Source organism: Flavobacterium shii (assembly GCF_025847235.1).
Taxonomy (GTDB): Bacteria; Bacteroidota; Bacteroidia; order Flavobacteriales; family Flavobacteriaceae; genus Flavobacterium; species Flavobacterium shii.
In genome coordinates, this window is record NZ_JAOZEW010000010.1 from 115,343 (window position 1) to 173,013 (window position 57,671).

The 57,671-nt window shown below is 32.5% G+C and carries 58 protein-coding genes (2 of these 58 running past the window's edge); 27 read left to right on the plus strand and 31 right to left on the minus strand.

The genetic code is table 11. The annotated features are described in order from the left end of the window. Window positions 1-2,004 carry the 3' portion of a cytochrome c biogenesis protein CcsA gene (gene ccsA, locus OIU83_RS10925; RefSeq protein WP_264206292.1) on the plus strand. The gene continues 1,245 nt to the left of window position 1, outside the view, so only the last 2,004 of its 3,249 coding nucleotides appear in the window; its start codon lies off the left edge, out of view; it ends in the stop codon at window positions 2,002-2,004. 345 nt (window positions 2,005-2,349) lie between these two features. Here the strand turns inward: ccsA and arsB are convergent, their stop codons facing one another. From arsB to OIU83_RS10945, 4 genes are read right to left on the minus strand one after another with little or no spacing between them, the layout of a single operon-like run. Continuing rightward, window positions 2,350-3,411: an ACR3 family arsenite efflux transporter gene (arsB, locus tag OIU83_RS10930; protein WP_264206293.1), complete on the minus strand. Its 1,062-nt coding sequence runs from the start codon at window positions 3,409-3,411 to the stop codon at window positions 2,350-2,352. A 2-nt stretch (window positions 3,412-3,413) separates the two neighbouring features. Beyond that, complete coding sequence (locus tag OIU83_RS10935; RefSeq protein WP_264206294.1) at window positions 3,414-4,034, minus strand: arsenate-mycothiol transferase ArsC; 621 nt, start codon at window positions 4,032-4,034, stop codon at window positions 3,414-3,416. Between the two features lie 18 nt (window positions 4,035-4,052). After that, window positions 4,053-4,523 carry a DUF6428 family protein gene (locus tag OIU83_RS10940; protein WP_264206295.1) on the minus strand — a complete coding sequence of 157 codons (471 nt, stop codon included), beginning with the start codon at window positions 4,521-4,523 and terminating at the stop codon, window positions 4,053-4,055. Window positions 4,524-4,540: 17 nt separating this feature from the next. Beyond that, window positions 4,541-4,873 carry an ArsR/SmtB family transcription factor gene (locus OIU83_RS10945; protein WP_264206296.1) on the minus strand — a complete coding sequence of 111 codons (333 nt, stop codon included), beginning with the start codon at window positions 4,871-4,873 and terminating at the stop codon, window positions 4,541-4,543. A gap of 459 nt (window positions 4,874-5,332) precedes the next feature. Between OIU83_RS10945 and OIU83_RS10950 the strand changes: the two genes are divergently transcribed. Beyond that, window positions 5,333-5,986 carry a hypothetical protein gene (locus OIU83_RS10950; RefSeq protein WP_264206297.1) on the plus strand — a complete coding sequence of 218 codons (654 nt, stop codon included), beginning with the start codon at window positions 5,333-5,335 and terminating at the stop codon, window positions 5,984-5,986. Between the two features lie 206 nt (window positions 5,987-6,192). On the opposite strand, the gene OIU83_RS10955 is transcribed toward OIU83_RS10950, so the two are convergent. The 3 genes from OIU83_RS10955 to OIU83_RS10965 form a co-directional block, all read right to left on the minus strand. Further along, window positions 6,193-6,588 (minus strand): DoxX family protein, encoded by a 396-nt coding sequence (locus OIU83_RS10955; protein ID WP_264206298.1) that lies wholly within the window; start codon window positions 6,586-6,588, stop codon window positions 6,193-6,195. 96 nt (window positions 6,589-6,684) lie between these two features. Next, entirely contained in the window at window positions 6,685-7,473 is a 789-nt protein-coding gene (locus OIU83_RS10960; RefSeq protein WP_264206299.1) for an anti-sigma factor, read from the minus strand. After that, the gene (locus OIU83_RS10965; RefSeq protein ID WP_264206300.1) at window positions 7,473-8,003 is read right to left on the minus strand and encodes an RNA polymerase sigma factor; all 531 of its coding nucleotides are present in this window, start codon (window positions 8,001-8,003) and stop codon (window positions 7,473-7,475) included. The genes OIU83_RS10960 and OIU83_RS10965 overlap by 1 nt, the downstream gene beginning before the upstream one ends. Before the next feature lie 580 nt (window positions 8,004-8,583). Between OIU83_RS10965 and OIU83_RS10970 the strand changes: the two genes are divergently transcribed. The 4 genes from OIU83_RS10970 to OIU83_RS10985 all read left to right on the plus strand — a co-directional run bounded on the left by OIU83_RS10970 (window position 8,584) and on the right by OIU83_RS10985 (window position 12,856). After that, complete coding sequence (locus tag OIU83_RS10970) at window positions 8,584-10,797, plus strand: TonB-dependent receptor (RefSeq protein WP_264206301.1); 2,214 nt, start codon at window positions 8,584-8,586, stop codon at window positions 10,795-10,797. 154 nt (window positions 10,798-10,951) lie between these two features. Next, on the plus strand, window positions 10,952-11,539 hold the full coding sequence (locus tag OIU83_RS10975) for a glutathione peroxidase (protein WP_264206302.1): 588 nt from the start codon (window positions 10,952-10,954) through the stop codon (window positions 11,537-11,539). 93 nt (window positions 11,540-11,632) lie between these two features. Further along, window positions 11,633-12,214: a Crp/Fnr family transcriptional regulator gene (locus tag OIU83_RS10980; protein ID WP_264206303.1), complete on the plus strand. Its 582-nt coding sequence runs from the start codon at window positions 11,633-11,635 to the stop codon at window positions 12,212-12,214. A gap of 87 nt (window positions 12,215-12,301) precedes the next feature. Then, on the plus strand, window positions 12,302-12,856 hold the full coding sequence (locus OIU83_RS10985) for a cysteine hydrolase family protein (RefSeq protein ID WP_264206304.1): 555 nt from the start codon (window positions 12,302-12,304) through the stop codon (window positions 12,854-12,856). A 77-nt stretch (window positions 12,857-12,933) separates the two neighbouring features. On the opposite strand, the gene OIU83_RS10990 is transcribed toward OIU83_RS10985, so the two are convergent. Both OIU83_RS10990 and OIU83_RS10995 read right to left on the minus strand, forming a co-directional pair. Next, complete coding sequence (locus OIU83_RS10990) at window positions 12,934-13,437, minus strand: GNAT family N-acetyltransferase (RefSeq protein ID WP_264206305.1); 504 nt, start codon at window positions 13,435-13,437, stop codon at window positions 12,934-12,936. Window positions 13,438-13,462: 25 nt separating this feature from the next. Further along, window positions 13,463-14,632: a thioredoxin family protein gene (locus OIU83_RS10995; protein WP_264206306.1), complete on the minus strand. Its 1,170-nt coding sequence runs from the start codon at window positions 14,630-14,632 to the stop codon at window positions 13,463-13,465. A 134-nt stretch (window positions 14,633-14,766) separates the two neighbouring features. Here OIU83_RS10995 and menD point away from each other — a divergent pair, with 134 nt between their 5' ends. The 9 genes from menD (at window position 14,767) to OIU83_RS11040 (ending at window position 25,064) form a co-directional block, all read left to right on the plus strand. Next, window positions 14,767-16,428 carry a 2-succinyl-5-enolpyruvyl-6-hydroxy-3-cyclohexene-1-carboxylic-acid synthase gene (gene menD / locus OIU83_RS11000; protein ID WP_264206307.1) on the plus strand — a complete coding sequence of 554 codons (1,662 nt, stop codon included), beginning with the start codon at window positions 14,767-14,769 and terminating at the stop codon, window positions 16,426-16,428. Window positions 16,429-16,531: 103 nt separating this feature from the next. Next, window positions 16,532-16,873, plus strand: a complete 342-nt coding sequence (locus OIU83_RS11005) for a DUF2853 family protein (RefSeq protein ID WP_264206308.1) — start codon at window positions 16,532-16,534, stop codon at window positions 16,871-16,873. A gap of 135 nt (window positions 16,874-17,008) precedes the next feature. Next, a complete protein-coding gene (locus tag OIU83_RS11010; RefSeq protein WP_264206309.1) occupies window positions 17,009-17,863 on the plus strand; it encodes a CvfB family protein in 855 nt (284 codons plus the stop codon). Between the two features lie 729 nt (window positions 17,864-18,592). Beyond that, window positions 18,593-19,426 (plus strand): 1,4-dihydroxy-2-naphthoyl-CoA synthase, encoded by an 834-nt coding sequence (locus tag OIU83_RS11015; RefSeq protein ID WP_264206310.1) that lies wholly within the window; start codon window positions 18,593-18,595, stop codon window positions 19,424-19,426. Between the two features lie 79 nt (window positions 19,427-19,505). After that, window positions 19,506-20,468 (plus strand): 1,4-dihydroxy-2-naphthoate octaprenyltransferase, encoded by a 963-nt coding sequence (menA, locus tag OIU83_RS11020; protein ID WP_264206311.1) that lies wholly within the window; start codon window positions 19,506-19,508, stop codon window positions 20,466-20,468. 27 nt (window positions 20,469-20,495) lie between these two features. Further along, window positions 20,496-21,173, plus strand: a complete 678-nt coding sequence (locus OIU83_RS11025) for a metal-dependent hydrolase (RefSeq protein WP_264206312.1) — start codon at window positions 20,496-20,498, stop codon at window positions 21,171-21,173. 73 nt (window positions 21,174-21,246) lie between these two features. Further along, window positions 21,247-22,695, plus strand: coding sequence for a S41 family peptidase (locus OIU83_RS11030; RefSeq protein ID WP_264206313.1), 1,449 nt, complete (start codon window positions 21,247-21,249; stop codon window positions 22,693-22,695). A gap of 26 nt (window positions 22,696-22,721) precedes the next feature. Further along, entirely contained in the window at window positions 22,722-23,924 is a 1,203-nt protein-coding gene (locus OIU83_RS11035; protein WP_264206314.1) for a tetratricopeptide repeat protein, read from the plus strand. 96 nt (window positions 23,925-24,020) lie between these two features. Next, the gene (locus OIU83_RS11040; protein WP_264206315.1) at window positions 24,021-25,064 is read left to right on the plus strand and encodes an o-succinylbenzoate synthase; all 1,044 of its coding nucleotides are present in this window, start codon (window positions 24,021-24,023) and stop codon (window positions 25,062-25,064) included. A gap of 207 nt (window positions 25,065-25,271) precedes the next feature. Here the strand turns inward: OIU83_RS11040 and OIU83_RS11045 are convergent, their stop codons facing one another. Beyond that, window positions 25,272-25,823: a hypothetical protein gene (locus OIU83_RS11045; RefSeq protein WP_264206316.1), complete on the minus strand. Its 552-nt coding sequence runs from the start codon at window positions 25,821-25,823 to the stop codon at window positions 25,272-25,274. 21 nt (window positions 25,824-25,844) lie between these two features. Next, entirely contained in the window at window positions 25,845-26,675 is an 831-nt protein-coding gene (locus OIU83_RS11050; protein ID WP_264206317.1) for an OmpA family protein, read from the minus strand. A 313-nt stretch (window positions 26,676-26,988) separates the two neighbouring features. Between OIU83_RS11050 and OIU83_RS11055 the strand changes: the two genes are divergently transcribed. Both OIU83_RS11055 and OIU83_RS11060 read left to right on the plus strand, forming a co-directional pair. After that, entirely contained in the window at window positions 26,989-27,465 is a 477-nt protein-coding gene (locus OIU83_RS11055; RefSeq protein ID WP_264206360.1) for a CYTH domain-containing protein, read from the plus strand. A gap of 5 nt (window positions 27,466-27,470) precedes the next feature. After that, the gene (locus tag OIU83_RS11060) at window positions 27,471-28,442 is read left to right on the plus strand and encodes a YpdA family putative bacillithiol disulfide reductase (RefSeq protein ID WP_264206318.1); all 972 of its coding nucleotides are present in this window, start codon (window positions 27,471-27,473) and stop codon (window positions 28,440-28,442) included. A 149-nt stretch (window positions 28,443-28,591) separates the two neighbouring features. Here OIU83_RS11060 and OIU83_RS11065 read toward each other — a convergent pair whose 3' ends face one another. Further along, window positions 28,592-30,163: a protein adenylyltransferase SelO gene (locus tag OIU83_RS11065; RefSeq protein WP_264206319.1), complete on the minus strand. Its 1,572-nt coding sequence runs from the start codon at window positions 30,161-30,163 to the stop codon at window positions 28,592-28,594. Between the two features lie 35 nt (window positions 30,164-30,198). Then, on the minus strand, window positions 30,199-30,729 hold the full coding sequence (msrA, locus tag OIU83_RS11070; protein ID WP_264206320.1) for a peptide-methionine (S)-S-oxide reductase MsrA: 531 nt from the start codon (window positions 30,727-30,729) through the stop codon (window positions 30,199-30,201). A 224-nt stretch (window positions 30,730-30,953) separates the two neighbouring features. Here msrA and OIU83_RS11075 point away from each other — a divergent pair, with 224 nt between their 5' ends. Beyond that, window positions 30,954-32,441, plus strand: coding sequence for an aminotransferase class V-fold PLP-dependent enzyme (locus OIU83_RS11075; protein ID WP_264206321.1), 1,488 nt, complete (start codon window positions 30,954-30,956; stop codon window positions 32,439-32,441). Between the two features lie 80 nt (window positions 32,442-32,521). On the opposite strand, the gene OIU83_RS11080 is transcribed toward OIU83_RS11075, so the two are convergent. The 7 genes from OIU83_RS11080 to OIU83_RS11110 form a co-directional block, all read right to left on the minus strand. After that, complete coding sequence (locus OIU83_RS11080; RefSeq protein WP_264206322.1) at window positions 32,522-33,136, minus strand: hypothetical protein; 615 nt, start codon at window positions 33,134-33,136, stop codon at window positions 32,522-32,524. A gap of 286 nt (window positions 33,137-33,422) precedes the next feature. After that, window positions 33,423-33,890 (minus strand): DinB family protein, encoded by a 468-nt coding sequence (locus OIU83_RS11085; protein WP_264206323.1) that lies wholly within the window; start codon window positions 33,888-33,890, stop codon window positions 33,423-33,425. 6 nt (window positions 33,891-33,896) lie between these two features. Next, window positions 33,897-34,361, minus strand: a complete 465-nt coding sequence (locus OIU83_RS11090; RefSeq protein WP_264206324.1) for a nuclear transport factor 2 family protein — start codon at window positions 34,359-34,361, stop codon at window positions 33,897-33,899. 59 nt (window positions 34,362-34,420) lie between these two features. Next, entirely contained in the window at window positions 34,421-34,945 is a 525-nt protein-coding gene (locus OIU83_RS11095) for a hypothetical protein (RefSeq protein WP_264206325.1), read from the minus strand. Between the two features lie 6 nt (window positions 34,946-34,951). Continuing rightward, window positions 34,952-35,428: a hypothetical protein gene (locus OIU83_RS11100; RefSeq protein WP_264206326.1), complete on the minus strand. Its 477-nt coding sequence runs from the start codon at window positions 35,426-35,428 to the stop codon at window positions 34,952-34,954. Window positions 35,429-35,434: 6 nt separating this feature from the next. Further along, the gene (locus tag OIU83_RS11105) at window positions 35,435-36,112 is read right to left on the minus strand and encodes a peptidoglycan DD-metalloendopeptidase family protein (protein ID WP_264206327.1); all 678 of its coding nucleotides are present in this window, start codon (window positions 36,110-36,112) and stop codon (window positions 35,435-35,437) included. 293 nt (window positions 36,113-36,405) lie between these two features. Next, window positions 36,406-37,071 carry a spermidine synthase gene (locus OIU83_RS11110; RefSeq protein ID WP_264206328.1) on the minus strand — a complete coding sequence of 222 codons (666 nt, stop codon included), beginning with the start codon at window positions 37,069-37,071 and terminating at the stop codon, window positions 36,406-36,408. 62 nt (window positions 37,072-37,133) lie between these two features. Between OIU83_RS11110 and OIU83_RS11115 the strand changes: the two genes are divergently transcribed. Further along, entirely contained in the window at window positions 37,134-37,685 is a 552-nt protein-coding gene (locus OIU83_RS11115; RefSeq protein ID WP_264206329.1) for a 1-acyl-sn-glycerol-3-phosphate acyltransferase, read from the plus strand. A gap of 60 nt (window positions 37,686-37,745) precedes the next feature. On the opposite strand, the gene OIU83_RS11120 is transcribed toward OIU83_RS11115, so the two are convergent. Continuing rightward, window positions 37,746-38,219 (minus strand): helix-turn-helix transcriptional regulator, encoded by a 474-nt coding sequence (locus OIU83_RS11120; protein ID WP_264206330.1) that lies wholly within the window; start codon window positions 38,217-38,219, stop codon window positions 37,746-37,748. A gap of 312 nt (window positions 38,220-38,531) precedes the next feature. Between OIU83_RS11120 and OIU83_RS11125 the strand changes: the two genes are divergently transcribed. The 4 genes from OIU83_RS11125 (at window position 38,532) to OIU83_RS11140 (ending at window position 43,448) form a co-directional block, all read left to right on the plus strand. Further along, window positions 38,532-39,686 carry a M14 family metallopeptidase gene (locus OIU83_RS11125; protein WP_264206331.1) on the plus strand — a complete coding sequence of 385 codons (1,155 nt, stop codon included), beginning with the start codon at window positions 38,532-38,534 and terminating at the stop codon, window positions 39,684-39,686. A gap of 77 nt (window positions 39,687-39,763) precedes the next feature. Continuing rightward, entirely contained in the window at window positions 39,764-40,243 is a 480-nt protein-coding gene (locus OIU83_RS11130; protein WP_007805990.1) for an Lrp/AsnC family transcriptional regulator, read from the plus strand. A 93-nt stretch (window positions 40,244-40,336) separates the two neighbouring features. After that, on the plus strand, window positions 40,337-42,922 hold the full coding sequence (locus OIU83_RS11135; protein WP_264206332.1) for a phosphoenolpyruvate carboxylase: 2,586 nt from the start codon (window positions 40,337-40,339) through the stop codon (window positions 42,920-42,922). 10 nt (window positions 42,923-42,932) lie between these two features. Next, on the plus strand, window positions 42,933-43,448 hold the full coding sequence (locus OIU83_RS11140) for a DinB family protein (RefSeq protein ID WP_264206333.1): 516 nt from the start codon (window positions 42,933-42,935) through the stop codon (window positions 43,446-43,448). Window positions 43,449-43,782: 334 nt separating this feature from the next. Here the strand turns inward: OIU83_RS11140 and recQ are convergent, their stop codons facing one another. The 5 genes from recQ to aroB all read right to left on the minus strand — a co-directional run bounded on the left by recQ (window position 43,783) and on the right by aroB (window position 50,232). Beyond that, window positions 43,783-45,894, minus strand: coding sequence for a DNA helicase RecQ (recQ, locus tag OIU83_RS11145; RefSeq protein ID WP_264206334.1), 2,112 nt, complete (start codon window positions 45,892-45,894; stop codon window positions 43,783-43,785). Window positions 45,895-45,980: 86 nt separating this feature from the next. Further along, on the minus strand, window positions 45,981-46,385 hold the full coding sequence (locus tag OIU83_RS11150; protein ID WP_264206335.1) for a DNA primase: 405 nt from the start codon (window positions 46,383-46,385) through the stop codon (window positions 45,981-45,983). A gap of 9 nt (window positions 46,386-46,394) precedes the next feature. Continuing rightward, the gene (locus OIU83_RS11155) at window positions 46,395-47,363 is read right to left on the minus strand and encodes a deoxyhypusine synthase family protein (protein WP_065450200.1); all 969 of its coding nucleotides are present in this window, start codon (window positions 47,361-47,363) and stop codon (window positions 46,395-46,397) included. Window positions 47,364-47,466: 103 nt separating this feature from the next. Then, entirely contained in the window at window positions 47,467-48,870 is a 1,404-nt protein-coding gene (locus OIU83_RS11160; RefSeq protein WP_264206336.1) for a type III PLP-dependent enzyme domain-containing protein, read from the minus strand. A 294-nt stretch (window positions 48,871-49,164) separates the two neighbouring features. Next, window positions 49,165-50,232, minus strand: a complete 1,068-nt coding sequence (aroB, locus tag OIU83_RS11165; RefSeq protein WP_264206337.1) for a 3-dehydroquinate synthase — start codon at window positions 50,230-50,232, stop codon at window positions 49,165-49,167. Between the two features lie 93 nt (window positions 50,233-50,325). Here aroB and OIU83_RS11170 point away from each other — a divergent pair, with 93 nt between their 5' ends. From OIU83_RS11170 to OIU83_RS11185, 4 genes are all read left to right on the plus strand, one after another. Next, the gene (locus OIU83_RS11170; protein WP_264206338.1) at window positions 50,326-51,492 is read left to right on the plus strand and encodes a proline dehydrogenase family protein; all 1,167 of its coding nucleotides are present in this window, start codon (window positions 50,326-50,328) and stop codon (window positions 51,490-51,492) included. A gap of 207 nt (window positions 51,493-51,699) precedes the next feature. Next, on the plus strand, window positions 51,700-51,990 hold the full coding sequence (locus tag OIU83_RS11175) for a helix-turn-helix domain-containing protein (RefSeq protein ID WP_264206339.1): 291 nt from the start codon (window positions 51,700-51,702) through the stop codon (window positions 51,988-51,990). Window positions 51,991-52,345: 355 nt separating this feature from the next. Next, window positions 52,346-53,575 carry a sensor histidine kinase gene (locus OIU83_RS11180; protein ID WP_264206340.1) on the plus strand — a complete coding sequence of 410 codons (1,230 nt, stop codon included), beginning with the start codon at window positions 52,346-52,348 and terminating at the stop codon, window positions 53,573-53,575. Window positions 53,576-53,614: 39 nt separating this feature from the next. Continuing rightward, window positions 53,615-54,001 (plus strand): YegP family protein, encoded by a 387-nt coding sequence (locus tag OIU83_RS11185; protein WP_264206341.1) that lies wholly within the window; start codon window positions 53,615-53,617, stop codon window positions 53,999-54,001. A gap of 53 nt (window positions 54,002-54,054) precedes the next feature. On the opposite strand, the gene OIU83_RS11190 is transcribed toward OIU83_RS11185, so the two are convergent. From OIU83_RS11190 to OIU83_RS11210, 5 genes are all read right to left on the minus strand, one after another. Then, the gene (locus tag OIU83_RS11190; RefSeq protein WP_264206342.1) at window positions 54,055-54,231 is read right to left on the minus strand and encodes a histone H1; all 177 of its coding nucleotides are present in this window, start codon (window positions 54,229-54,231) and stop codon (window positions 54,055-54,057) included. A 144-nt stretch (window positions 54,232-54,375) separates the two neighbouring features. Next, the gene (locus OIU83_RS11195) at window positions 54,376-55,410 is read right to left on the minus strand and encodes an LLM class flavin-dependent oxidoreductase (protein WP_264206343.1); all 1,035 of its coding nucleotides are present in this window, start codon (window positions 55,408-55,410) and stop codon (window positions 54,376-54,378) included. A gap of 168 nt (window positions 55,411-55,578) precedes the next feature. Then, window positions 55,579-56,055 carry a cupin domain-containing protein gene (locus tag OIU83_RS11200; RefSeq protein WP_264206344.1) on the minus strand — a complete coding sequence of 159 codons (477 nt, stop codon included), beginning with the start codon at window positions 56,053-56,055 and terminating at the stop codon, window positions 55,579-55,581. Between the two features lie 104 nt (window positions 56,056-56,159). Continuing rightward, a complete protein-coding gene (locus tag OIU83_RS11205) occupies window positions 56,160-57,620 on the minus strand; it encodes an FAD-binding oxidoreductase (RefSeq protein ID WP_264206345.1) in 1,461 nt (486 codons plus the stop codon). Between the two features lie 30 nt (window positions 57,621-57,650). Beyond that, window positions 57,651-57,671 carry the end of a Dabb family protein gene (locus OIU83_RS11210; protein WP_264206346.1) on the minus strand. It continues 720 nt past the right edge of the window, so the window shows 21 of its 741 coding nt (coding positions 721-741); its start codon lies off the right edge, out of view; it ends in the stop codon at window positions 57,651-57,653.

The following is a 57,671-nucleotide window of genomic DNA, read 5'->3' on the forward strand; positions in this document are numbered from 1 at the left end:
GAAAAAGGAACAGTATTATCTGTGAACCACGATTTCTGGGGAACTTCTATAACTTATTTAGGATATTTCATGTTGTTCTTTGGATTAATGGCAATCATGTTTACGAAACATTCTCGTTTTGCCGACTTAAAACGCAAACTGGAAGTTGTAAAAAATAAAAAAGCAAAACTAATAACTATTTTAGTGTTAATGTTGAGCTTTAACGGATTTGCACAAGAACAACATGATCACGACCACGCAGATGGTCACGATCATGCTGCCGAAAGTGCAGCGCCAGTGCCAGACGATCACGATCATGCAGCACATAGTACAGATCCGAATAATCATGCCAATCATGTTACAAGACCTCCAAGTGCAAAGCAACTCGATTCATTAATAAATGTTTATAAAGCACCAGAAGCCCATGCTGCCAAATTTGGACGTTTGATTATTCAGGATGCTGGAGGAAGAATGAAGCCTATTAATACTTTCTCATCAGAATTGTTGAGAAAAGTAAGCCATAGTGATACTTATAACGGAATGAATTCAGACCAAGTATTCTTGTCTATGACACAATACGCTCAGATCTGGATCGAAATTCCAATTATATACATTAAATCTGGAAATGATAGCATTCGTAAAATTATCGGAATTGATAAAGAAGCAAAATTTGCTCCGTTTATTAAATTCTTTGATGAAAAAGGAAACTATAAATTATCACCTTATTTAGATGCAGCTTATAAAGCGGCAAATCCTAATCAATTTGAGAAAGATTTTATCGAAACCGATAAAAAAGTAAACTTAATGGAATCGGCTTTAAGCGGGAGTATCTTAAAGATTTTCCCGATGCCAAATGATCCAAATAACAAATGGATCTCCTATCTGGAAATTAGCCATGCAGGTTTAAAAGGGATGGACGAAACCTATGTAAAGCAAATTTTACCAATGTATTTTGCGGCTTTAAACAACGCTTCGATTTCTAAAGATTATAAGCAAGCCGATGAATTACTGGAAAGCATCAATGGTTTCCAAAAGAAATTTGGAAGTAAAGTGCGTCCAAGTGAAGAAAAGATAACATCGGAATTATTGTATAACAAATACGATGTGTTCAAGAACCTATCTTATTGGTACATTACAGCTTCAATCCTGATGCTTATTTTTACAATTCTGAATATCTTTTTTGAGAAAAAAGCATTGCGTATTACAGTTAATGCTTTCCATATAATTATCGGAGCTTTATTTGGATTACATACATTAGGATTAATTGCACGTTGGTACATTTCAGGACATGCACCATGGAGTAATGCTTACGAGTCTATTATTTATGTAGCTTGGGCAACAATGTTCTTTGGATTGGCATTTGATATAAAATCTAAACTTACGGTAGCATCATCAGCATTTGTAACTGCAATGATTTTAATGGCAGCTTACATGAACTGGATTGACCCGGAAATAGCCAATTTACAGCCAGTTCTTAACTCATACTGGTTAATGATACACGTGGCAGTTATTGTAGCTAGTTACGGTCCATTTGCATTAGGAATGATATTAGGATTTGTTTCATTGGTGTTGATTTTCTTTACCAATAAAAATAATAAAGCCAAAATGGATTTAAACATCCAGGAGATTACATATATTAACGAAATGGCATTAACGATAGGACTTATTATGCTTACCATAGGAAACTTCCTTGGAGGACAATGGGCCAATGAAAGTTGGGGACGTTACTGGGGATGGGATCCAAAAGAAACTTGGGCATTAATTAGTATTATGATTTATGCATTTGTAATCCATGCTCGTTTTGTACCAGCTCTACGTGGAAAATGGATATTTAATCTAATGAGTATGTTTGCGTTTGTCTCTATTTTATTTACTTATTATGGAGTAAACTTTCACTTAGTTGGATTACACTCTTACGCAAGTGGAGAGGCGCATTCACTAAACTGGATTTGGTATTCATTAGGAACAATCACCTTGATAGGAGCGATAACTTACCCAAAATACAGAAAGTATTATAAAAAATAAGAGATTATTAATTCACATGAAAAAGGTTCAACTTCACGGTTGAACCTTTTTTTATTGTCAATCTTGTAGTGTGTTTTAGTTCTAGTAGCAATTATAGCTTTATGAACTTTGCATAAAAACCTTGCGAACTTTGCGGTTATTTTTCATAGGAATCCTTTGGACACGGATTAAACGGATTCACTTAAGCGAAGACGCGGATAAAAACGGATTTCTATTTATTGTGTAAAAAGGATATGTTATCCACTGAATACTGAAACTAAAATTTTACTGCAAGGAACACAAATTTTAACTGTTGCTGAAGACTGTTGCTGAAGGCTAAAATAAGCAGCCTTTGTGCCTCAGAACCTAGAGAAAAAACCTTTTTCTAAACCAAAAAGCAACATTTACCAAAGCTATTAAAGCGGGAACTTCGACCAGAGGACCAATTACACCTGCAAAAGCTTGTCCGCTATTGATTCCAAATACGCCAATGGCAACTGCAATTGCAAGCTCAAAATTGTTTCCTGTAGCAGTAAATGCAATTGCTGTAGCTTTGGAATAATCGGCACCAAAATATTTTCCTATAAAAAAGCTGAATACAAACATTATAACAAAATAAAGTACCAGCGGAATTGCAATTCGTATCACATCCATTGGTATTTGTACTATTAATTCTCCTTTTAGGCTAAACATAATTAATATGGTGAATAACAAAGCAATTAGTGTGATAGGAGAAATTACAGGTATGTATTTGGTATCAAACCAAGTTACGCCTTTTAGTTTTATAAGAATGTAACGGCTGCCAATGCCAAGAGCAAAAGGAATTCCCAGATAAATACCAACACTTTCTGCAATTTGCCCAATGGAGATGTTTACATGAAAACCTGTATATCCAAAATAAGGTGGTAAAACAGTAATAAAGAACCAGGCATAGATGCTATAAAGCAAAACCTGAAAAATACTGTTCAACGCAATTAATCCAGCGGCATATTCCCGATTTCCATCGGCAAGGTCATTCCATACGACAACCATTGCAATACATCTGGCTAAACCTATTAGGATTAAGCCAATCATATATTCGGGATAACCATTTAAGAATAATAATGCTAAAGCAAACATTAAAAGAGGACCTATAATCCAGTTAAGGAATAGGGAAGCGGCTAATATTCGTATATTTTTAAATACTTCACCTAAGAGTTCGTATTTCACTTTTGCCAATGGCGGGTACATCATTAATATTAATCCAATTGCGAGGGGAATATTAGTTGTTCCACTTGAAAATGAATTGATGAAATCTCCGCTTGACGGAATAAAATAGCCAATAGAAATGCCTGCCGCCATAGCAAGGAAAATCCATAACGTTAAAAACCGATCTAGAAAACCTAATCTTTTTCTTTCGGCTGCCGGAACGCAAGTATTTACAGACATGTCTATTTGTTTATTTGAGAGAAAACATAAAACATTTCGGTAGCAATTTGTAAACTGCGTTCTTGATATTTTTCTAATTGTTGAGGTGTGTTATCAAAGAGCTTAGGGTCTTCATAAGTAATAGGAACGCGTTTTTCGGCACCAGCAATAAATGGGCAACCACCATCGGCTTGCGAACATGTCATTATAGCTACAAATTGAGTTTCGGGATTAAAATTAGCATCATACGTTTTGGAGAACCCAATAATAGGATGCTCATTTGATGCATATTTTATTGAATAAACGGGATTTTCTCCCTTAGAAATTGTTTCTATTTTAAACCCCGATTCTTCTAGAGTTTTAGCTACCACAGGATATAATGCAGTAGCTTCGGTTCCTCCCGAATAGCAAGAAACATTTTTTATATTAAAATGTGCAGCAGCAGTCTGCGCCCAAACTTGAGCCAGATGGCTTCTTCTTGAATTATGTGTGCAAATAAAGTTAAGTCTAATTTCTTGTAGATTATTTACTCTATCTCGCATATAAACTAGTAAAAGATGCAAAATATCTTTACGTTCATTAGGAATACTTTTAAAGTCAAAAGAACGTATTGTATTTTTGATTTCGGGAAATAGGATGCTCATATTTAAGGTATTTAAAAATTAGCAACAACTGCCTCCGGGAGTACAAGAGTTCGATTGATTTGATAAATCCGAAAGATTTGTCGTTTGCTTTTCTGTTGGAATTCCGCATTGATCCAAAGCCAGACAGGCTGTTTGTTTATTTAGCAAAACAAAATCTTTACCATTAAAATCTAAATCGTATTTTCCGATTGTAATATCTTGATATTCGACTTCAATTTCAAAATCTTCGATACCTAGAATTTTCTCCGAAAGTTCGATAATATGTACCAATTTTTGTGGTTTTAAACGATGCTCATAATCATTGGCATCCCAAAGCTGAAAGTTTACAACAGTTTCTTTGCGTACAGTTCCGCCGCAATCTATAAAGTTTTTGGTTATTAAGCCTACTTCGGTTACGTGAAAATATTCGGGTACAAAAGTTCCGTTTGGAAGCTGAAAATTAATTGCTTCGACTGTTTTTAAGATGTTTTTAATTTCTGAAAGTTTCATAGTTTTATTTTTAAAAATTAGCAGCATTCATTATTTCTTTTCTCCAAATGCGTTGTGACATGTTGGAAAAAGACTTTGATTTTTTCAAATCCCGATTCGTTAATACAATAGCAAATTGCGTTTCCTTCGATATTCCCTTTTATCAAACCTGCATTTTTAAGCTCTTTAAGATGCTGAGAAACGGTAGGTTGAGAAAGGGGTAATTCATTTACGATATCACCACAAATACAAGTATTTACTTTAAGTAAGTACTCAATAATAGCAATCCTGGCAGGATGTCCCAAAGCTTTTGCCAGAATAGCAAGTTCATTTTGGTTGTCTGTAAAGAAATCTGTTTTAGTTGTTCCCATCGTTATATTTTTATATTGCAATATTACGATATAGATTTAAATGAAAAAAGAAATTTATGGAATATTTTATTTATGGTGGTGAGGTTCTAAGTGACAAAGGCTCAAAGGTTTCTTAGTTTGTATAAAAAAATCTGTTTTTATCCGCGTTTTCGCCCAAGCGAATCGGTCTAATCCGCGTGCAAAATATGAGCAAGTAGCTCCATAAACTATATCGAGCTATTTAATGAGATCTTTGCTGTGTCTGGATGACAATATTGCGACTTTTTTTGCGTGTGAAATTAACCGTAAAGAATTCAATCCCAAAACTTCAGGATACGCAGAGGTTTTAATTTTAATCCTAAAAAAGCGATTGCAGTTATCTATGGCTAGGAATAAATTCAGAATTAAGTATTTTTACCACAGATTTAAAAAGAGTGTTTATAGATTAAAGTTTATGTAAGTATGACTAACTCAAAGAGTATGATAAAACAAATTGCCGAAAAATTATTAGGGCATTCATTAGCCAGTAATGATGGATACGATGTAGCCATAATTGAGAATGTAGAAACGAAATTAGGTCAAGCAATACCTGCAATATTAAAAGAGTTCTATTTAACGATTGGAAAAACGGATCTTTTTATGTCTTCATTTCAGCGATTCCTAAAACCTGAAGATTTGTTTTATGAAGATGGGAAATTAGTTTTTCTAGAGGAAAACCAGAATGTTTGTTATTGGGGAGTTAATACCGAAAACAAAGAAGATAATCCTCTAGTCTATCAAGCCCAAAATATGGATAGTGCCAACTGGTATTCAGAAGAAATTTTGCTTTCCGATTTTTTACAAATGATGATGTATGGTCAGTGTGCAGAAGGGGGATATGAATTTTCTGGAGCAATTTATGATATGGATCAGGATGAGTTACCAGAATTTATAGAAGAAATTACCACTAATAATTGGCAAAAAGTTGTAGATCATAATAACTGGATTATTTATGAAAATGACAGGAAGTTAATTTGGTATTTTACAGATGATAATGGAGATTTATCAGAAGATTATCCTGTATTTGCTTCTACTGAAACCAAGGAAGGCTTTTTGGAAATGGAAGAAAATTTTGGGTTTTTAGATTTAGATTAAAATATTTATGTCATATAAATCTTTGTTGCACGCGGATTAGACGGATTCGCTTAGGTGAAAACACAGATTAAGGTACTAAGATTCGGATTTTTAAAGGTCACTTAGTTTGCACACAAAATAATCACAATAGCTTTGTGAACTTTGCGTAAAACCTTGCGTCCTTTGCGGTTAATTCCTTTTTGCACAAACTAAGAAACCTTTGTCTCTTAGCTTCTTAGTCCCTCAGTGCCTTTAAGAAAACCTTTTGGAAACATAATCGCTAATAAAACACAAATTAATAAAAAGTTATATTCCATTCCGTTTCTTCCGCCGCCTACAACAAACCATCCTTCTTGAAAATGAACTAAGATAATACCCATAATAAGAACTAAAATGGTAACAATCGCAGCAAAGTTGATGTATTTATTGATAAGCAAAAGCACCGCAGCAATAATATGTGATAGTTTTATAGACCAAGCAAGAAATACGCCAAAGGGAGCAAACCCGATTTGGTTTAGATAGAGATTTCCAAAATCATTGATACCATTATCAAATATTCCGGTAACGCTGTGTGTAAGTAAAATAATAGCAACTGCAACTCTTAGGATTAATGTACTGTTCATAGATTGGTTATTGGTTTGTTTAGTTTTTAAAAATAATAAAAAGACGTATATTAAAATAAATTAATATACGTCTTAGATTTTATAATAAGCTGGATTTTATACCTTTCCTAATGTATACAATTGATCCATTGTAGGAGTCGGACTTCCGCCTTCTGGCTCAAGCGTAATTCCAAAAGCTTCGGCATAACCGGTATCTTCTACTTTGAATATTTTTTGGGTATTAGCATCAAAGTTTGTTAATAAACCAATACTTGTAGGAGTAAGCACCGGACTAAGTTTTAGAGCCCAAACCTGATATACTTTTCCTTTTGGAGGTTTTGGTAATCCGGCAGCATCAATATAAGTCACTCTGGTGTCTTTATTCCAATATGCTTTGGCAAATGATTGTGGAGCAACAGCTTGACCACCTAGAGTTACTCCCGTATTTTTAATATCTCTTACAATAGATAAGTTTTTCTCGGTAGCTTTATTTTCTTGATCCAAGAGTGCATATTCACTTTTCAATTTATCTTTTTCAGTACCTACAGTCTCTATTGCTTGTTTAGTTTGTGTAAGCTGCACATATTGGTAAGCAAAGCCTAATAAGAAAAGTACAGCCGCTGCCCATCCTGCATATTGAGACCAAGTGGTTGCTGGTTTTATATCAACAACTTTACCATGTTTAAGTTCGAGCTTGGCCTTTATTTTTTCAAAATTAGCTACCGAATGAAATGGTGAAAAACTAGCCGATAATGCTACTATTGCTTTCTCGATAGCAATGATTTCGGTATTAATTTCGTCATGTTTTTTAGCCATTGCAGCAACTTCTATGCTTTCGGATTCCGTAAGTAATCCATAAACATAAAGTTCTAAAATACCAGATTCTATATATTCGTTTGTTTCCATTATAATTTCAAATAAATTCGTAAGTCATTAATACAATTTCTGTTTTGTGTTTTAATAGTTCCTAAAGGTAACGCCAGCTCTTCTGAAGCTTCTTGTTGCGTATATCCTTTAAAGAACAATAAATCAATTATTGCAATACATTTTGGTTTAAGTTTTTTTACAAACTCATGAATTCCAATAGTATCGATTCTGTTGACCAGTTTATTACTGTCGTCAAGTATATGTACGAAATTATCGGAGGAAAGGTTTTTTTGACTGTTATTGAAATTTTTTGAACGAAGTTTATCGATAGACGTATTTCTAGCAATATTGAGGATCCAGGTGTAAAATCGCCCTTTACTTTCGTGATAGGAATCGATATTTTTCCAAATCTTTACAAATACTTCCTGAAGCACATCTTCGGCTTCTTCTCTATTTTTTATAAGAACATTGATTACAGCAAATAAGCTTTTAGAATACATATCATAGAGATGTGTAAAAGCTTTTTCGTCTTTCTTATAAATTAATACTAATAACTCATCTTGACTCATATTCTGTAGATTTAGGGTGAATAAACGTATATATTTCAGTTTATAAACTGCAAATATTATTAATGTTGGTATAAATATAATTCAAAAAATTAAAGAAATTGTAATTTATTTCTAGCAAGAATACTTTGTAAATGCTTAATAAATAAAATATTAACTTTTTTTACTTTTTTAAAACCAAACATAAACCAATCTCGTATATACAAAATAATGAAGGTCTAAATGGGGGATAATTTAGCCTTAAATATTTGTTTTTAATCAGGGATAGGTTTCCATTCTAATGTATTTAGGATAGTAGTGGTAAATATGGGGGATAATATTTTGCCATTTTCTATAAGAGCAGATGAGGGAACGAATTTGGAAACCTTTTCCTAATTAAATTATATTCTACTTCAAAATTCCAATCACTAAAAAGTTAATATTGCCACAAAACGCTTAAAATTAAGTTATTAATGTTGTTTTAGGCTTTAAATTAAAGTTTGACTTGGCAATGAATTATAAAAAGAATATTTTTGTCTGAAATGTAAGAATAATCAATTACAAAACTTACGTGCGAAAATAATTCAGATTATAAATTCCCCTCATGAAAAAATATTTATTAATACTCCTGATGACCTTTGGGTTAAATAGTTACAGTCAAATTTTAAAAGGTGTTGTGGTTGATGTAAATGGAAACACTATTGAAAATGCTTATATTTTTAATACAAAAACCGAAAGTCACGCACATACCAACGAAATCGGAAACTTTAGTATCGAGAAATCTACCATTGGAGATGTTTTAAAGGTTAGTGCTTTAGGATATAAAAAAACAACCTATACCATATCCGAATCAGAGATTATAATTGCGCTAGAAGACGATAGTTTTAAACTAGATGAAGTAGTAATTCAGCCTAAATTATTGGCAATGAATGTAATTTCGAAGATAGATTTGGAGGTAACTCCAGTAAACTCTTCACAAGAAATTTTACGTAAAGTACCAGGATTATTTATTGGTCAGCATGCAGGAGGAGGTAAAGCCGAGCAAATGTTTTTAAGAGGTTTTGATATTGATCACGGAACCGATATTGCGATTACAGTTGATGGAATGCCAGTAAATATGGTTTCGCATGCACACGGACAAGGATATTCAGATTTACATTTTGTGATTCCCGAAACAGTAGATAAAATAGATTTTGGAAAAGGAGCATATTATGCCAATAAAGGCGATTTTGCAACAACAGGATATGTTGATTTTAAAACCAAAGACAGATTAGAAAATAGTAGTATAGGTGTCGAAGTAGGACAGTTTAATACCTTTAGAACAGTTGGATTATTTGACTTATTAGGAAAACAAAAAAAGCAAAGCGCTTATATTGCTACTGAATACATTATTACCGATGGACCTTTTGATTCTCCTCAAAATTTTAATAGAGTAAACTTATTAGGTAAATATTCGGCTATACTCGAAGATAATAGTAAAATATCGATTTTGGCTTCCCGTTTTTCAAGCAAATGGGATGCATCAGGACAAATACCACAACGATTGGTAGATCAAGGAATAATTTCGAGATTCGGATCAGTAGATGATACAGAAGGAGGGAATTCATCGAGAACCAATTTTAATGCTTCACTTCATAAACCAATTGATGAAAATACATTCTTAAAAGCCAATGCTTTTTATACCAATTATGAGTTTGAATTGTATTCTAATTTCACCTTTTTCCTAAACGATCCAGTAAATGGAGATCAGATTAAGCAAAAAGAAAATAGAGATATTTATGGAATGAATGCTGAATTGAATAAAAAGGTTAAAACAGATAAATTAGATTTAGGATTTCAATTAGGAGTAGGATTTCGTGCAGATGCCACAACCGATTCTGAACTTTCGCATACATTAAACAGAAGAACCGTTTTAGAACAAATTAAATTAGGAGATATCGATGAGTCTAATATTTTTACATATTTAAACTCAGAGATAAACATTGGGAAATTAATTATAAACCCAGCCGTAAGAGTCGATTATTTTAAGTTTAATTATCAGGATAAATTATCGATAGATTACAAAACACAATCAGAGAATAAAGTGAGAGTTTCGCCTAAGCTTAATTTTATTTATACTCAAAATAATAATTTGCAGTATTATCTTAAATCAGGAATAGGTTTTCACTCTAACGATACTAGGGTAGTAGTGGCTAATAAAGGAACAGATATCCTGCCTATTTCGATAGGAGCAGATCTAGGGACAATCTGGAAACCATTACCTAATTTAATTGTAAACTCAGCCTTATGGTATTTGTATCTACAACAAGAGTTTGTATACGTTGGCGATGCAGGAATTGTTGAGCCAAGCGGAAAAACAAGACGTATGGGAGTAGATTTAGGCTTACGTTACCAATTAAACCAATGGTTCTATTTTGACTTTGATGGGAATTATACTTATGCCCGTAGCATAGATGAACCTAAGGGAGAAAATTATATTCCGCTAGCACCAGATTTTACGACAACAGGAGGATTAAGTTTTCATAAATGGAATGGATTCTCTGGAGGAATACGTTACCGTTATTTAAAAAACCGCCCAGCTAATGAAGATAACTCTATTGTTGCCAATGGATATTTTGTTTGCGACATGAACTTGAACTATGATTATAAAAAAATCACGTTCGGAGTTTCAATCGACAACTTATTTAATACAGCATGGAATGAGACCCAGTTTGCAACCGAATCAAGATTAAAAAATGAACCAGAAAGTGTCGAAGAAATACATTTTACACCAGGAACGCCCTTTTTTATGAAAGGAAGAATTATCTACAAATTTTAATGATATAATTTTATTTGAACAGAAAACCTAACGTTTATAGCTTCAGATGCCCTACAGTATATGTTTAGATTAATTAACAATTGTTCATCATAAAATAAAGTGAAGAACGAAATCAGGTAAATCAAATTTGATTAATTTTATAAAAAAAATAATTATGAAAAATATATTGTTTCTATTCTGTGGAGTTATGTTTTTATTTAGCTGTCAGAATCAAGCACAAACTAAAAAAAGTAAAACTAGCAAAAGCGAAAACGTCATGGAAAAACAAACTATTTATCAGTTTAAAGTAGAAGATTTAACAGGGAATCAGTTTGATTTTGCTTCTTTAAAAGGAAAAAAGATAATGATTGTAAATACAGCTTCAAAATGTGGATTAACGCCGCAATACAAAGATTTAGAGGCAATTTACAAAGAGTATAAAGATAAAGGTTTTGTTATTGTTGGGTTTCCTGCAAATAATTTTGCATCACAAGAGCCAGGTACAAACGAAGAAATTGGCGCTTTTTGCCAACAAAATTACGGCGTTACTTTTCCTATGATGGATAAAATCTCGGTAAAAGGAGATGATATGAGCGAAGTTTACAAGTTCTTAACTCAAAAATCTAAAAACGGAGTGCAAGACTCAGAAGTTGAGTGGAACTTCCAGAAATATCTAATCAACGAAAAAGGAGAATTGGTAAAAGTAATTCATCCTAAAACATTACCAACAGATCCGGAAATTATCAAATGGATTAAAAGCTAATAAGCATTAAAATAATAAGTATAAAGCGATTTTCAAATTAATGAAAATCGCTTTTTTGTTGCCATAAAGTTTATTTTTCATACTTTTAAAACTATGTTTGAATCATTACGAAAAAATATAGCACGGCATATAGAAATTACCGATGAAGAGTTTGAAATCTTCAGAGGTTATTTCCACCCAGTTTCAATAAAAAAAAGAGACTTTTTACTCAAAGAAGGTGCAATAAATACTTTCGAAGCTTTTGTTACCAAAGGATGCTTCCGTATTTATTATACTGGTGAATCTGGGAGTGAACAAATCTTATACTTTGCCATCGAAGATTGGTGGGCAACAGATATTGACAGCTTTATGAATCAGGTACCATCTATTTTTACCATCGAAGCTTTAGAGGATTGTGAGGTATTAATTATCTCAAAGAAAGACAAAGACAATTTATATGATCGATTACCAATTGTAGAGAAATTGTTTCGAATCATGAATCAAAAAACACTAGTAGCTTTCCAACGCCGACTTATTTCGTCTCACGGACAAACGGCAGACAAACGATATCTGGAGTTTTTAAAAAAATACCCTTCCTTAGAACAACGTATTACACAACAGCAAATAGCAGCTTATCTAGGAATCTCGCATGAGTTTTTGAGTAAAATCCGAAAGAAAATGTACAAAAAAGAATAAGGTTATAAAGAGCTTTTTTGAACTAGTTCAAAATTTGCCTGATTACTGTAAGTTACCTTTGCTGTATAAATTTAAACACAGTCAATTATGAAAAAAGCACTTGTACTTATCGATATTCAAAATGATTATTTTGATAACGGAAATCATGTTTTATATCAGCCAGAAATAGCCTCGGGTAATGCCAAAAAGATACTAGAATATTCTCGTGAGAATAAAATAGATATTATTCATATTCAGCATTTATCTATGAATGAAGGTGCTGATTTCTTTTTGCCAGATACCAAAGGGGTAGAAATACATAAAGATGTTACACCGATTAATGAAGAGAAAGTAATTTTAAAGCATTATCCTAATAGTTTTCGTGATACTACATTGCATCAATATCTTACCGAAAAAGGGATTACCGAGTTACTTATTTGCGGAATGATGACCGATGTATGTGTGGCTACAACGGTAAGAGCAGCAATGGATTTAGGATATACAACAACAGTTATAGGAGATGCCTGTGCTACCGAAGACCGTATGCTTTATGGTAAAACAATTCCAGCAAAACAAATACATGAATCCTATCTAGCAGGATTAACAGCCTTGGGAAATTTATATGCTCAAGTATTAACTACACAAGAATATCTAGATAAATAATAAAACAGTTTTCTTTTTTAAAGATTGCTTAATTAACAAATTAAAACGGATTCTAGCATTGTTTAAAATCCGTTTTTTTATATATGTTTAAGAATCAATTGCATGAAAACCAAATCCAACCAATGATCAAATTTATACCCAACTTCACGGATAGTTCCAGTAGCAACAAATCCAAACTTCTCATGAAAAGTAATACTTCCCGCATTATCGGCATCAATAGCACCAATCATTACGTGATATCCTTGTTCTTTGGCCAAGCCAATTAATTCTGTCAATAATTTAGAACCAATACCTTTACCGATTATGTTTTCAGTTACATAAACAGAATGTTCAATAGTATATTGATAGCCTATTTTTTCTCTAAACGGACCATAACTACCAAAACCAATAACTTCGCCATCTATTTCGGCTACAATAACGGGCAGGTTTTTAGCATTTTTATCTTCAAACCATTTTTGCTGTACTTCAATTGTCTGGATTTCATAACTGTAATTAGCAGTTGTATAGAGAATAGAATGATTAACAATATCAAGAATTTTACTTAAATCCTTAGAGTTTGCTGGTCGAATTGTTACAGACATAATTAGTTTTATTATTTATAGTTTTTTATTTAAGTTCGGTTAGTAAAGCATCAACATCTTTTGGATCCCAATCCATTTCCTTACAAATAGCTTTTGCCTTTTTAGCATACACCAAAGCCGATTTTTTATCTTTTATCTTAATATAAAGTCGGGCCAAGAGTAAATTCCCATCATAAGAATCATTAAGGTCCAAAGAACGTTTTACCCATTCTATTGCTTTTTTAAGACTTTCGACATCAGTAATATTTTTTAAATATACTTGTCCGATTTCCTTTAGAGTACTTGGGTTATTCCAAACATATTTTTGAGTTCCGTCCAGAGTTGTTTTTTTATAATATGCCCAATTGGTACTTCTTTCGGCAATAGATAAATCATAAGAAAAAATAAGAGAATCTGTTTTTTGAAGATGAATTGTTTTAGCAATTTCTCTCTGTTTATAGTAATTAATAGTATCCAGACTTTCGGTATAAGGGCGTAATAATTCGGTTACGATGTTAATGATTTTTTTCTCCACACGATCAGGAGAAGCAACAGCTCCAAACTCTTTTTGATGTTGTAATACATATTGAAATTCATGCGATTGGATATCGCTTACACCATTGGATATAATACGCCAGTTAAGTTCGCTAAGTAATTGTGGGTCCGATTGTGTGGCAAGATACGTATGAGTAGCTTTGGATAAATCGACCCTTTCGCGGCCTTTTCTCAACGTATTTAAGTAAGCCAGACATTTATTAGGATTACTGGGATCGGCCATAAATGCAGCCTCAAGATAAGGTAATTGCATTTTAGGATTTAATGCATTTTTAATTTCGTTTAAAAAGTCGGCTGTTTTTATTTCTCCCTTTAAATTATATAAAACAGTTTCATTAGCATCTATAATTAAAAAACTAGGCAATGATTTAGTGTCAAACTTGCTTTTTAAGGCAATTCCTTCTTCTTTATCAATATCTTTCCATAAACAGATATAATTATCCTTTAAAAAGGTCATTACAGCCGGATCTTTAAGAGTACTGCTTTTCATTACATTGCAATGAGGACACCAAGTAGCATAAAGCATAATAAAAACTGGTTTGTTTTCTTTTTTAGCTTTTACAAGAGCCTCCTTATAAGAAACGTCATCGTTAATAAATTGACTCTGAGCATTTCCCGTATGTAAAAATAATATAAGTAATGATAGATAAATCAAGCGCATAATCCTTCTGTTTTTATTAAAGATAATTTTTACAAATATATTTCCTTTTTCTATAAAAAAATGGTAATATCTCGTTATTTATACCATAAATCATATCCTAACTTAGTAACTTTGTACTTCATAATTTCGTAAAAATGATTTACCCCAAAATACCACTGGCACAGAGCATCATTCAGATTTGTTTAGAAAAAGGAATTACCAACATTATTATATCTCCAGGATCACGAAACGCACCTTTAACCATAGGATTTGTAAGTAACCCCGCATTTCAGTGCTATAGTATTGCCGACGAAAGATGTGCAGCATTTTTTGCATTAGGAATCGCCCAGCAAACGGGACAACCAACGGCTTTAGTATGTACTTCGGGTTCGGCATTGTTGAATTATTATCCTGCTTTTGCAGAAGCATTTTATAGTCAGATTCCGTTAATTGTAATCTCAGCAGATCGTCCGCAAAGCAAGATCGATATAGGCGATGGACAAACCATTCGTCAGGAAAATGTATATTTAAATCACTCTTTGTATAATGCCAATTTGCATGAAGATGTTTCCTCCGAAAATGACCAAAAAATCAATGAAGCAATAGATACTGCTAAAGCAAAAAGAGGACCCGTACATATTAATGCTCCATTTGAAGAGCCATTATATGAAACAGTTTCAGAACTTTCTGTAAAGCCAATAATAAACACTTACGTAAAAGAAAACCAGTCGGAAACAATAGAGGATTTAGCCGATATGGTTGCTTCTTGGAACAAATCGACCCGTAAGATGGTTTTGGTAGGAGTAAATGAGCCGGATACTATTAGCAAGAAAACAATAGAAGGATTGGCCAATGATAAATCGACAGTAGTTTTAACCGAAACAACGTCTAATTTGTATCACCCGAGTTTTGTTAATAATATAGATACTTTAATTACACCGTTTACAGCAACCGATTTTGAAGACTTTCAGCCCGAAATTCTGGTGACTTTTGGAGGAATGATAGTATCTAAACGTATAAAGGCGTTTTTACGAAAGTACAAGCCAAAACAACATTGGCATATTGATACATTAAGGGCTTATGATACATTTGGTGCTTCGCCAAAGCATATAAAAATAAATCCAAATGATTTCTTTGAAGCCTTTTTTCCTAAAACAGAATCTATTGAAAGTGATTATTTTTCAAAAATCTCAAAAATAAATGATTTAAGAAAAGTAAGAGTGCAGGAATATTTAGGTAAGATTCCGTTTTCTGATTTTAAAGTTTTCGAAAAAGTAATAGAAGCATTACCTAAAAACAGTCAGTTACAAATAAGTAATAGTTCGGCTATTCGTTACGCACAATTAATCGATATCGATTCATCTATAGAAGTTTTCTGTAATCGTGGTACAAGCGGAATCGACGGTAGTACATCGACTGCTATTGGAGCTGCAGTTGGCAATTCCAAACCTGCCGTTTTTATAACAGGCGATATTAGTTTCTTGTATGATAGTAATGCTTTGTGGAATAGTTATATCCCTAAAAATTTTAAGATTATAATCATTAATAATGGAGGAGGAGGGATCTTCCGTATTTTACCGGGGCATCAGGAACAACCAGTATTTAATACCTTCTTTGAGACATCACACCATTTAACAGCCGAATTTATGGCAGGAATGTTCAAGATGAATTATATAAAAGCCAGCGATGAAAGTTCCTTACAATTGGGTTTGCAATCCTTGTATGGTTCGAATGATGCACCAGCTATTTTGGAAATTTTCACACCAACAATTGAAAACGATAAAATATTGCTTCAATTTTTTAAAGAGTTATTATAAGGTTAATTTTATTAAAAAATACTTAAAAGAAATACCTTGTATAAAATAAATGCTTAAATTTGAGAATATAAACTAGTATTAATCAAATATTAAATTTTTATTTATGAGCGCAAGAGACGAATTAATTGTAAAGTATGCTGCCGATTTAAAAGATAAATGTGGTGTAACCCCGAATATGGATTTATTGACAAAAGTGACCATTGGTTGTGGGCCGTCAATATACAATGCAGATGCAGCAACTGTTGCAGGAACGCAAAAATCGGAATTGGAAACAGTAAAGAATAATTTTTTAATTAAGAAATTAGGATTAGCAGATAGCACCGCTTTAGATGCTGGAATTGATGCAGTATTAGAAAAATACGGACGCTCAAACAAGAATAAATACAGAGCAGTTGTATACTATTTATTGACACTTCATTTTAAAAAAGAAAGTGTTTACAAATAGTATTAAACTTTAAAATATAGAAAGCGCCTAATAGGCGCTTTTTTAATGGAATAATTTTTCTGCTTCTCATTTTCAAACTTCGTACCTTTGCGACTTAGAAACTTGCTTATTTAGCAATACAGAACATTAAAGAAGATGATTGAAATAGGAAAATACAACACCTTAACTATATTACGTGATACCAAAGTTGGATTGTTTTTGGGTAACCCCGAGAAAGATCCAGAAGGGATACACGACATACTATTACCAAATAAATATGTTCCAAATGAATTTGAAATTGGCGAAGAACTTATCGTTTTCGTTTATTTGGATCATGAAGAACGTCCGGTTGCAACAACATTAGAACCTTATATTTTATTGAACGAGTTTGCGCTTTTACGTGTAAACTACATCAACCAGATTGGTGCGTTTATGGATTGGGGAATGGAAAAAGATATTTTGGTTCCATTTAAAGAACAAGCGCGTCCTATGGAAAAAGGAAAGCGTTACTTGGTTTATTTATATATGGACGAAAAAACCAATCGTTTGGTAGCTTCAAGTAAAACCAATCAATTCCTGAACAATGATAATCTAACTGTCGAAAAAGGCGAAGAGGTAGATTTAATTGTTTCTCATATTACCGAAATAGGAATCAACGTTATCATCAATGAGAAACATAAAGGATTGTTATACAAAGATGAGGTTTATGATGACGCTATTCGTACAGGAGACCGTATGCGTGGTTACATCAAGAACATTCGTCCTGATAATAAAATAGATGTATCATTGCAAGTTCAAGGATACCAAAGTATCGAGCCAAATGCCGAGAAGATAATGGATGAATTAAGAGCAAGTCGTGGTTTTTTAAGACTTACCGACAACTCTCACCCAGAAGATATTAAAACGGTGCTTAAAATGAGTAAGAAAACATTCAAAAAAGCGATTGGAGCTCTTTATAGAGAAAAACTAATCGAGATTAAAGAAGACGGAATTTACTTGGTTAAAGAGTAGTATAAAGTTATTATAACAAGAAAGGCTAATCATTACGATTAGCCTTTCCCTTTTTTATTCCAGTTTTAAAAAAAATTGTAATTAAACAAAACAAAAATAAAATAAATGTACTTTCATCGCTAAAAGTGAATATAGCCACACAATGAATATTGTACTTAATTATGTTGCGTGTGACTTGCTACTTTCTTAGATGGGCTTGTCTTGAAATAAGGGTAACAAATACTTAAATGCTAAAATTAATTTCGCGGCAGAACCTTTGGTTTATTTTTAATATTTTTAAAGACAATTAAACGATAATAAGTACTCTGTTTACAGAGTAGTTTAATAAATCTTCTGGGTTAACCGTAGGTGTTACTATCTCTTTTTTGCAATTTCGACAAATGCTATTCTCATTTGCTCATTGTCTAGAGTTTTTAAATTTAAAACCATAGAAAAATGAGCGACAAATTTTTTAAATTTTCTCAAAAAAATCATTTTTTAGGTTAATAAATCAGTGAAAGAAAATCAATCCAAAATGTGTACGAAAAATACTGTATCACATTGATTAATAGAGGGTAAAGGTAAATAATAAAAAATGGAATACACTAAGAATTAATATTGTTTTTTGTTTGAAAACGGGTTTTAACATTTAGGCAAAATTATTTTAGTAATTACTTCATAGTGATTGTGTAGTCTAAAGTGTAAAAAATGATTTATTTTTACACTATAATTAATTAAAAATAGCATCTAATGGATTGGATTACTGTCAGAGAATTTGAAGATATAACCTATAAAAAATGCAATGGAGTTGCGAGAATAGCTTTTAACAGACCTAACGTACGTAACGCATTCCGACCAAAAACAACATCCGAATTATACCAAGCATTCTACGATGCACAAGAAGACACTTCGATAGGAGTAGTATTATTATCTGCCGAAGGTCCATCGACCAAGGATGGCGTGTATTCTTTTTGTAGTGGAGGAGATCAAAATGCAAGAGGGCATCAAGGATATGTAGGAGATGATGGACAACATCGTTTAAATATTTTGGAGGTACAACGATTAATTCGTTTTATGCCAAAAGTTGTTATAGCTGTAGTTCCAGGATGGGCAGTAGGAGGCGGACATAGTTTACACGTAGTTTGCGATATGACATTGGCGAGTAAAGAACATGCTATTTTCAAGCAAACCGATGCAGATGTTACCAGTTTCGACGGAGGATACGGTTCGGCTTACCTTGCCAAAATGGTTGGACAGAAAAAAGCACGTGAGATTTTCTTCTTAGGGCGTAATTATTCGGCTCAGGAAGCAATGGATATGGGAATGGTAAACGCTGTTATTCCTCACGATGAGCTAGAAGATACTGCTTATGAATGGGCGCAAGAGATATTACAAAAATCACCAACATCTATAAAAATGCTAAAATTTGCTATGAATCTTACCGATGATGGTATGGTTGGGCAACAGGTTTTTGCAGGAGAAGCAACCCGTTTGGCTTATATGACCGAAGAAGCCAAAGAAGGAAGAAATGCCTTCCTGGAAAAAAGAAAGCCTAATTTTGGCGAAAACAAATGGTTGCCATAAAAAGAGTTTAAAAGTTTAAAGTTTCAAGTTCTGGAACCTTAAACTTTAAACCTTAAACTTTAAATTAAACAAAAATATAATGAAACATTGGATTGAAGCCGCTAGATTAAGAACATTACCCTTATCAGTTTCTGGAATTATCGTTGGTAGTATGTACGCTTTGGCAAACCCTACAGAAGACGTTTATACACCTACAGAGGTTTTTAATTGGAAAATTTTCGGTTTTGCACTTTTAACAACGCTTGGTTTACAGGTTTTATCCAATTTCGCCAATGATTATGGCGATGGAGTAAAAGGAACCGATAATGAAGACAGAATAGGGCCTAAGCGCGCAATACAAAGTGGTGTAATAACACCACAAGCCATGAAAAAGGCCATAATGATCACATCTATGTTGACATTATTATCTGCAATTACCTTAATTTATTTTGCTTTTGGCGAGACTAATTTTGTGTATTCTATCTTTTTCTTATTACTGGGAATAGCAGCAATTATTTCGGCAATTCGTTACACAGTAGGTAATTCGGCTTATGGATATAAAGGATTTGGAGACGTATTTGTCTTTGTCTTTTTTGGATTAGTGAGTACGTTGGGTGTTAATTTTTTATACTCAAAACAAATAGATGCAGTATTGATTTTACCAGCTGTAGCTATAGGATTATTGAGTGTTGGGGTTTTGAACCTAAATAATATGCGTGATGAAGAATCCGATAGAAAATCGGGAAAGAACACGATTGTTGTAAAAATGGGAGGTAAAAATGCCAAAAGATATCATTTCTTTTTAATCATAACAGCGATGATTTCCGTAGTTGCATTTGCTGTTTTAAGCGATTATCGTTTCGATCAATACCTATTTTTATTGGCATACATACCTTTAACCAAACATTTAATAACCGTTTATAAAAATCAGGAACCTAAATTATTAGATCCTCAATTAAAAACACTAGCACTAAGTACATTTTTACTTTCAGTATTATTGACTTTGTGTATGATTTCATTAATTTCAGATATCATCGTTAATCTCTTCTTAGGAGGAAGATAATATGTCAAACTTTAAAATTTTATCAAAATGAAAATCACATTTTACGGTCATGCCTCGTTAGGAATCGAAGTAGGAGGGAAACACATATTAGTAGACCCCTTTATTACAGGGAATCCATTGGCTTCACATATCGATATAAACACATTAAGAGCCGATTATATCTTGCTTACGCATGCGCACGGAGATCATATTCTCGATGTCGAAACCATTGCAAAAAATACCGATGCGGTAATAGTTTCCAATGCCGAAATTGCAAGTTATTATGCCCAAAGAGAGTTTAAATCCCACCCAATGAACCACGGTGGAAGTTGGCAATTCGACTTCGGGAAAGTAAAATATGTAAATGCCATACATTCAAGTTCATTTCCCGATGGCAGTAACGGAGGGAATCCAGGTGGTTTTGTAATCGAAGGAGAACATAAAAACATCTATATTGCAGGAGATACTGCGCTTACAATGGATATGAAATTAATCCCAATGCGTACCAAACTGGATTTGGCTATTTTGCCAATCGGTAACAACTTTACAATGGATGTTGAAGATGCTATTATTGCTTCAGATTTTATCGAATGTGATAAAATTCTAGGGTATCATTTCGATACATTCGGGTATATCAAAATTAATCATGAAGATGCTATTCGTAAGTTTTTTGACAAAGGAAAAGACTTAATGCTTATAGCAATAGGAGAATCTATAGAATTATAAATAGTATTTGTTATCCTGCAAAGACGAAGGATATCGTTCCTGTCAGGGCTAAAAAAAACATTCAATCAAGAAAATGAAATCTAGAAAAATATTTTTATTCTTTTTAATTATTATAACATTTAGTTCTTATGCACAAAAATGTTCTTGTGAAGATGATTTTTATTGGTTAAAGAAAACGTTTGAAGAAAACGATGCAGGTTTTAAATATGTCATTGATAAAAAAGGTTTAACAGAATATCAAAACCACAATACTACTTTCAGTAAAAAAGTAAAAAAAATAAAAAATTTAAATGATTGCAGGAATGTGCTTTTTGATTGGTTACTTTTTTTTAGACCTGCGCACTTATCGCTATCAGTAAACCAGGAATATGCAAATAAATTAGTTAGTAAAACTAATATAGAAACTGCAGAGAAATGGGAAAAAGTAGAAATAAAGGAAGAAGAATTAAAAAATAAATTATCTAAAGTATCCCAACCAAGTTTTGAAGGTATTTGGGTTTCAGCTCCCTATACAATTGGAGTTATCAAAAGAAATGATGAATATATTGGTTACGTTTTAGAGGCAAAAGGGACAAAATGGGAGCAATATCAAGTAAAATTTAAGATTAAAGAAAATGTAGATAAAACATATAGTGTAGTGTACTATATGGGAGATTATTCTGCTCAAAAATTTAATGAAATAAAATTTATAGGAAACAATTTTTTAAAGATTGGTTTTATTTCATTACAAAGGGTATTTCCAGCAAATATTGAAGAAAATCAAGATATTACGAATTATGTAGAATCACTGATAACCCAAAAGGCCTTTGTTAAAGAGATTTCAAAACAAACTGTTTTACTGAGAATCCCGTCATTTAATTATTCTAATAAAAAAACTATTGATAGTGTACTTTTGGCTAACAATAAATTAATCCTTTCAAAAGAAAATTTAATAATCGATTTAAGAAATAATGGTGGAGGTTCAGATGCCAGTTTCGAGAACATAACCCCATACTTATATACTAATCCTATTAGAACTGTTGGAGTTGAATATTTATCAACCACGCAGAATAATAAGCGTATGGTAGATTTTATGGAAGACCCAGATTGGTCAACTGAAGATAAAGAATGGGCAAAGAAAGGATTAGATAAGCTGAATGCAAATATTGGTAAGTTTGTTAATTTACAAGAGAACGTAGTTGATGAACTTAAATTAGGCATCATTTATGATAATCCAAAAAATGTAGCAATCATTATTAATAAAAATAATGCAAGTACAACAGAACAATTTTTATTGGCAGCAAAACAAAGTAAAAAAGTTAAGCTTTTTGGAACCACAACCGAAGGTGTATTAGACATTTCTAATATGTATTTTATAGATTCTCCTTGCAAAGATTTAAAACTTGGATATTCGTTGTCAAAAAGCCTAAGAATCCCTGATATGGAAATAGACGGGAAAGGGATTCAGCCAGATTATTATATTGATAAAACAATTCCAGATTATGAATGGGTTAAATTTACTGAAAGTATATTAATTAAGTAATTATGATATTAAAAATCATGACAATAATGAGATCTAGAAAATTAGTTTTAGTACTTTTAATAAGCTCATTTTATCCTGCTTTTGCTCAAAAAGAAGGATATTGGGACAAAGAACGATCTACAACCAAAGAAATAATCGTTTCGGCCCGTGACCGAATCATCATTCCAACCGAAGATTTACCATTAGGAACTACCGAAGTAGTTTATAGAATCACCTTATTAGACGAAAACCAGCAATTAGCAAGTAGTTTGGTTTCGGTATTAAAATCGATTCCAGATCCCACAGGAATTAGTCAGGGTTCAGCCGGAGCAGTTTTCCTAATGTCGAAAATCTCAGGGGATGATAAATGTAAATATGCCCTGTTTACCGATCAGGCAACAGCCAAAAGTTATATCCAAAGCGGAAAAACTGATAAAGCATGTTACGCACAAGAAGAACCGGTAAGTAAAGACGCAAAACGCTTGTCATTGGATAAATCAATTTGTTTACAGCCAAACGTAAATACAATTTGGTTTGGTTTCGAAAGTAAAAATTGGATATTAAAGCAAAAAGTAGTTCTGGAAGTAGTGCCGTGGGTTGATATAAAGCTAAGTCGTGGTTGGAGTCAGGAGAATAAAAAAGAAATTATCAGCCAATGTAAAACGTCAAACTTGGCGCAGAAAATGGCAAATTCAGATGATTTTTGCGTTTGCATCCTCGATAAAATCCAAAAGCAATATCGCTATACCGAGTTTGATAAACTATTGGCAATGGAAAAAATCAAAGCCTATAAAGATTATGGAAGTTCCTGTTATAATGATGTGAATCTTTCAAAAAATATCTATAGTGATTTAAGAAATCAAGCCTCCAAATTAATAAAAGCTCAAAAGTATGGCGAAGCAATCGCTTTGCTGCATACAATAATCACAGATAAAAAAGCAACGGCATTGGATTATAGCTCAATTGGATATTGTTATATCTTGACCAAGCAATATGAGAAAGCTATTAAATTCTTAAAAGAAGGTGAAAAACTAGATGAAACCGAGTTGCAGTTAAAACTTAATTTGGCTCATGCTTACTTAGTAAATGATGATTATAAAGATGCCAAGGCAATTTATAAAAAATACCAAACCCAAAACGTAACCGATAGTTTAAGTTGGATCGAAAAAGTAAAGTTAGATTTTGCTGTTTTTAAGAAGGCAAATTTACCATCGGGTAACTTCGACAGAGTTTTAGATCTTTTTAATTAATTATCTTACCATATAGGTAATTTATGTTCATATAAAAATGTTTAAGACAACAGCTTATATTTACTTAAATGACTTATATGTTTAAAAATATTCACATTGAAAGCTACTTATCATAAATACATACTTGATTTTAAACGCCCATCGGGAACTTCCCGTGGCGTGATGAATGAAAAAGAAACTTGGTTTATAGTTATTGAAGAAAACAATAAGAAAGGAATAGGCGAGTGTGGTATTCTAAGAGGATTAAGCGCAGACGACCGTGACGATTACGAAGAGAAATTACAATGGGCATGCGATAATATTCATCTTGGCGAAACAGCGCTTTGGGAAGCATTATTAGAGTTTCCTTCCATACAATTTGGAGTAGAAATGGCTTTTCGTTCCTTACATAGTGAAACCCCTTATTTACTATTTCCTTCAGGTTTTACTATAGGAGCACAATCTATAGCAATAAATGGTTTGGTCTGGATGGGAGAACCAGAGTTTATGAAACAGCAAATAGAAGAAAAACTAGCTACTGGATTTTGTTGCATTAAGCTTAAAATTGGTGCCATAGACTTTGATAAAGAACTCGAATTATTAGGTTTTATACGCAGCCATTTTAGTCCGGAAGAAATAGAAATAAGAGTAGATGCTAATGGTGCTTTTGGATTAGACACTGCTTTAGATAAGCTAATAAAGCTTAATGCATATAAGTTGCATAGTATCGAGCAACCCATAAAGCAAAACAATATTGAGGCTATGGCTGAGTTATGCCGAACAACTCCTTTTCCTATTGCTCTGGATGAAGAGTTAATTGGAATATTTTCATTGCAGCAAAAAGAAGAATTATTACAAAAGATAAAACCACAATATATTATTTTAAAACCAAGCTTTATAGGTGGTTTTCGAGGAACGCAGGAATGGATTACATTGGCTCAGAAACATAATATCGGTTGGTGGATTACATCGGCTCTGGAAAGTAATATTGGTCTTAATGCAATTGCGCAATGGACTTTTTTACAAAATAATACAATGCCACAAGGTTTAGGAACAGGAGCTTTATATACCAATAATTTTAATTGTCCGCTAGAAGTTAACCAAGGACAATTATGGTATAATTCAGATTTAAATTGGGAAATAGATATTCATAAGCTATAATCTCTGCAAGATGCTACGTTATTATCCTAACAGTCCCAATCCCGAAACTTCGGGACGGAATAAAATCTGTTAGGGATTTTATATAAAAAATATTTGCATAGCTATATTTTTCAGTGTTTTAAAGATTTACACTCAATAGATTTTCTTTAAAATTAGAAATAAAAAAACTGGCATAAAGCCAGTTTTTAAGTTATCGAGAGCAAGAAATTACTCTTTTCCGCCGTCTAAGGCATCTTGCCATTCTTTTAATTCTTTCCATTTTCCTTCATAAGCCAGCTTAGCTTGTCTTGCCCATGTTCCCGGATTATGAATAACATAGTTTTCACCAGCATTATCAAGGATAGTTTGAGATTTAGATGTTGGAGTTTCAGATAAAGCCAACCAGGTTTTGATTCCTGCTTTATGATAGAGTTCCTCGATTTTAGGACCAATTCCTTCAATTATTTTCAAATCATCTTGTTTTATTTTTTTGCCATATACAGTTGCTGCCAATGCCGCATCAAAAGCAATTTCAGGAGTTGATTTGCTAACAAATGATTGTGCAGATGCCGAAATTTTTGCTTTAGATGCTAAGTCGGCTTCCAAAGAAGCTATTTTAGCTGTTAAGTTCTTAGAATTTGCTCTGCAAGCGTCTAAATCAGCTTGTAATGAAAGTAAATCGGATTCATTTCCTTTTGAAGCCATTTTTCCTATTAAGTAACCTAAAATTCCACAGATTAACCCAACAAGTGCTGGTATTAAGATACAAGGTATATTCATGATGTTATTTTTTTGGATTAATTATTTTATTGTAACTACAGTTCTACGATTATTTGCTTTGCCATCGGCAGTTGTATTGTCGCCTATAGGTTCATCGGGACCTTTTGATTGCGTTTCTATCTTGCTGGCATTAATACCATTTTTAGATAAATACTTTTTAGTAAAATCAGCACGTTTTTGACCTAATACAACATTCGATTCTCGTTTTCCAACATTATCAGAATGTCCAACTACCAATAAAGCACCATCGCCTACATGAAGAATGTAATAGGTGATATCTTTAATTTTTTGACGATCGGTAGTATTTAGATTATCATTGGATTTATTAGTATTAAAATGAAGAACCAATGGATCAGCGTTTATTTTGGCTTTTAAAGCCGCAAAATCTTCTCCGTTTGTCTTTGTTGCTACAGAATCTGTTAAGGCATTTATTTCGTATGAAACGGGCCCTAAAAGAGTATCTCCATTTGTTTTCCAAGTATCTATTATTTCGCCTTTGGTATCAAACTTACCTGCTGATATACCTTTTGAAACAAAATAATTTTTAACATCATTTGCCCTTGCTAAACCAAGATTAGGATAAGTTGTTGTGTTCTTTTCCTCGGTAGTAGCGTATCCGGTAATTGTGACCTTTTGTTTTGGATCGCCATTTAGGAACGTTTTCAGTTTTTCAATGCCAATCGCAACAGAGTCTTTTACGGGTTGGATAATCGCAGCACTGTTCTTAAGGAACTTAAGATTGTCACTACTGTGATAGTCAATTCCGGTACCGTTAATTACAAAAGGAACCGTCTCAATGACCGTTTCTTTTACAATAACTACTTTTTCGATATCGTCTGCAGGTTCTTTCATACAGCAATTGCAGCAAAATTTTAAATACAAGAAAGTACCTAAAATTATTGTGACTACAATGCCTAATAGATAAAGTGTTTTTTTAGACATAATATTTATGAGTTAAAATTCTCTCAAATTTAACAAAAAAATAAATGCAAAAGGTTACTAATCAGTTATTTTAATATTATTGATTTAAATGAGTGATTTTTAAGGCTAAGATTTTGCTTACTTTTTTAAATTAACAATTAAAGCCAGGAATAGTATTGAAAAATCTTAATTCAGCAATTAATTAAAATCAGTAACTTGCTAACTGAATTTAGTTATGAAAAAGATGGTAGAAATAGAAAGAAAGTTTTTAGTTAAAACAACCGATTTTAAAGAACAGGCTTTCGCCAAAAACAGTATTGCACAGGGGTATTTAAGCTCTCAACCAGAGCGTACAGTACGTATTCGAATAAAAGGTACAAAAGGGTATATTACGATAAAAGGAATTGGAAGCGATAGTGGAATGTCACGATTTGAATGGGAAAATGAAATTCCGCTAGAAGAAGCACAAGAATTATTAAAGTTGTGCGAGAAAGGCAAGATTGAGAAAACGAGATTCGAGATAAAGTCTGGAAATCATGTTTTTGAAGTAGATGAGTTTTATGGAGAAAACGAAGGGTTAATTATTGCCGAAATCGAATTAAAATCAGAAACTGATACTTTTGATAAACCAGATTGGCTGGGAGAAGAAGTAACTAATGATCCAAGGTATTACAATGCTTATTTAAGCAAGAATCCATTCTCGGAGTGGAAAAAACAATAGTATTTATGACAATCGAACAATACGATTTGATAATTGTTGGTGGCGGACCAATAGGTTTAGCCTGCGCAATCGAAGCACAAAAGAAAAAATTAAAGTATTTAATTATAGAAAAAGGAGCAATTGTAAACAGTATTTTCAATTATCCGCTGTATATGACCTTCTTTTCGACAGCCGAAAGGCTAGAAATAGGTGATATCCCTTTTAATTGTCTAGCTCCCAAGCCAGGTCGACAAGAAGCATTAGAGTATTATCGTAATATTCATCGTTATTTTAACTTCTCCATTCATTTATTTGAAAATGTGACCCAAGTTATCAAGCAAGATAATTCGCTTTTTAAAATAACCACAAATAAGGCATTATATGAAGCCAAGAATGTAATTATTGCTACAGGTTTTTATGATATTCCGATTTATATGAATGTAAAAGGTGAGGAGTTGCCTCAAGTACGCCATTATTACAAAGAAGCACATGAATATGCTTTTAGGAATGTTCTGGTTGTAGGTGCAAATAATTCCTCTGTAGATGCAGCCTTGGAATGCTGGCGAAAAGGCGCTAATGTTACAATGGTTATTCGCAAAAGCGAAATAAACAATCGAGTAAAATATTGGGTTAAACCGGATATCGAGAACAGAATAGCCGAAGGAAGTATAAAGGCTTATTTTGAGTCAAATATAGCCGAAATCCGAGAAGATGAGGTTGTGATAGATACTCCAAACGGAAAAATAACTATCGAAAGTGATTTTGTCTTAGCGCTTACTGGTTATAAACCGGATTTGACGTTTCTGGAAAAAATGGGAATTCAATTATCTGATAATGAAAAAAGAGTTCCAACATACAATCCCGAAACTATGGAAACCAATGTTGCAGGATTGTTTTTGGCAGGTGTTGTTTGTGGCGGAATGGAAACCCATAAATGGTTTATTGAGAATTCACGCGTTCATGCCAATATGATTGTAGATTGTATTACTTCGAAATAGAAAAAGTTTACGACTAATTCACTTTGTCTGTTCGATTTTTAGTCTCTGGTCTAAAAAAATAATCTGAATTTTAAATTTTTTTTTCAAAATTCAGATTATATCTTAATTTAATTTGTGTGAATCAGTGCAATTAGTGGCAAAAAAAACATCTAAGAACTACAAGAAAGCATAGAACAGCCTACTTTGTCTCTTGCCCAATCTGGTCGTTTGGCAAACCATTTTTCGTATTCAGGCTGCTCATCATAAGGATTTTTAAGCAATTGATACAATTCATCTACTAATGAATAATCACCTTCATCGGCAGCATCAATACTTAATTGTGCCATATAATTACGCAATACATATTTTGGATTTACCTTGTTTTGGTTTGTAGCGCGTTCTTCGTCGGTGATTTTTTCGGTATTCAAACGTTTCAAATAGTCTGAAAACCATTGTAACCAAGTCTTTAAAATTTCTCCTTTTATTTCTTCTGGATTGTAAAAAGCATCTTGGATACAAGTAAATGCTTCTTCGGCAGATTCCCCTTTTTTAATTTTATTTAAATTTCTAAAAAAGATAGTCATATCTGTTTCCGATAATTGCAAGTTAGTTTCTAAATCTGATATGATTTTACCATCAATTTCCTTAACGGTTGAAATCCCTAGTTTGTTAAGCATCATTTCTTTATATTCTTCGTCAAATGAATCAGAGAATGATTCTAATATACTCTCCAAACCTTCGGCTTCATTGATTAAAGGGTATAATGCATTTGCCAGTTGAAATAAATTCCACTTGGCAACATTAGCTTGATTGCCAAAACGGTATCTTTTATGTTGATTATCGGTCGTATTAGGTGTCCAGTTTGGATCATAATCTTCTAGCCATCCATAAGGACCAAAATCTATTGTTAGGCCGTGAATCGACATATTATCGGTATTCATAACCCCATGCACAAAACCTACACGTTGCCAATCCAGAATCATCTTGCGGGTTTTATCGGCTACAGCCTTAAAAAACTGAATATAGGCTTTTTTATCATCCTCTTCTTTTATCTCAGGATAATAATACTTGATGGTATAATCGGTAATAGATTTAAGATTTTTAAGTTCATTACGCGCTGTAAGCATTTCAAAACTTCCAAAACGGATAAACGATGGTGCAACACGACATACAATAGCCCCTTTTTCGTAAGCAGGATTGCCATCATACAGTTTATCACGCAATACTTCGTCGCCAGATAAGATTAAAGCAAGAGAACGGGTGGTAGGAACTCCCAAATAAAACATGGCTTCGCTACATAGATGTTCTCGTATAGAGGAACGTAAAACGGCTAAACCATCGGCAGTTCTCGAATAAGGCGTTTTTCCGGCTCCTTTAAGCTGTAAAGTATAAAACTGGTCATTATGTTCGATCTCGGTTAAATTAATAGCTCTACCGTCGCCTAATTGCCCCGCCCAATTTCCAAATTGATGCCCTGCATAACACATAGCATATGGATGAGTGGTTGGCAAAACTTCTTTGCCCGAAAAAACATTCAGGAAAGATTCCGATTGAGTATCTTTTGGCGAAAGCCCGATTAATTCAGCCACAGCTTCAGAAGCGTGAATTAATTTAGGTTCAGCAGGAATTCGTGGGGTAACATAAGAGAAACAAGTATTTAAAACCTGCCTTATTTCGTTAGTACTTAGTGGATCTTCGGGTAATTCGGCTGTAAACCGATTATGGATGTTTAATTTTTTCATTTTATTCAATTTCAATAATAGTAATTAGTGCTTGTTTATGCGAGTTTATCGGCATACATTTTTCTTAATTTTTGCACTTTAGGATCAATTACCATTCGGCAATAACCAGCTTCCTGATTGTTGTTGTAATAATTTTGATGGTCTTCATCGGCTTCATAAAACACTTCAAAAGGTTTTAATTCGGTTACGATTGGATCTGCATATAAGGGTTTTACAGCTTCAAATACTTGTTCTGCAATTGCTTTTTGTTCATCATCATGATATAAAATAATCGATCGATATTGAGTTCCTCTGTCAGCTCCTTGTTGGTTTAATGTCGTTGGGTCATGACTCGTCATAAAAATGGCAATTAAGTCATGATACGAAATGATTTCTGGGTCGAAAGTTACTTGTACAACTTCGGCATGTCCAGTTCTTCCTGTACAAACCTCGCGATAAGCAGGGTTTTTTATATGACCATCGGCATAGCCCGATTTTATTGCTATTATTCCCTTAAGGCGTTGAATAACTGCTTCAATACACCAGAAACAGCCACCTCCAAAAGTCGCTATAGATAAGTTTTTCATAATATATAATTTAAAATAATTATTGTTATTTATTGATAATGAGTAAGATATTGAAATAGCTTAGACTCAAATTTAATTCTAATTTGTTAGATTTACTAAAAAGAAACCTGTTAAAGAGGTATTTGATTATAAATAAAAGAAATTGTAATGCAGTTTTTACTTCAGCATTAACAAATTCACAATTATATAAAAAATATATACCTTTGTCTTCAAATCAGTTTATAATGAATATCAAAAACAATACCACGGCTTTAGAAGCTTATTTCCAAGATTTTCGAAAAAATATTATTGGAATTGACCAGGAATTTACCTCTCCTTACGGTAAAAAAAAGATAATTTATACCGACTGGACAGCCAGTGGACGCTTGTATAGACCGATTGAAGAGAAAATTATAAACCAATTTGGACCTTTTGTCGCAAATACACATACCGAAACTACTGTGTCAGGTACTGCCATGACAAAAGCGTACCATCATGCCAGAAATATTATTAAGCGTCATGTTAATGCTAGCCAAGATGATATTTTGATTACTGATGGAACAGGAATGACTGGCGTTGTTAATAAATTCCAGCGTATTTTGGGATTGAAAATTCCAGAGAACTTAAAAGATTTTACTACAATTCCAGCCGATAAAAAGCCAGTTGTTTTTATATCTCACATGGAACACCACTCAAACCAAACGAGCTGGTTGGAAACTATTGCCGATGTTGAAATTATTCCTGCTTGTGAAAAAGGACTTTTTAGCCTTGAAAAATTAGAAATCTTATTAGATAAATATAAAGATCGAGCTTACAAAATAGCTTCGATTACTTCTTGTTCTAATGTTACAGGGATAAAAACGCCATATTATGAAGCTGCCAAATTAATGCACCAGCATAATGGAGTTTGTTTTGTAGATTTTGCATGTTCTGGCCCTTATGTAAAAATAAATATGCACCCAGAAGATCCAGAAGCCTATTTGGATGCGATTTTCTTTTCTCCACATAAATTTTTAGGTGGTCCCGGAACATCGGGAGTTTTGATTTTTAATAAAAAATTATATAAAAATATGATTCCGGATTGTCCTGGAGGAGGAACGGTAAGCTGGACAAATCCTTGGGGTGAGCATAAATATATCGATAATATCGAAGACCGTGAAGACGGTGGAACTCCTGGCTTTTTGCAAGTTATAAAAACTGCTTTGGCAATTGAGTTAAAAGAACAAATGGGTGTAGATAATATGTTACAACGCGAAAATGAAATCGTTGATTTTGTTTTTAATGAACTGAATGAAACCCCGAATATTAAAATTTTAGCAGGACAACATCAGGAACGTTTAGGGGTAATTTCGTTTTTTATCGAAGATTTACACTTTAATTTAGGTGTAAAAATACTGAATGATAGATTCGGGATTCAAACTAGGGGAGGTTGCAGTTGCGCAGGTACTTACGGGCACTTTTTGTTACATGTTGACCAGGAAACATCTAGTAAATTAATTGACCAAATTACGATTGGAGATTTAATTCGTAAACCAGGATGGATAAGAATGTCTATACATCCTACAACTACCAATGAGGAGATTGCTTTTGTTTGCGAAAGCATTAAAGAACTAGCCAAAAATCATAAAACATGGGCTTTGGATTACGAATACAATAAAGATACCAACGAATTTGTACATGAAAATGTAACTACATTCGAAGATGAACTAGTCGCAAGTTGGTTTGCATCATAAAACAAAAAAATAGCTTCAATCGAAGCTATTTTTTTTTGATTTTTTTTACCATTAAGAGATTAAGAAAAATTAAGTTTTGGTTATTTTCCAATGAGTACATTGTATTCCTTAGGTATGGTTACTCCATTAAAATAATTTGTTAGCCCACAAAATATTATTACAGTTAATATAATTCCAAAAGTCAAAATTGCTATTGATTGTTTATGGGGAGAAATCCCGAAAATTGATTGCTCCATTTTCTTGTTATGTATGGCAGCAATATGCCCGAAAAAGGAAAGAATTGCAAGTGCATAGTAAGGAATAAAAAACAAGTTGTAAGGAAATGTATTTAATCCGGCTACACCATAATAAAAGTTAGTATCAAGGTTTAAAATAAGTCTTCCGATAAAAATCGCACTTAAATGAATTATAAAAAAGATAGCTAAGTATAATCCTGACCAAATCTGAATTTTTTCAAAACTACTGGTTGCTATTTTTCGATTTATTTTGAAAAGTTTAAGTCCTGAAAAAATTTGAACAAATACAGCTAACAGCAAAATGGATTCAATGAAAATATTTCGATAAAAAAGGCGCAAAGTATTCATCATTTCAATGTGCTTTTCTGCTCCAAGAATGCTCCAAACATGATTAAATAAATGTAATCCAATAAAAACTGTTATTATAAGTCCAGATATGTAGTGTAATTTTTTAATCATATATTATGCTTTATTTTAAGTTGTAGAATAAATATTTATGCATAAGTAACTGAATCTTTTTTTTTTACCATTAAGAGATTAAGAAAAATTAAGCTTTTGCTATTAAAAAGGACAAGTTATGATTTATTAAATATCACCAAGTCGCCAAATCACAGTTTTTACGAATTATTTTTTTTACCATTAAGAGATTAAAAAAAAATTAAGCTTTTGTTACTTTATGAAACTTAATACCTTAATGGTTTAATTATTTATTTACTTCAATTTATCAGCCATCAACCATTAACTATTAACCATTAACAATTGAGATATCGTCTAATAATCGGCGGTGATAATTTATTTGTCCTAAATGATAGGCGAGGTGGGTGGTAAGATGTGTTAAAATAAATCCTGTAGAATCTTTACCTTTAAAAATAATAATAGGGAATTCCAGTTCTAATTCCGCTTCCGATAAATTACTTAAAGCAGTATCAACTACGACAATTGTTTCTTCAATTTTGGTAATTAATTCAGTTTTTGGGATATTTTTTAAAGAAAATTCCAATTCGCGGTGTCTTATATAACCAGAATTGCCTAATGTAGCGCCTATATAGGTGTTTAAATTGCCGATTAAGTGTAAACAAAGATTGCCTGCCGAATTTGTGATTTGGTTGTTTGTAGACCAAATTATGGCTTCGTTTTGATACGATTCGATTTCGAGTTTTAATTTGGTAAGATCACGCTTAAAAAGCGCTTTCAGAGTCTCGAGATGAGCCATTATTTCTTATTTTTTATAATTATTCAGTGATAATAAGGCTTGTTCTTGTATTTTTTTCTGGAAGAATCCTGTCCAGCCTAATAAATATCCTGTAATTCCGAATGCTTGTTTCGACCATTTCCAAACATCGAAAGTATCTGTATGTTTGATGATTAAGCCATCCTGAAACTGAAATTCGGCAAAAACGTTATTGATAACATTTCTGTTTGTTTTGCTAAAATTATAAGTAGCAATCCAATGTGCAGAACCCGTAAATTCATCTGCTTTTACATCCGAAAATTCGATTTTTATGTTGCCTTTACTTTTTTTAAGAAGCATTTCCCACATTTTAGAAACTTCATCTCCTTTCAATAAACCAAAAGCAGGATCACGAAATTGTATATTTGGATGGTAGCATTCACTCATTTTTGCTGCATCGGCATTAGCAAATGCAGTATAGAATTTTATAATGGTGGCTTCGTTTACACTCATTTTTATTAGAATTAGAATATAAAAGTACTGAAATTATTGATTGTTTACGAAATATAAACTTACAAAACCTTAATTTCGGCTGCAGTTTCAAAAATTTTCTTGGATTGATCAAATTTGGTAGAGAAATAAGACTTTTTATTTACTGCTGTAAAATTGCCTATTTGACTACTAAATTTATTTGTTGTACCAGTGATGTTAAATCTGATAGATTGGATATCAGTCTTTTTTAGTTTATTCATTTCAATAACCGAAAGATTGTAAAATGTCGAAGTTTTATTTTCGCCAGCTTCGGTATTTTTCTTGTCTACACAAACTATAATTGTATTATCGACTAAATAAATATAGGTAACACCAGTGATTTGTAATTTGGGGTCTGTTGTTGCAATACTAAGTTTTAAAAGACCACCTGTTTCGGTCTTTGCAATTTGAACATTGGCTTCACCGGATAATGCATAGTTTTCGCAAATAAAATCCCAGGTTTGTGTTGCCGGATATGGTTTTCCTTTAAAATTAAGAGACTCCTGAGCATTAACCGAAATGGATAAGAAAATAAGGGATAAAATCAGTAGTGTTTTATAATTCATAAGGTTTTATTTTTCAATTAATTTTGATTCGAATGTTTCGTCCCAATCCAGCGATTTGATGGCTGAAATTAAATTTTCCTGATTTACATATACACGAAGTTCTTTATTGGCTACTTTTTTTTCATATAAAGCTCTATATCTGTAAATGGTTTCATGTTTGGTTTTGTAAACCCCATCCAGTTTAAGATCTTTAAAAGCTCCGTACCATTGTCGGAATTTCTGACATGTTTTTGTTAATCGGTCTTCTGTTGTGTTCGCCATAACCGAAGGCGTAACTTCTGTTTCATTAAAAGGCTTAAATTTTGACGTGTTACAAGTCATTAAAACTCTTTTTCCGAGTTCATAAGCCTTATTTTGCTGATTGTTATTTACTTCTGCGGGTAAAACTTTTGATATTTTTAAATCTTCTGTCTTATTTCCTCCAGTTTTTGATTTACAACCTATCAACAGTAGCAAACTTAAAATAAATAGTACTTTTTTCATCGCTCTTTATGTTATTTTTAATAATAAATTGGGATTTGGGCAGTTATTAACATAGTAATCCAAATTGGTTTTACTGCAAACACCTGGATAATCGCCAAGATTTTCTCCAATATTTTTTATAATTTGAAAATGCAAGTGTGGTGCATAATCTCCATTTACATCTGATTTCCCTAAAGTGCCCAAAATTTGTTCTTTTTTAAAAACAGATCCAACTTTAAGATTGATTATACTTTTTAACGACAAATGCCCGTATAAAGTATAAAAAATATGATTTTCGATTTCGTGTTTCAGAATAATTGTAGGGCCATAATCACCTAAACCGATGTTGTTTTTAAAACTATGGATTGTTCCGTTAAACGCTGCTAATACTGGAGTTTCGGCTTTTATCCATAAATCCAAACCAATATGAATGTTGCGTTCCGGAGCGGTTGAATTTTTAAAATTTTCACTTCGTTTATATATATCCCGTTCTTCCAGATAACCACCAAAAGCCACTTTTGCATTGGCGCGAGCTAATAAATTATCGATATAAATCTCGAAATCGGCAGCAGTTTGGGGTTTGTTGTTTTTTAATTCCTGATTAGAAACCGATAAATCCAAAGGCATGTATTGAGCATAATTGATTGTAGCATCGATTACTTTTATGGGAGCTAAATTTTTTAAAACAGTTTCTAGTGTGGTCATATATGTTTATTTTTTTTTAACCCGTTGGGTGTAATTATTTTGTGTAATCTGCTCGGATCATAAAAGTTTCATTTAATACATAGAGACATAGATTTTGGAACTCTCTAAAAAGGCGTTTCACTTGTTTGAAATACACAAAGCTTGCTATGTGAAAGAAATCTATTTCTTTTTGTGCCCTTTTTTACACATAAAATCTATGTCTCTATGTGTTAAAACTGATTATACCCAACTTTTTTTAATATTCTATCTAAACATTTTGCAGGCAATAAATAATTCGTTAAAGGAAATTACCGTTAAGCTAGTTTTTCTATAATTATTAATTCATTGTGTTCCTCGATTCGAGGGAGCATTTTTACGGTATGTTGATTATAGTTTATTTCAGAAACATATTTTTGGTTTCTGATATTATGCTTTTCATCGAGAATCATAGTATTGAAAAGTACAAAACCATTATTTTTTAAAAGATCGCAAACCCTGTTGCTAAAAAAGCTTTCAAATAAAAAGTTGGGCATTGTGGTATCTTCAAAAACATCAATTATTATGAGATCATATTTTTTGTTTGTTCTTAAAACAAATTCAAATGCATCATCAATAATAATTTCGAGTTGTTTGATTTTATTTAGATTGAAATATTTATTGGCAACCTGAATCATTTCTGGATCTATTTCAATTCCGGTAATTTTACCTTTGTATTTTATTTCATCGACCAAAGTTTTGATAACACTTCCACCAGCCACTCCAAGAAGTAATATATGCTTCATTGAGGTTATCTTTTCGAAACCAATATTTTTTAATCCATATCTCAGGATGCGTTGTAAACTTCCGTAAGAGTAATTCGTATTTTCAGAATCCAAAACTAATTCACCGTTTGCCCAGGTAACTTCGATAGCTTTACTGCGTGAGGATTTTTTTTCAAATATTTTTATAGGAACAAGGTAACTGAACATTTTCTTAATCATTCGTATGCGTTTTTATCAAATTTAAGATTTAAATTATTTATTTTGTACGATAAAATAAAATAATGAAGAAACAATTATACAAATTCATCTTTTTCAAGCTTATGGGTTGGAAGATAGTTGGGATTGAAAATGCTGAGGTGAAAAAATGCGTGATGATGGTGATGCCGCATACAAGTAATCATGATTTTTATTTAGGAATTTTTACTCGGGGGATTTCTGGATTAGAAATGAACTGGGTAGGAAAGAAAGAATTATTTAGGTTTCCTTTCGGATATTATTTCAGAAGCGTAGGAGGGGAACCTTTGGATCGATCCGGTGGTTTAAATAAAGTTGATTCGATTGCAGCTATTTTTGATCGAAAAGAAATTTTTCGATTAGCAGTTGCTCCGGAGGGAACTCGTAAAAAAGTTTCAGAAATTAAAACCGGATTTTATTACATCGCTTTAAAAGCAAATGTGCCTATTGTTCCTGTAGCTTTTGATTGGGGTAAAAAAGAAGTTAATCTCGGTAAGCCATTTTACCCAACAGGAAATTTTGAATCGGACATGGAAATTTTAAAACAACATTATGTAGGTGTAGTCGGAAAAATTCAAAACAACGGATTCCAATTGTAATTTCTTAAAATTACTTAGGCGAAATTTTTTTTCAATTTTTCAAATACACCAAAATGAAATTTAAGGAGTATATACCTTAAAAGTCCCATTTTTATAAAAGAGCACAATTTTCTCTATTTCATCTGATGAGGTATTGGGAATTGTGTTTTTTATTTCAACAGGATTTTTTTCAATGATTTTTTTCTCATCCAATTTTTCTATCTCCAAAAATAAATCTTTTGGAATAAAACTTTCATTCGGAAAAATAGGGACAATGGGTTTTTCGATTTCTTCTGGAATTGGATATGGAATAACTTTGTCATTTTCGTTTTTAGGAAATGAACCTTTTCCATTCAAAACCCAATACAAATCTATATCAGGAAAAACCTCAATAATCTTTAATATAAAATCTAAGCTTGGTTTGTTTCTGCCCGAAAGGAGGTGGGACATACTAGAGCGTTGTACTCCAATTTTATCTGCAAATGAAGAAGCGCTTAAGCTGTAATAGTCCAATATAATTTCCAATCTTTTTATAAAATCCTCGATGTTTACCATTGTAAATTGTTTTTAAAATTAAGATGGTTTACAAATGTAATTAAAATATAAAGAAATAGCAATTATACAATTGTAAATAGCATAAATGAGTCAATTATGTTGATGTTGTAGCTTTAGTTGAAGCGACGTAACTAACTAATAATGTTGTGATTATAGTTTGCTTATTAAGAAGTTAACAAATGTCATTGAAATTAGGGTAAATCGAGTCTGTTAGGGGAAAATATGTGTTTATAAATGTAAATTACGAGCTATTTTAATTGTTTACAATTGTAATTATAAAGATGTTTACTTTTGTAAACCAAACAATATGACATGAATTTAGAAGAATTATTTAGCTTACATAAAGAACAAAGCATACAAGGAAGGTATCTTACATTGGATGCGATTATTCCTTTATTGGAGAAATTAAACACCAATAATCAGGTGAATATTATTGGAAAATCAGTTTTGGATAAACCTATATATAGTTACGAAATTGGTTCTGGTAAAACTCGAATTTACCTTTGGTCACAAATGCATGGGAATGAAAGTACAACTACAAAAGCGCTATTTGACTTTATTAATGTGCTGAATAGTGGTTCTGAGTTTGCACTTAAAATGCTGGAAACTTTTACTTTTTATAGTATTCCTATACTAAATCCTGATGGTGCTGAGTTATATACTCGTGAAAATGCCAATAAAGTCGACTTGAATCGTGATTCACAACAGTTAACTCAGCCAGAAAGCAAGGTGCTAAGAGCTGCTTTTGAAGAGTTTAAACCTCATTATTGTTATAATCTGCATGATCAGCGTACTATTTTTGGCGCTGGAGATACAGGAAAGCCTGCTACAGTATCATTTTTGGCACCGGCTTATAATGAAGAAAGAGAGATAAATGAGTCGCGTACAAAGGCGATAGACTTGATTGTAGCTATGAATGATGTTTTGCAGCAATATATTCCGGGACAGGTAGGTCGTTTTGATGATTCTTTTAATATTAATTGTATAGGAGATACATTTCAATACCTTGGTGTACCTACAATTTTGTTTGAAGCGGGGCATTTTCCTAATGATTATGAAAGAGAGGTTACTAGGAAATACATCTTTTTCGCGTTAATTACTGGGTTTAAGGTATTAAGCGAAAACGATATAGTTGTCAATGGAATTAATAAATATTTGAATATTTCACAAAATAAAGTCGTTTTTTATGATTTTATGTATAAAAACATCAAAATAAATTATGATGGTATCGAAATAATCACGAATTTTGCCGCACAATACAAAGAAGAATTGATTGAAAATAAAATTTGTTTTACTGCTTATATTACCGAAGTTGGTGAATTAGAAAATTATTATGGTCATTTTGAATACGATGCTAAAGGAGCAGAATATACTGATGATTTTAAAAATTTTCCGAAAACAAGTCAGAAAGCAGATTTTTATTTAAATAAAAACGTAAAATTTGTTAATGGACTGATAAAAAGTTAGTTTTTTTGTCAATTTGTTATTTTTTATATATATTTTTATACTTTGTAATAGTAATTAGTAATATTAATTAAAGAACTATGAGTAAATTTCGTTTGGATGAAGTAGATCACCAGATATTAGACATGTTGATAGACAACACAAGAGTACCGTTTACTGACATTGCAAAAAAACTATTGATATCTGCAGGAACAGTACATGTGAGAGTGAAAAAAATGGAAGATGCCGGAATTATAATGGGATCTTCATTAGCATTGGATTATGATAAATTAGGATATTCATTTATAGCTTATGTAGGTGTGTTTTTAAATAATACCTCACAAACTAAATTTGTATTAGAGCGTATTAATCAAATTCCATTCGTAACAGTTGCATCTGTAACTACAGGTAAATTCAATATTTTCTGTAAAATAAGAGCAAAAGATACTAAGCACGCTAAAGAAGTTATCTTTATGATTGATGATATCGAAGGAGTTTATAGAACAGAAACTATGATTTCCTTAGAAGAAAGTATTAATGATAAGAAGCGTTTGATGCATACTATTTTTAAAAATATGTAATTGATCTTGAATGCTATATTAAATATAACCTCAAGTTTTTCTTGGGGTTTTTTTATGAAAAATTAACTAACAACCAACCAACTATAACGCATTATGTATACGCTTCCCAAAATAGAACGTTTTAATCAAGATGTTCTTTCTAAATACCATATTTATAATAGTGTATTTATTACTTTACCTTTTGACTCTATTGATAATACAGGAGTTTTACTTCCATTATTTACTGAGGTTTGTGAGACAGGCTTCAAAAAACAGGAAACACCTAAAGAGATTGTAAATTTTTTCTCTGGAAAATACTTAAATGATGCTTCCGAAAAAGATAAGATTGATCTAATGTTTCGATTTATTCAATATATTGAACGTCAGATTGTATTGTTTGATGCTATTGAAGATGCTGCATTTCCTGCTGTAAACAATATGGAAGGAAGAGGTTCGCTTCGTGATATTAAAGAGAAATCGGATGCTAAAGAAATGGACGATGACTTAGTTGAATTTCTAGAAAGTTTCAATGTTCGTACTGTTTTAACGGCACATCCTACTCAATTTTATCCAGGTCCGGTATTGGGGATTATCAATGATTTAACCGATGCTATACGTACAAATGATTTGCTTACAATTAAAAAGCTACTTGCACAGTTAGGAAAAACACCATTTATACAAAATGAAAAACCAAATCCTTATGATGAAGCTGTAAGTTTGATTTGGTATCTTGAAAACGTATTCTATGAAACTTCTGGTGAAATAGTACATTATCTTCAAAGAAACATATTTCATGGTAATCCAATCCAAAATCCTTTAATTAAGCTAGGGTTTTGGCCAGGAGGAGACCGTGATGGGAATCCATTTGTAACAACGGCAATTACTTTAAAAGTAGCGGAACGTTTGAGAACTTCGATTTTAAAATGCTACTATATTGAAATGCGTAAACTAAAAAGAAAGTTAACCTTTGCAGGAGTAGACACTTTAGTTTCGGAACTTGAATATAAATTGTATCGCTCAGTTTTTTATTCTCAAGGCGAAATTTACATCACTTTGGATGAGTTTAAAGGGCAATTAAATAAGATTAAAAATATTATTATTGAGAATCATCAGTCTTTATATTTGGATGAATTAGAGGCGTTGCTTATCAAGATAAACCTGTTTGGTTTCTATTTTGCAACTCTGGATATTCGCCAGAATAGTAAAATACACGATGCTGTTTTTAAAGACGTTGTAACGTATTACTTAAAGGAAGATTCATCTGTTTTTCCTGCTAATTATTATGATTTATCAGAGAATGAAAAGATAGCAGTTCTTTCGAAAGTAAAAGGAAATCTTAATCCAAGTGTCTTTGAAAACGAAATAACAAGGTCTACAATTGAATCAATTCAAGCTATTAAAACCATTCAGGAGAATAATGGTGAATATGGAGCAAATAGATATATAATTAGTAATAATGAAAGCGCTCTGAATGTAATGGAGACTTTTGCTTTGATTAGACTGAACAATTGGGAAAGCCCAACTGTCGATATTATTCCGCTTTTTGAATCTGTGGATGATTTACAAAATGCTCATGAAATTATGGAGCAATTGTATACAAATCCAGAATATGCAAAGCACTTAATTGCAAGAGGAAACAAACAGACCATTATGTTAGGTTTCTCTGATGGTACAAAAGATGGTGGTTATTTAATGGCAAATTGGAGTATTTACAGAGCTAAAGAAGCACTTACCGAAATTTCCAGAAAATACGGAATTAAAGCTATTTTCTTTGATGGTCGTGGTGGGCCGCCTGCTCGTGGAGGAGGAAAAACACATAAGTTTTATGCTTCATTAGGACCAAAAATCGAAAACAACGAAATTCAGATTACAGTTCAGGGACAAACTATTAGTTCTAATTTTGGAACATTAGACTCTTGTCGTTATAATTTAGAGAATTTATTAAGTGCCGGAGTTACAAATCAGGTGTTTAGTAAAGGTAAAAATGAGTTAACGGTTGATGAAAAAGTTATTTTGGATCAATTGGCAGAACTAGGATATCAAGAATACTTAAGTTTTAAAAACCATCCTAAGTTTATTCCTTATTTGGAAAAGATGAGTACTTTAAAATATTACTCCAAAACAAATATTGGAAGCCGACCTTCAAAAAGAAGTAAATCAGATCATTTGGATTTTGCCGATTTACGTGCAATTCCATTTGTAGGTTCTTGGAGCCAGTTAAAGCAAAATGTACCTGGTTTCTTTGGAGTAGGTACAGCTTTAAGACATTTTGAGGAAACGAATCAATGGGAGAAAGTACAAGATTTATATGATAATTCATTATTTTTTAAAACACTGTTGGAAAATAGTATGATGTCATTGGCGAAATCATTTTTACCATTAACAGCTTATATGAGAAAAGATCCAGAGTTTGGGGAATTTTGGCAAATTATTTATGATGAGTTTTCAGAAACAAAACGATTGTTATTGAAAATTGCAGGTCATAAAGAGTTAATGGAGAACTATCCTGATGGTAAAGCATCTATTCAAATAAGAGAGCGTATTGTGTTACCATTGTTAACAATACAACAGTATGCTTTGTTAAGAATTAATGAATTAAACAAGGAAGAGAATGTCGATGATGACTTAATTAAGGTATACGAGAAAATAGTTACTCGTTCTCTTTTCGGAAATACAAACGCAAGTAGAAACTCAGCTTAAATTTAATTTTATGTTAGGATCACAATTATTAGAAAATGAATATTCCGGTGGATTTACGACTTATGTTAACGAAGCTGGAGATGTAAATCTTATTGAAGAGTTAGAGATTTCTCTACATGATTTTATCAAGTTTGTTCAAAATATTCCAATGGATAAATTCGATTATCGTTATGCCGAAGGAAAATGGACTATAAAAGATATCATTCAGCATGTAATCGATACAGAGCGTATTTTTGCATATAGAGCGTTGCGATTTTCCAGAAATGATAAAACACCATTGCCTGGTTTTGAAGAAAATGATTATGCTAATAATACAAATTCCAATGGTAGAAGTATTCAGGATTTATTGACAGAATTCTCGGCTATGAGACATTCAAATTTATTGTTTTATAAAAGTTTGTCAGAGGAGCAACTTAAAAGAATCGGTACTGCTTCTAATAATCAAATATCTGTTCGTGCTTTAGGTTTTGTTATTATTGGTCACCAAAAACATCATCAGAAAGTTTTTCAAGAAAGATATTTGTAGTTTTTTAAGAGCTACATTATAAATTAAGAATCCTGTGAAATGCTATTTCACAGGATTTTTTTTTGAAGCTATTCCTGCTATTCACTGTATCTTTTTATTTTTAAAGGAAAAATAAAAAGGATGCCGTTCCTATCAGGGCTAAGGATTATCTTAGTTTTTAAAAGATTTTGTGATTAAAATTTCGATTTTGTCCTGCTGAGGCGGAGCCGAAGGACAATTGCAATTTGGCTTTTTTATTGATACGTGAGCAGCTTGTATCCTTCGACTCCGCCTCAGGAAGACAGTCTCTTGAAAGAATACACATGATATGGACTTTACTAAATTATAATATTTTTTAATAATTCTTCTCAATAACAGCAAGTCCTAAGCGAATTTTGTCATAAGATATTTGTTCTTCAAAGTAATCATAGTAAGCTTTTAGTGTTTCTGGATTTTCAAGTTTCTTTTGAGCATCTTTTATCTTGAAAATTTCAGCATCAGAAACATAATCGGATAAATCAATGTCATGACCGTCGACATATAGCTTGGCTAAGTGTGATGCAATTGTCGAAATTCCTAGTTTTCTTTTTGCGGCAATAGCTTCTATTGTGATTCCTTCCTGGAATAATTCCAAGGTAACTTTGTAGGTGCTACTTTCTTTTTTTACTTTTACTTTAGGAGTGTTTTTGTTTTTATGAAATTCAATTATGGCATTGATAAAATCCGAACCGTATTTTTCCAGCTTGGCTTTTCCGACTCCATCAATTGCAATAAGCTCCTCATCACTCATCGGGCGTAATGTTTCCATTTGTTTTAAAACGGCATCACTAAAAATTACATAAGCAGGCACTTCCTCTTCTTTTGATATTTTGTATCGTAATTGGCGAAGGATTTCAAATAGAGAATTTGGTTTTGTCTTAGTGGCTTTTTCTTGTATTTCGGTTTTTTCAATTGTTTTCTTAACAACAGTTGTAAGCTTTACTTTTTCACCTTCGAACAAAACTTTTTTTGCAAAAGGAGTCAATAAAATTTTGTTATGCTGATGAAATGCAATTTCGCAATAGCCTAAATTTATTAACTGGATTAAATATTGATTCCAATCATACCAGGAAATATCGGCACCAATTCCGTAGGTTTTTAAATTCTGATATTCATGTTCGTATATGTGAGCATTTTTAGAACCTTTAAGAAAATCTACAATTACAGGTAGCGTTTCTTTTTCTTGCAATCGGGTAATAGCCGATAATGCTTTTTGTGCAATGACGGTTCCGTCAAAAAATCTTGGGGGATTTTTGCAAATATCACAATTTCCGCAATTTTCGGTTACTAATTCGCCAAAATAAGACAGTAATATTTTTCTGCGACAGCTCAGAGCATCCGCATATTGTTTCATTCGTTCTAATTTTGCAAGCTGTACTTCGGCGTTTAAACCTTCAGAAGCAAATTTTTGTAATTGAATAACATCGCTGTAACTTTCGAATAAAATTGTTTCTGATGGTAATCCATCGCGACCCGCTCTTCCAATTTCCTGATAATATCCTTCGATATTTTTAGGCAAATTGTAATGAATTACCCAACGAACATTCGATTTATCAATCCCCATTCCGAATGCAATTGTTGCGCAAACCACTTGACAATCATCATTTATAAAATCATCCTGAGTTCTAGAGCGCAGTTTACTATCAAGACCAGCGTGATATGCTTTGGCATTAATTCCTTTCTTTTGTAATTTTCCGGCTAGTTCTTCGGTTGTTTTTCTGCTTAAGCAATAAACAATTCCAGATTCATCGGGTTTGGTTTCGATAAAATCTATTATTTGCTTTACTCTGTCCAGAGCAGGGCGTACTTCCAGGCTTAAATTTTTTCTATCAAATGAGGCAACAACAGTTTTTGGGTTGCTTAAATTTAATTGTTTTGTTATATCTGTTCTTGTTGCTTTATCTGCAGTTGCTGTTAATGCTAAGATTGGAGTAGTGGGGAACCGTTTTTTTAAATATCCTAAGTTTGTGTAAGCCGGACGGAAATCATGACCCCAAGCCGAAATACAATGTGCTTCGTCTATCGCTATAAGGCTAACTGTAAGTTGATTAAAAAGAACATCAAGATAGGATAAACTTTCGGGCGCTATATAAACTAATTTTATGATATTGGTTTTTAAGCTATCCATATAAAATTGCTGTTCTTGCTCTGTTTGACTACTATTTATAAAACAGGCAGCAATTCCATTGGCTTTTAAGCTATCGACTTGATCTTTCATTAAAGCAATAAGAGGCGAAATCACAACCGTAATTCCGGGTAATAATAATGCAGGCAGTTGAAAACATATCGATTTTCCACCACCAGTTGGCATTATTGCTAATGTATCCTGTCCAGAAAGTATAGTATTAATGATATCTTCCTGATTGGGTCTGAATTTTTCGAATCCAAAATTCTCTTTTAGTCCGGCATGTAATATCTCTGACGTCATCGACTTTTATTTTTGTAGGTAATTTACTAAATAAAAAAGGAACTCATGTACGAGTTCCTTTTTTATTTTGATATGTTTCAGATTAATTAATCTTCATCATCTTCGTCATCATCCTCATCGGCGATGTCTTTATCACGGTCTTCATCTTCATCGTCTCCGTCAAGATCCGGCTTGTCTAAATTTTCATCTTCATCGTCTTCATCGTCTGCTTCATCGTCTAAATCAAGACCTTTTATTGGCTCGATTGTATCAACGTCAGCATCGATTTCGTCATCTTCATCGTAATTTTCAATTCTATCAGCAAGTTTGGTACTAATTTTCACTAAATATATAGTGTCTTCTGTACGTACTTCTACAGCTTCTATCAATTCGTTTTTAGCGTTTCTAAAACGGATAACATCCGAATCATCATAACCGTCAGGAAATTTCTCAACTAGTAAGTTTAAAATTTCATTAGTAAGTTTAGCGTAATCAACTATTACTCTTTTCATAAAGTTATTCTATAAATCTAATAAATATGCAAAAATTAACGGTGCTACAATGGTAGCGTCTGACTCTATAATAAATTTTGGAGTTTTAATATCTAATTTACCCCAAGTAATTTTTTCATTAGGTACAGCTCCAGAATATGAACCATAACTGGTTGTTGAATCTGAAATTTGGCAGAAATAGCTCCAAAACGGAATATCATGCATTTCCATATCCTGATACAACATTGGTACAACACAAATTGGGAAATCTCCAGCAATACCACCACCAATTTGGAAAAATCCAATTCCGTTAGTGCTATTTTTAGGGTACCAATCTGATAAGAAAACCATATATTCGATTCCAGATTTCATCGTAGATGCTTTTAAGTCACCTTTGATTACGTATGAAGCAAAAATATTCCCCATTGTACTATCTTCCCATCCTGGTACAATAATAGGTAAATTTTTCTCTGCTGCAGCATACATCCAGCTATCTTTTAAGTCAATTTCATAATATTCTTCCAATACACCAGAAAGTAACATTTTGTACATGAATTCATGTGGAAAATAACGCTCTCCTTTATCATCTGCATCTTTCCATATTTTGTAGATATGTTTTTGTAAACGACGGAATGCTTCATGCTCAGGAATACAAGTATCTGTAACTCTGTTTAATCCTCTTTCTAATAAAGCCCATTCATCTTCTGGAGTTAAATCACGATAGTTAGGCACTCTTTCGTAGTGAGAGTGTGCTACTAGATTCATGATATCTTCTTCAAGATTTGCTCCTGTACATGAAATGATCTGAACTTTATCCTGACGGATTATTTCAGCAAAAATCTTTCCAATTTCGGCAGTACTCATTGCTCCAGCCATACTTACCATCATTTTGGCTCCATTTGCCAATTGTTGTTCGTATGCTTTTGCAGCATCAACTAAAGATGCAGAGTTAAAGTGTAAATAATGTTTTTCAATAAACTGACTAATTGGTCCTTTCATTTTCTTTCTTTTTTTTTTTTGAATTTAAAGGATTTAAAACCTTTAAAGATTGTTATGCAAATTAATAAATTTTATAAATAATTAGTACAATTTGCGATTTTTTTTATTGTTTTTTATTGTACCCCAGGATCTTCAATACTTCATCTGATGTTTGTTCTTCCGAAAAGACTTCGGTTGCCAAAAATCCATTTTCGTCTCTATCGATCAAAATATGTTTTGGTTGTGGTATTAAACAGTGATGTAATCCTCCATAACCTCCTATTGTTTCCTGATAAGCTCCTGTATTGAAGAAACCAATATATAAAGGTTTTTCTTTACTATATTTTGGTAAATAAATGGCATTCATATTTTGTTCAGAATTGTAATAATCGTCACTATCACAAGTCAGACCGCCTAATAGAACCCGCTCATAAGTATCATTCCACCGGTTTACGGCAAGCATAATAAATCGTTTGTTGATTGCCCAAGTGTCAGGTAAAGTGGTTATGAAAGACGAATCGATCATGTTCCATTTTTCTCTGTCATTTTGTTGTTTTTGGTATAAGATCTGGTAAATAGCTCCACCACTTTCTCCTACAGTAAACGAACCAAATTCGGTAAAAATATTTGGTACATCTACTTCTGCTTCATCACAGGCAATTTTTATTTGATTGATAATTTCGTCAATCATATATTGGTAATCGTATTCAAAAGCCAATGAATTTTTAATAGGGAATCCACCTCCAATGTTCAAGCCATCAAGAGAAGGACATTCCTTTTTTAAAGCTACATATACTTTGATACATTTTACTAATTCATTCCAGTAATAGGCATTGTCATTGATACCGGTATTAATAAAAAAGTGCAACATTTTTAGTTCCAGATTTTTATTTTCCTTAATCTCTTTTTTGTAAAAAGGGACAATGTTTTTGTATCCAATTCCTAATCTCGAAGTATAGAACTCAAATTTTGGTTCTTCTTCGGCAGCAATACGGATTCCGATTTTGAATTTTCCTTTTATTTCTGCTTGAAGCAAATCAAGTTCTTCAAAATTATCAATGATCGGAATGGTGTTTTTATGACCATTATTTATAAGTCTCGCAATATTAGTAACATATTGGTCTCTCTTGAAACCGTTACATATAATGTGAGTGTTTTTGTTGATTTTACCATTTTCCAATAAATTCTCAGCGATATTGATATCAAAGGCCGAAGAAGTTTCTATATGGATATTGTTTTTGAAAGCTTCATTCATGATAAACTCAAAATGCGAACTTTTAGTACAATAGCAGTAATAGTATTTTGCTTCGTATTTATTTTTTTCCATCGATTTTCTAAACCAACTTTTTGCTTTGTTGATATTATTAGAAATTTGAGGCAAATAAGTAAATTTTAATGGCGTACCATATTTTTCTACCAATTTCATCAAATCGATGTTGTGGAATTGAAGGTTGTCTTTGTTTAAAGTAAATTCCTCTTGAGGAAAGTAATATGTTTGATTTATTAAATCAGAATATTTTGTATTCATTGTGGATATGAGTATTTTAAATTAAATTAGTGGTAAACAATAAAATAATCTAAAATTCAAACCCGAATATTTGCAAACACGATTTGTAGTTTCTCGTGCTCCGCTTTTGTACATTGGAAGATATCAAAACAAAAGTTTCCTTTTATATTGTAAAAACGGTTCAATATCCTCAAAAATGAAGTATTGACCAGCTTCTTGAACGAACTGAATTGTTTCTGTTTTTGATTTTTTTTCACGCTGCAAATGTAAAAAATATTATATACGTAAAGCAAAGCTTTTTTATTAAAAAAAACGTTAAGATTTGTAATCTTGAAAGGCCTCAAGAATTAATTCATTTTCAACCGATTGATTGATTTTTATTTTCCCGATTCCTTCTATTAGTGCGAACTGTATTAAACCATACTCATTTTTTTTATCATGAATAAGTAATTCTAATATTGGCTCGATATCATTCTCTTCTATAATTACGTCATCATAAATTGATTTTATAGCCGATTTTATCTGTGCATACTCCTCTTTTGTAAGCAGGTTTTTATGCAATGAAATGTAACTTTCAAGAATCATACCAATAGCAATTGCTTCACCGTGTAGTAATGTTTTCTTGTTTTCATTTTCCAAAAAGTAACTTTCGATAGCGTGACCTAATGTATGTCCGAAATTCAATGCTTTACGAATATGTTTTTCGGTAGGATCCTGCATTACAATTTCATTTTTTATTTCGACCGAGCGATAGATTAATTCGTCAAGATCGGCAAAGTCTATTGCTTTTAGATCCAAAAACTTCTCCCAATAGGCTGCATCATATATTAACCCGTGTTTCAACATTTCGGCTAGACCGGAACGCATTTCGCTTTGGGATAAAGTTTCAAGATATTGTGTATCTATTAATACCATTTTTGGCACATTAATAACACCGATTTGGTTTTTTAAATTACCTAAATCTACACCATTTTTTCCTCCTACAGATGCATCGACCATCGATAATAAAGTAGTTGGTATATGTATAAAATCAACTCCACGTTTAAATGTAGAAGCTACGAAACCACCTAAATCGGTAACAACACCACCACCAAGGTTGATAATCAATGTTTTTCTATCGGCACCAAGTTCTGTTAAAACCTTCCATATTTCGATACAAGTTTCAATGTTTTTATTGATTTCTCCCGATTCAAACTCGATAATTTCTATTGTAAGATCGGTTTCTAATAAAGGTAAAAATTTAGGTAAACAATATTCATTTGTATCAGTATCAACAACAATGAACAAATTTGAATACTTATTTTCCTTTAAATGATTATTTAAAGCTTCGTATGCATTTTGGTTAAAATGAATAGGATAATTATTGGCGTGAATTGATTGCATGTCTTCTATGGTTAATTGAAAGCGCAAAATAAGGCATTTTTAACTAAATAATATTCAAACTCTGTCTATATTTGCACAAAAAAATCCCTAATAATGGAAAAAATATTCAATAACACACAAGTTGCATTTTCGTTAAAAAGTGATACAGAACTTGAACGAGCTTATTTTCTTTTTAAAATGATTGCCAATCAGCCTTTAGTTCGTATTGGAACAGCGGTTACAAACTTTGCTTTGAAAGCAAATTTACCAGTTGAAAAATTAATTCGTGCCACTGTTTTCGACCATTTTTGTGGTGGTGTAAATGAGAACGATTGTATTTCTGTTGTTGACAAAATGTACACCAAAGGTGTTTGTTCAGTATTGGATTATTCGGTAGAAGGAAAAGAAGAAGAAGAGCAATTTGATGCTGCTTTAAAAATGACATTAAAAACAATTGAGTTTGCCAAAGAGCGTGAAGCAATTCCGTTTGCAGTTTTTAAACCAACGGGTTTAGGTCGTTTTGAATTATATGAAAAATTAGGAGAGAAACAAACTTTAACACCAGCAGAACAAGCAGAGTGGAATAGAGTAGTGGAGCGTTTTGATATTGTATGTAATGAGGCTCATAAAAACGATGTAGCTTTACTTATTGATGGTGAAGAAAGTTGGATGCAAGATGCAGCCGATGATTTGGTTACCGATATGATGCGCAAATACAACAAAGAAAAAACAATTATATTTAATACATTACAAATGTACCGTTGGGATCGTTTGGATTATTTAAAAAAATTGCATGAACAAGCAAAAACAGAAGGTTTTTTCATAGGTATGAAACTGGTTCGTGGTGCTTATATGGAGAAAGAAATTAAAAGAGCAGAAGAGAAAAACTATGTTTCTCCAATTTGTGTTTCTAAAGAAGCTACTGATATTAATTATGATGCAGCAGTTTTATATATGTTAGACCATTTAGATACGATGTCTATTTTTGCAGGAACACACAATGAGAATAGTTCTTATACTTTGATGGGAATGATGAAGGAGAGAGGTATAAAAAATAATGATCACAGAATCTATTTTGGTCAGTTATACGGAATGAGTGATAATATTAGTTATAACCTTGCGGAAAATGGATATAATGTTGCTAAATATTTACCATTTGGACCTGTAAAAGATGTTATGCCTTACCTTATCCGTCGAGCGGAAGAGAACACTTCGGTTGCAGGACAAACTAACAGAGAATTAGAGCTTTTAAAAACGGAGCGTAAGAGAAGAAAAGGATAATAGATAAATAGTAAGATATGTACTACTATATATCTCTATAGATATGAAAAACTCCAATGAAAAATTGGAGTTTTTTTATGTACAGAATTTTAATTTAACAGGAAAAGTTTCTTTTAAAAAGATTTTATTGTATATATTTGGCTTTTTGTTATATGAAAAATCTTATAAATTTATTGTGTTTAAGATAGTGTTTAAATTTGAATATGTATGGAAGATATTACCTTAAAAATCAACGAAATTGCTATTGAATATTATTCGGGTAACAATTCTAAATTTGCAAAAGCAATGAATACGAGTGAGGCAAATATTAGAAATTATCGAAATGGGACTATACCTAAAATTGATTTTATAATTAAATTATCTGAAAAATTAAAAATAAGTCTTGATTGGCTTTTACTGAATAAGGGCAATAAAAATAAACTAAATTATGAGAATGTCGATTTGTATGAAAGGCTCAATGATTTGGAGAAAAAAGTTGAATTTTTACAAATTAAATAATCTACAAAATAGGTTTTTCTAAAAGTAAGAGAAGTTAAAAAATGACGGATGATATTTAAAAAAGCGGAGATATTATATCTCTGCTTTTTTTTTTGATGAAAATCAAGTCGAAAATGGATCAATATCTTGTAGTACTAGTTCTAGATTAAGTAGTGCGTTGTTCTATAAAGTATTGATTTTATTGCTGGTATCTTTGTAATGAACATAAAAATATAATTGCAATTTTTAATGTTTCAAATACCTTTTAATTTATTCTTTAGATTCTGTCTTAAGTAAATAAAAGGTAGTTTTTTTTGAATATCTTTTTGATGTTCAGTCATTTAGTTTAGTGTTAATAGGTTTAATAAGGAAGAGTATGATGGTATTGGATTTTTATAAAAAGAATAGTTATAAAGCTGGAAGTAATTTTCACTCAAAATTTATTGAGGATAGGAGCACGGTTTTTTATGGTAAAATTTTGGATACAGCAGATTTAAAGACTCATGAATTGAAACTAAAAATTTTAGGAGAACGTTTTCAATTTGCTTTGGAAGCTTCAAATACAGGTGTTTGGGATTGGAATATGAAAACTAATGTTGTTTTTTATTCTTCTCAATCGTTAAAAATTCTTGAAATAAAATCCGACGATACTTTTGATAAGCCGGAACGTTGGGATGAAATTGTACATCCAGATGATTTAGGTGGGTATTATGATGCTATTAATGAGCATTTTGCCAATAAAACACCCTTTTACGAGAATTGCCATCGTGTGATAACTTCCAGTGGGAAATACAAATGGATTTTGGATAGAGGAAAAGTGATCGAACGTGATTTAAGAGGGAAACCATTAAGAGTAATAGGAACTCATACTGATATCACATCACATAAGGAAAAGGAGATGGAGTTGGTGAATACGATGAAATTGTATGGTGAAAAGAATAGCCAATTATTGAATTTCTCTCATATCGTGGCTCATAATTTAAATTCTCATGCAGGGAATTTAAAGTTGCTTTTGGATATGATAGATTCCGATACTAAAAGTAATATGGAGGACAGCGATGCTTTTAAGTATTTGCGTACTGTCTCTAACGATTTGAATAAAACAATTGCCGATTTATCGCAAATAGTCAACATACAGAACAATGTAAATATTATTGTTGCTCCTTTAAATTTAAAAAAATGTTTAAAGAAAGTACTGGATATAATTAGTGCTTATGATCATAGAAAGTTTGGTACAATTATAAATAATATTCCTAAGGACGCAACTATTAATTTTAATCCAGCTTATCTGGAGAGTGTCCTATTAAATTTTTGCACTAATGCCATTAAATATGCTGATCCTGAGCGAACTTTAATAATTGAGTTTAATTTTTTCTTAGAAAATGGCAAAAAAGTATTCACTATAACTGATAATGGTTTGGGGATTGATTTAAAAAAACATGGGCATTTATTATTTGGGATGTACAAAACGTTCCATAAACACGAAGAGGCGCATGGTATTGGGTTATATATTACAAAGAACCAAATAGAATCTATGAATGCAACCGTTGCTGTAGATAGTAAAGTAGGAGTGGGTACTACATTTAAAATTACATTTAACGACTAGATACGATTGATATAATACTATAAATAATTATTTTAAAAAATGGAAAAATTTGTAATTACAAAAAATACAAATGATGAATTTCAATTCAATTTTATTGATAAAAAAGGAAATATAATTCTCACCAGTAGTGGGTATACAAGGAAGTTTATGTGTGTAAAAGGGATTGAATCTGTAAAGAGTAACTCTCAGGATGACACAAAGTTTTTTCGTAAAACAGCTTCAAATAATACGGTTTACTTTAATTTGAAGGCTTTTAACGGAAAAATTATAGGAATAAGCAAAATGTTTGAAGATAGACCTTCACGTGATATTGGAATTCAATTCCTGAAAGATAAAGCGCCTGATGCTATTATTGAAGATCACTCTAAATTATCTGCCAAAAAGATATATTCTACTTCTCGGAATATTGCAATTCTAGAGATATAATTATAAAAACAAAGCCCTATAGAATTCTATAGGGCTTTATTATAAAGAATAAATTATTTTTTAGATTCTTCTACAGAAACTTTTCTAAATTCTTTTAATAATTTCTCTAACTCTAAAGTAGATTTACGAGCTCTTGGTCCAGCTGCTTTCACACCTTTTTCCATTAGTGATTCATATTCATTTTTGAATGTTTCGAATTCTGTTGCGATTTTGGCGAATAAGTCGTTCATGATAATGCTTTATTAAATTAAAGCGCAAAAGTAAAATTTTGTTCGTTAGTTCTAAATTATTTGCTGTTAAAATCATTATTTATTTTTAAGTGCAACTATTCGAATATGTTATGTACTTATAAAATTACTTTTTGATTCGGATTCCTAGTGAAAAGGGAGATTTTTTTTAACAAGTGGGATAACTTTTTGTCCTATAAATTCTATTGAGCTCATTAGTTGTGCATGTGTAAGACCTGCATTATCCATTTGGAAAGTAAATCTGGAAATACCTCCAAGGGACTCGCTATGACGCAAAATTTTCTCGGCAACCTGTTCTGGATTCCCTACTACCAAAACGCCTTTGGTGTCAATAAGGCTATCAAATTGTGTTTTTGTCACTGGTGGCCAACCACGTTCTTTTCCTAGTTTAGTCCAAAGCTCAGCATATCCCGGATAATATTCGGCAATTGCTTTTTCATTGGTCCCTGAAACATATCCTGGAGAATGTAAACCTACTTTTAGTTTTTCGGGTTGATGTCCTGCAGCCGCACCGGCTTCACGATACAGATCTATTAAGGGACGGAAACGATGTGTTTGTCCGCCAATAACAGCTACCATTAAAGGTAAACCAAGTGTTCCTGCTCGTATAAAAGACTCTGGAGTTCCGCCAACGCCAAGCCAGATTGGTAATTTTTCTTGTATGGATCGTGGATAAACAGGGAGATTATTAATTGCAGGACGAAATTTCCCTGACCAGGTTACAAACTCATTATCTCGAATTTGTAGTAATAACTCCAATTTCTCTTTAAATAATTGGTCGTAATCATTGAGATTAAACCCGAAGAGTGGATAAGCTTCGATAGAAGATCCACGTCCTACAACAATCTCGGCTCTTCCTTTGGATATTAAATCCAAAGTGGCAAAGCTTTGATACACGCGAACAGGATCGGCAGCACTTAAAACACTTACAGCACTTGTTAATCTTATAGTATTAGTCCTGGCAGCAGCGGCACTTAGTATTACAGCTGTGGCAGAGTCTAAAAACTCTTTTTTGTGGTGTTCGCCTATCCCAAATACATCAAGCCCAACCTGATCGGCGAGCTCAATTCTTTCCAGCAATTGTTGCATTGCATCTACACTACTTAACGTATTGTTGTCTCCGTACATTGCCGAAGCAAAACTATCTATACCTATTTCCATAATATAGTAAAGATATTAAAAAAATCTCTTTTTTTAATATCCATACGTCCCATTTCTAGAATAAAATATCTTCTTAATTGATTTAAATAGTTACGCTTATTTCTTATTATTCAAATTTTGATATCCTTAAATAATATTTTTTTGCAGAAATAAAAAAACTTGAATTTTTTAAGGATTGGTCAGGTCTGTAATCAGTTTTTTGTGTTCAGGATATTCTTTTATTAATGTATCGCGATCTCCTAGAAAATACTCTTTGGGGTTAAAAGGAGGAGCCATCGAAACTCCCATTAAACTCCATGAATCTTTACTTTTAACTCTGGAACCCAGCCATGTTCCTCCCGGGATTACTTTCATAGGTTTTCCCCCTTTGGCAAGGTCATTACTAAAAGTATAGACTTCGGAACTGGGATTATAACCTTTTGGATATAAAAGCAGCATTTCTACAGGATGGCCTTCATAAAAATGATAGAGCATATCACTGGTTACTTTGTGCATTATAGAACATCTGGTATCATCCAGGAAATAATAGATAGCGCTACAAGGCGGATTGTCTGTTGGAGGTAAAGGATAGGTATTGGCAAAATAGCCTCCTTCGACATCATTTAATTGTAGATTCAATAGTTTAATTACTTCTGTAGGTTTCATTGTAGCATGTATTTAAATGAGTTTGATATTATTTCTTAGCTATTTATTTAAGTCCCTGACTGCACTGGGGGGACAATTACAGGGACCTAAACTTATGTAGAATGTTATAGTCTAGTCCTGTTTATCGGACTAATATCTGTAAGTTCTTTTGTTGGGTTAAAAGGGGAACCTACACTTTGTTGGAAACTAAAGTAATTGTTAGGATCTACTTTTTTCTTGATATCCAGCAGGCGTTTGTAATTATCACCATAATATTTCTTTGCCCAGTTATGTTGCAAAGGATCGATGTAATTTACATAAGCACCAGTAGCATTTCCAGCATCGGATAATCTTTCGAAAAATTCGTAAGCCCATTCTACATTTTTAAGTGTATCTCCGGGTTTATCCAAATCCCATATTGCTTTGATCTCTGGAACAAAACGACAATCCCTGTGTACATAAGACGTAGCATCTGATGCGACATTTTCGATAGCACCTCCGGCATGAGTCCATACGGCAAAACTGTCTGGAGAGGGAGCATTAGTCATGGAATCAATAATAACTTTGGCTACTTTGTTGTTCATTCCTCCTTTAGGAAGAATTGTAGAACGGATGTAGGAACTTCTTCCGGCAACTCTTGTTGTGTAACCGTTAAAAAATTCCCAATCGGGTAGTGTCATATTATAAAGATCGGCATTGATCGGTTTCAACTTTAGTAATCCTTGTAATAAATCGATACCTTCTTCACAATCACCATTAAAAACAGGGGTTAAGCCCAATACTTTTACATTGGTGGTTTTATCGATAAGGTCTTTTTGATTTCCCATAAAGCCATAAACAGCCATTGCATCCGGAACGGTCTCGACCCATTCATTGTAGTAGCCAAGTACATCTTGTGCCATTTCCAGCGGATAACGAATTTGTCCTACGAGCATTTTTTTGCTGTGTGGTTTTCGTACTCTCATTTCCATTTCTACAACAATGCCAAAATTTCCACCGCCACCACCGCAGCATGCCCAAAAAAGATCGATATCTTCGGCAGATTTACTGTTTATACCTATGTGCCTAAGTTCTCCATCGGGTGTAACAATTTTTAAACTCTCGAGATTGTCAATGCTCATTCCGTAGGAGCGAGAAACAAAACTGTATCCTCCGCCAAGCATAAATCCAGGGGGAGCAACAGTAGGACAACCGCCGCCTACAGGGATTAAACCTGTATTGGTGGCTTGCATAAATTTATAAACATCGTACCAGATTACTCCCATTTCGGCTGTAACTGTTTCTTTTTTGTGGTTAAAGGTGATTCTGTTTAAGTTTTTCATTGCTATTACTACGCCACCTTCATTTAGGCAATATCCTGCAGCGCTATGACCACCTCCTTTTATAGAAAAAGGAAGGTTGTGGGCAATGGCAAATTTGAGTCCTAGTTTTACGTCTTCTACTACGGCCGGAAAAATAATCAGGCGAGGCCTGAATTGGATACGTCCGTTATCTATATGTATGGCTTCTTCGTAGTCGGAATCTCCCGGTTGTAATATATAACCGCTTAACTCACGAGTTAGTTCCTGAATTGCTTTTTCTATCATGATTATAGTTTTTTTGGTTGTACGACTTGTTTAAAATCTGGTAAGAGAATA

Excerpts from the sequence above, each read along its gene's own strand:
- arsB (WP_264206293.1), bottom strand. The coding sequence starts at position 3,411 with ATGTCTGTAAATACTTGCGTTCCGGCAGCCGAAAGAAAAAGATTAGGT.
- OIU83_RS10935 (WP_264206294.1), bottom strand. The coding sequence starts at position 4,034 with ATGAGCATCCTATTTCCCGAAATCAAAAATACAATACGTTCTTTTGAC.
- OIU83_RS10940 (WP_264206295.1), bottom strand. The coding sequence starts at position 4,523 with ATGAAACTTTCAGAAATTAAAAACATCTTAAAAACAGTCGAAGCAATT.
- OIU83_RS10945 (WP_264206296.1), bottom strand. The coding sequence starts at position 4,873 with ATGGGAACAACTAAAACAGATTTCTTTACAGACAACCAAAATGAACTT.
- OIU83_RS10950 (WP_264206297.1), top strand. The coding sequence starts at position 5,333 with ATGATAAAACAAATTGCCGAAAAATTATTAGGGCATTCATTAGCCAGT.
- OIU83_RS10955 (WP_264206298.1), bottom strand. The coding sequence starts at position 6,588 with ATGAACAGTACATTAATCCTAAGAGTTGCAGTTGCTATTATTTTACTT.
- OIU83_RS10960 (WP_264206299.1), bottom strand. The coding sequence starts at position 7,473 with ATGGAAACAAACGAATATATAGAATCTGGTATTTTAGAACTTTATGTT.
- OIU83_RS10965 (WP_264206300.1), bottom strand. The coding sequence starts at position 8,003 with ATGAGTCAAGATGAGTTATTAGTATTAATTTATAAGAAAGACGAAAAA.
- OIU83_RS10970 (WP_264206301.1), top strand. The coding sequence starts at position 8,584 with ATGAAAAAATATTTATTAATACTCCTGATGACCTTTGGGTTAAATAGT.
- OIU83_RS10975 (WP_264206302.1), top strand. The coding sequence starts at position 10,952 with ATGAAAAATATATTGTTTCTATTCTGTGGAGTTATGTTTTTATTTAGC.
- OIU83_RS10980 (WP_264206303.1), top strand. The coding sequence starts at position 11,633 with ATGTTTGAATCATTACGAAAAAATATAGCACGGCATATAGAAATTACC.
- OIU83_RS10985 (WP_264206304.1), top strand. The coding sequence starts at position 12,302 with ATGAAAAAAGCACTTGTACTTATCGATATTCAAAATGATTATTTTGAT.
- OIU83_RS10990 (WP_264206305.1), bottom strand. The coding sequence starts at position 13,437 with ATGTCTGTAACAATTCGACCAGCAAACTCTAAGGATTTAAGTAAAATT.
- OIU83_RS10995 (WP_264206306.1), bottom strand. The coding sequence starts at position 14,632 with ATGCGCTTGATTTATCTATCATTACTTATATTATTTTTACATACGGGA.
- menD (WP_264206307.1), top strand. The coding sequence starts at position 14,767 with ATGATTTACCCCAAAATACCACTGGCACAGAGCATCATTCAGATTTGT.
- OIU83_RS11005 (WP_264206308.1), top strand. The coding sequence starts at position 16,532 with ATGAGCGCAAGAGACGAATTAATTGTAAAGTATGCTGCCGATTTAAAA.
- OIU83_RS11010 (WP_264206309.1), top strand. The coding sequence starts at position 17,009 with ATGATTGAAATAGGAAAATACAACACCTTAACTATATTACGTGATACC.
- OIU83_RS11015 (WP_264206310.1), top strand. The coding sequence starts at position 18,593 with ATGGATTGGATTACTGTCAGAGAATTTGAAGATATAACCTATAAAAAA.
- menA (WP_264206311.1), top strand. The coding sequence starts at position 19,506 with ATGAAACATTGGATTGAAGCCGCTAGATTAAGAACATTACCCTTATCA.
- OIU83_RS11025 (WP_264206312.1), top strand. The coding sequence starts at position 20,496 with ATGAAAATCACATTTTACGGTCATGCCTCGTTAGGAATCGAAGTAGGA.
- OIU83_RS11030 (WP_264206313.1), top strand. The coding sequence starts at position 21,247 with ATGAAATCTAGAAAAATATTTTTATTCTTTTTAATTATTATAACATTT.
- OIU83_RS11035 (WP_264206314.1), top strand. The coding sequence starts at position 22,722 with ATGAGATCTAGAAAATTAGTTTTAGTACTTTTAATAAGCTCATTTTAT.
- OIU83_RS11045 (WP_264206316.1), bottom strand. The coding sequence starts at position 25,823 with ATGAATATACCTTGTATCTTAATACCAGCACTTGTTGGGTTAATCTGT.
- OIU83_RS11050 (WP_264206317.1), bottom strand. The coding sequence starts at position 26,675 with ATGAAAGAACCTGCAGACGATATCGAAAAAGTAGTTATTGTAAAAGAA.
- OIU83_RS11055 (WP_264206360.1), top strand. The coding sequence starts at position 26,989 with ATGGTAGAAATAGAAAGAAAGTTTTTAGTTAAAACAACCGATTTTAAA.
- OIU83_RS11060 (WP_264206318.1), top strand. The coding sequence starts at position 27,471 with ATGACAATCGAACAATACGATTTGATAATTGTTGGTGGCGGACCAATA.
- OIU83_RS11065 (WP_264206319.1), bottom strand. The coding sequence starts at position 30,163 with ATGAAAAAATTAAACATCCATAATCGGTTTACAGCCGAATTACCCGAA.
- msrA (WP_264206320.1), bottom strand. The coding sequence starts at position 30,729 with ATGAAAAACTTATCTATAGCGACTTTTGGAGGTGGCTGTTTCTGGTGT.
- OIU83_RS11075 (WP_264206321.1), top strand. The coding sequence starts at position 30,954 with ATGAATATCAAAAACAATACCACGGCTTTAGAAGCTTATTTCCAAGAT.
- OIU83_RS11080 (WP_264206322.1), bottom strand. The coding sequence starts at position 33,136 with ATGATTAAAAAATTACACTACATATCTGGACTTATAATAACAGTTTTT.
- OIU83_RS11085 (WP_264206323.1), bottom strand. The coding sequence starts at position 33,890 with ATGGCTCATCTCGAGACTCTGAAAGCGCTTTTTAAGCGTGATCTTACC.
- OIU83_RS11090 (WP_264206324.1), bottom strand. The coding sequence starts at position 34,361 with ATGAGTGTAAACGAAGCCACCATTATAAAATTCTATACTGCATTTGCT.
- OIU83_RS11095 (WP_264206325.1), bottom strand. The coding sequence starts at position 34,945 with ATGAATTATAAAACACTACTGATTTTATCCCTTATTTTCTTATCCATT.
- OIU83_RS11100 (WP_264206326.1), bottom strand. The coding sequence starts at position 35,428 with ATGAAAAAAGTACTATTTATTTTAAGTTTGCTACTGTTGATAGGTTGT.
- OIU83_RS11105 (WP_264206327.1), bottom strand. The coding sequence starts at position 36,112 with ATGACCACACTAGAAACTGTTTTAAAAAATTTAGCTCCCATAAAAGTA.
- OIU83_RS11110 (WP_264206328.1), bottom strand. The coding sequence starts at position 37,071 with ATGATTAAGAAAATGTTCAGTTACCTTGTTCCTATAAAAATATTTGAA.
- OIU83_RS11115 (WP_264206329.1), top strand. The coding sequence starts at position 37,134 with ATGAAGAAACAATTATACAAATTCATCTTTTTCAAGCTTATGGGTTGG.
- OIU83_RS11120 (WP_264206330.1), bottom strand. The coding sequence starts at position 38,219 with ATGGTAAACATCGAGGATTTTATAAAAAGATTGGAAATTATATTGGAC.
- OIU83_RS11125 (WP_264206331.1), top strand. The coding sequence starts at position 38,532 with ATGAATTTAGAAGAATTATTTAGCTTACATAAAGAACAAAGCATACAA.
- OIU83_RS11130 (WP_007805990.1), top strand. The coding sequence starts at position 39,764 with ATGAGTAAATTTCGTTTGGATGAAGTAGATCACCAGATATTAGACATG.
- OIU83_RS11135 (WP_264206332.1), top strand. The coding sequence starts at position 40,337 with ATGTATACGCTTCCCAAAATAGAACGTTTTAATCAAGATGTTCTTTCT.
- OIU83_RS11140 (WP_264206333.1), top strand. The coding sequence starts at position 42,933 with ATGTTAGGATCACAATTATTAGAAAATGAATATTCCGGTGGATTTACG.
- recQ (WP_264206334.1), bottom strand. The coding sequence starts at position 45,894 with ATGACGTCAGAGATATTACATGCCGGACTAAAAGAGAATTTTGGATTC.
- OIU83_RS11150 (WP_264206335.1), bottom strand. The coding sequence starts at position 46,385 with ATGAAAAGAGTAATAGTTGATTACGCTAAACTTACTAATGAAATTTTA.
- OIU83_RS11155 (WP_065450200.1), bottom strand. The coding sequence starts at position 47,363 with ATGAAAGGACCAATTAGTCAGTTTATTGAAAAACATTATTTACACTTT.
- OIU83_RS11160 (WP_264206336.1), bottom strand. The coding sequence starts at position 48,870 with ATGAATACAAAATATTCTGATTTAATAAATCAAACATATTACTTTCCT.
- aroB (WP_264206337.1), bottom strand. The coding sequence starts at position 50,232 with ATGCAATCAATTCACGCCAATAATTATCCTATTCATTTTAACCAAAAT.
- OIU83_RS11170 (WP_264206338.1), top strand. The coding sequence starts at position 50,326 with ATGGAAAAAATATTCAATAACACACAAGTTGCATTTTCGTTAAAAAGT.
- OIU83_RS11175 (WP_264206339.1), top strand. The coding sequence starts at position 51,700 with ATGGAAGATATTACCTTAAAAATCAACGAAATTGCTATTGAATATTAT.
- OIU83_RS11180 (WP_264206340.1), top strand. The coding sequence starts at position 52,346 with ATGATGGTATTGGATTTTTATAAAAAGAATAGTTATAAAGCTGGAAGT.
- OIU83_RS11185 (WP_264206341.1), top strand. The coding sequence starts at position 53,615 with ATGGAAAAATTTGTAATTACAAAAAATACAAATGATGAATTTCAATTC.
- OIU83_RS11190 (WP_264206342.1), bottom strand. The coding sequence starts at position 54,231 with ATGAACGACTTATTCGCCAAAATCGCAACAGAATTCGAAACATTCAAA.
- OIU83_RS11195 (WP_264206343.1), bottom strand. The coding sequence starts at position 55,410 with ATGGAAATAGGTATAGATAGTTTTGCTTCGGCAATGTACGGAGACAAC.
- OIU83_RS11200 (WP_264206344.1), bottom strand. The coding sequence starts at position 56,055 with ATGAAACCTACAGAAGTAATTAAACTATTGAATCTACAATTAAATGAT.
- OIU83_RS11205 (WP_264206345.1), bottom strand. The coding sequence starts at position 57,620 with ATGATAGAAAAAGCAATTCAGGAACTAACTCGTGAGTTAAGCGGTTAT.